Source organism: Brevibacterium sp. S22 (assembly GCF_004745485.1).
In the GTDB taxonomy this organism is placed as follows: Bacteria; Actinomycetota; Actinomycetes; order Actinomycetales; family Brevibacteriaceae; genus Brevibacterium.
Map to the genome: position 1 here is coordinate 1 of NZ_RHFG01000009.1, position 57671 is coordinate 57671.

Below are 57671 nucleotides of genomic sequence, written 5' to 3' on the forward strand. Positions count from 1 at the left end.
ACCCGTGATCGAAGAGTTCGACCGCGGCTTGGGCTTGCTCGTCGGTGATCAGACAGTTGTGACGCATGGAGTGGTCCCTTCAAGTTGTCCTGTGTTAATCACAGTCCAACTTTCGGGGACCACTCCAGCGCAAGGTTGCTGAGCCCCCGTCAGGTAGCAAGGAAAGGGGCTGTCGTGATCGGGTGACGTGGCGCATACTGGACTCATGCCGGAGCTGCCCGAGGTCGATGCTCTCGTCGCCGACCTGCGTCCGCGGATCGTCGGCGACTTCGTCGAACGGGCCATGGTCGCCGAGCTGAGCATCCTCAAGACCGTCGATCCGCCTCTCGACGCGCTTGCGGGGCTCGAGATCACTGGTGTCATGCGCAGAGGAAAGGCCCTCGTCGTCGAGTTCGACGGCCTCTTTCTTGTCTGCCGATTCGCTCGGGCAGGGTGGCTGGTCTGGCACGACGAGGTGCCCGGCGGACCGGTGAAGATGGGCAAGGGTCCCTTGGGTCTGCGCGTGCGGTTGGCCTCCGGGGCAGGCTTCGACCTCACCGAGGCGGGGACGAAGAAGAACGCCTCGGTGGCCCTGGTCCGCGACCTCGCCGAGGTGCCCGTGCTCGCACAGCTCGGACCGGATGCGCTCAGCCTCGACGCCGAGGGGTTCGCCGGAATCCTCAGATCGACAAAAGCACACATCAAAACCGTCTTCGAAGATCAGACACTGATCGCCGGAATCGGCAACGCCTTCTCCGACGAGATCCTCCACGCTGCCAGACTCTCACCGTTCGCCCCAGCCGGACGCGTCGACGCCGCAACGCTGCACACCGCCGTGCATCAGGTCCTTGGACTGGCACGCGAATCGCTCATCGGTCTCCCCGCGGCGAAGATCAAGACTGCGAAGAAGTGTCTGCTGCGCGTCCACGGACGCACCGGTCAGCCATGTCCCGTGTGCGGTGCAACAGTCGCCGAAGTGTCTTTCGCCGACAAATCCCTGAACTACTGTCCCGGCTGCCAGACCGGAGGGAAGCGGCTGAGCGACCGGCGCATGGACCGCTTGCTCAAGTGACGCCTGACTGCCGACCCGGACGGCACCACCGCCCCGGAGGCGACCACCGCCCGGGCCCGCACCAGGCTCTCCGCTCTGTCACACCGGGCGGAGGCGGAACTGATGGTCGGCGATGCCATGGGCGCGCAGGGCCACCTCGGCGATGGCGGTGAGGAACTCATCCCGTGACGACCGCTCATCGGCGGGAGTGTGGATGCGCTGAACGAGCGCCTCGGTGATTCCGCCGACGAGGATGATGCTCGTGAGATCATTCGAGTCCGTCCGTGCAGTGAGGCCGTAAGCGTGGTCGAGTTCGTCGAAGGCTCCCTGCACCGCGGCGGCCAGCAGACGCATCGTCTGATGGCGCCGATCTTCGAGCGAGTCACAGATGCCGACGGCTTCGATCTCGAGGACGCGGGCCTTGCGTTCGTCATCGAGCATCGGGGACAGGGCCGCGCCGACGATCTGCCTGGCGGCCTCGGTCAGTGTGGCCCTCGAGCGGATCTTCGTTTCGTCGAGGGCTGTGGTGATCTCCTCGTTGAGTTCGATGTAGAGGTCTTCGAGGAGGCTCTCCTGAGTCGAGAAGAGCTCATAGAAGGACCGGCTGGAGACACCCGACTCCTGGCACAGGGCCTGCACCGAGGTCCTGCGGAACCCGATCGTCCCGTAGAGGTTCAGCGCCGCGTCGAGCAGCCGTGCACGACGTGCCGAATCTCGCTCCGCCCGAAGCGTGCCGTGCCAGCGACGTGGGGGAGTGGGTTGGGACGGAGCAGAATTCATCTTCCCATTATAGTGAAAATTCCAATTTTCACTGGCATACTCGGTGACATGGCTTACATGATTCGACAAGGTCGTCGCGCCCCGGCCCCCACCGCACCGACCAGCCCGGACCCCTCACTGCCGAAGGTCTGCATCATCGGGGCAGGGTCCTCGGGCATTGCCGCCGCGAAGACCCTCTACACCTCGGCCATCCCATTCGACTGCTTCGAAAAAGGCAGCGAAATCGGAGGCACGTGGCTCTTCGACAACCCCAACGGGCAGAGCGCCTGCTATGAGACCCTGCAGATCAACACCTCGTGCCCGCGCATGGCCTTCTCTGACTTCCCGATGCCCGAGCACTATCCGCACTATGCTCGCCACGATCAGGTCTTCGACTATTTCCGTGACTACGTCGACCACTTCGGATTCGGTCACACGATCACGTTCAACACCGAGGTCACCGATGTTCGCCGAGGCGACCGTGGCGGTTGGGATGTCGACATCGAGTCCACGGCTGGTTCCGAAACCCGTCACTACGACGCCGTGATGGTCGCCAACGGCCACCACTGGGATGCCCGGTGGCCCGAGCCTGCCTACCCGGGGGAATTCGACGGCGAACAGATCCACGCCCACGACTATCGCAGCGGTGACCAGCTCGACGGACGTGATGTGGTCGTCGTCGGTGCCGGCAACTCGGCCATGGACATCGCTGTCGAAGGCTCGCGCCGGGCCCGCAGCGTCAACCTCTCGATCAGGCGTGGCCAATGGGTGATGAAGAAGACTGTCTTCGGGAGGGCCGCGGACCAGGTCGTCCTGCCCGGATGGGCCCCGTGGTGGATGACCTCGGCCAGGCTGCGCCTCGGCGCGATCCTCTCTGGCGGATTGAAGAAGTACGGACTGCCGGTGCCCGGCCACGCTCCCGGTCAGTCCCACCCCGTGCAATCGGACGACATCCGGGATCGCCTCAGGGCGGGTGCCGTCACGGCACGACCCGGGATCGAACGCCTCGAGCGGGACCGTGTCGTCTTCACCGATGGAACTGCGGTCCAGGCCGATCTCATCGTCTGGGCCACCGGCTACCGAGTCTCGTTTCCGTTCCTGTCATCGGACGTTGTCGACGTCGAGAACAACGATCTGCCGCTGTGGAAGCGGATGGTCCATCCCGACCGGCCGGGCCTGTTCTTCATCGGACTCCTCCAGCCGGTGGGGGCCGTCATGCCGCTGTCCGAGATCCAGGCGAAGCTGGTGGCGAAGATCCTCACCGGAGCCTGCGAGCTGCCGAGCCGCCGGGACATGGTCGAACAGATGGCCCGTGACGATCGCCGGAACAAGAAACAGTTCTACGACTCGCCGCGGCACACGATGGAGGTCGACTTCGACCACTACCTGTGGGAAGTCGAACGGGAGATGAAGAAGGGAGCGGTCGCCGCATGAAGCGCTCCGGCACCACCCGCGACAAGGTCGTAGCCGTCACCGGTGGGGCACGCGGAATCGGCAAGGCGATCGCCGCCCGTTTCACCGCTGTCGGAGCCCGCGTTGCCATCGGTGATCGCGACCTCGCAGAGGCCGAAGACACTGCTGCGGAACTGGGAGTGCATGCCTTCGCCCTCGACGTCACGGACCCAGTCTCCTTCGCCGGCTTTCTCCGCGCCGTCCGCAGCGAACTCGGCCCCATCGATGTCCTCGTCAACAACGCCGGCATCATGTGGGTCGGCGCCTTCGACGAGGAGCCGGAGTCAGCCGTTCGCGCTCAAGTCGAGGTCAACCTCCTCGGCGTGATCAACGGCATCAGGGCCGCAGCGCCTGCCATGCGCGGGGCCGGGCGCGGTCACCTCATCACGGTCGCCTCGGCGGCATCGATTCTGCCCACTCCGGGGGAGGCGACGTACGCGGCGACCAAGCATGGGGTGCTCGGCTACCTCAAAGCAGCGAGAGCCGAGATGCGCGGATCCGGGGTGTGCTTCACCGTCGTCATGCCGGCTGTCGTGGATACTGTTCTGGCCGCGGGGACAGGCACCGGTGCGGGTCCGCTGCTGCATCCCGACGATGTCGCGGCCGCCGTCGTCTCCGCTGTGATCAGGCCCCGCTTCGAGATCACCGTTCCCGGCTTCATCGGCCCGGTCGCCCGACTGGCCGGCCTCTTGCCGCAGACAGTCAGGGACCGTGTCTTCGGAGCCATCGTGCCTGATCAGGTTGCGCAGATGCGGGCCGATGCCCGCGTCGGCTATGAAAAGGCGGCGTTCACGACCTCCCGCGCGGGGCAGGGGCATGGTCGGGCCGCCTCGGCGGAATAGTCCTGCATTCCGTTCCGTTGTGCGAAAGTGTGGCCCGTACGTGGCCGATCACTCGACGAATGGAGCAGAACTTGACGTCACAGAAACAGATCCCCGGCACCGACCTGAGCATCTTCCCGATCAACCTGGGTACGAACACATTCGGATGGACCGCCGACGAGGCGCAGTCCCACGCTGTCCTCGACGCCTTCGTCGCAGCCGGCGGGAACTTCCTCGACACCGCTGAATCCTATCCGGCTTGGGTGCCCGGCAACACGGGGCGCGAATCGGAGACCATCATCGGCACGTGGTTGGCCGCCCGCGGCAACCGCGACGACGTGGTCATCGCCACCAAGGTCGGCGATCACCCCGACCACAAGACGCAGAATCCCGACTACATCCGCAGGGCGATCGACGATTCGCTGAAGCGTCTGCAGACCGATTACGTCGACCTCTACTATGCCCACCGCGACGATGAGGTGACCCCCATCCCCGAGGTGGCCCGAGTCTTCGATGAGATCGTGCGTTCCGGTAAGGCCAACTACGTCGCGGTGTCGAACTATTCGCAGGCCCGGCTGAGCGAATGGCTGGCCGTTGCCGAGACCGAAGGGCTGGCCAAACCTGTGGCCATCCAACCGCAGTACAGCCTCGTGGCCCGTCACGACTTCGAAACCGAGCTGAAGCCAGTGGCCGAGCGGCACAATCTGGCCGTATTCTCCTACTTCAGCCTCGCCGCCGGATTCCTCACTGGAAAATATCGCACCGAGGCGGACCTCGAAGGTGCCGATCGCGGCGGAATGGTGCAGGGCTACTTCGGCTCGGCCGGGTTGAGAGTCGTCGACGACCTCGTCGCGATCGCCAAGTCGCACGACGTGGCACCGGCGACGGTGGCGCTGGCCTGGCTGCTGGCCAAGGGGGTGACGGCCCCGATCGCCTCGGCGCGGGAGCCGCGACAGCTCGACGCGCTCATGGCGGCACCTTCACTGGAGCTCAGCGCCGATGAGATCGACCGACTAGACCGTTCCTCTGCCCCGTTCGTGGAGGAAGATCCCTCCTGAGGATTCCTCCCGCACCCCCAGAACTACCTGACGGCGGCTCAGCAACTTGGCGCGAGGTTGCTGAGCCGCCGTCACGTAGCAATAGGGGGTCAGGGGGCGGTGATCCCCTCGGCCGGTGAGCCGACGAGGGATGCCGCGGCGCGCTCGGCGATCATGATCGTCGGCGCGTTCGTGTTGCCTGTGGGCACTTGCGGCATGATCGAGGCATCGGCGATGCGCAACCCGCTCAACCCGTGGACTGCGAAGGTGCTCGGGTCGACGACGGCGCTCTCGTCCCGGCCCATCCGGCACGTGCCGACCTGGTGGTGGTAGGTGACGACAGATCCACGGACATACTCCTCGAGGTCCTCGTCGGCCACCTCGGGGCCGGGGAAGATCTCGGTCGGTGTCCACGGTGCCAGGGCCTCGGCGCGGCCGATCTCACGGCACTGCCTCACCGAGGCGACGAGCGCGTCGACGTCGGCCCGTTCAGAGAGCACCTGCGGATCGACGAGAGGCGGATCCTGCGGATTCGGTCCGCTCAGACGCACCTCGCCGCGACTCTCGGGACGCACGAGTCCGCCCTGGAGGGTGAACGCGCCACCCGGGCCGGGCCCGATCTGCGCCGCCGGCTGCGAGTCCTGGGCATACATCGGCACGGAGAAGAACAGCGGCTGAGTGTCAGGCACGGGCAGCTCGGGCTTCGACTTCCAGAACAGATGCACCTCGGCAGGCGCGACCTCACCCATCGGCACCTCGGTCTCACCGGTGGCGAAGACAACAGGGGAGAGCCAATGGTCCTGGAGGTTCTTGCCGACCCCGGGCAGATCAAGGACGGGGTCAATTTCGACCTCGCGCAGCTCCTCGGCGGGTCCGATCCCTGAACGGAGCAGGAGCTCGGGGGAAGCGAGCGCACCCGAGGTGAGGACCACCTCGGCGCCGGTGAGGGTGCCCACCCGACCGCGGAAGTCGACCTCGAGCCCGGTCACCTGCTTGGCCTCGTCGATGAGGAGGCGGCGGGCGTGTGTCGAGGTGAGGATCGTGAGATTCCCATCGCCGAGGCGGGGCTTGAGGTATGCCCGCCACGTGTTCAGCCGTTTGCCGTCACGAACGTTGAGCTGGATCTTCGCCACACCTTCGACACTGCCGGAATTGTAGTCGGGGTTGAGCGGCAGCCCAGCCTGCTGCGCGGCTTCGAGCATGTCGTTCTGGAGAGGGTTCCGCTCGTAGTCGATGCGCACGTCCATGGGACCGTCGGCGCCGCGGGTCTCGGTGATCTCGCCGTCGAAGCTCTCGATGGCCCGGAATACGGGGGAGACCTCGTCCCAGGACCAGCCGGGGCAGCCGGCGGCGACCCACTGTTCGTAGTCCCAAGCGTCGCCGCGGACCCAGATGACGGCGTTGAGTGCGTTGGAGCCGCCGAGGACCTTGCCTCGGGGCAGGTGGATTCTCCGATTCATCGCGCCGGTCTGCGGGGTCGTGTAATAGTCCCAGTCCTGGTCGGAGTGCCAGATGAGGCCGAGGTTGTTGAGGTGGTCGATGTTCGGGTTCGTCTCGTCCCCACCGGCTTCGACGAGGCAGACCTTCTTGCCGGCGTCGAGGAGGCGGCGGGTGATCACGCAGCCGGCGGAACCGGCGCCGACGACGATGTAGTCGAAGTGCTCGGACGGCAGTGCGGTCGGGAAGTTTTCGGGATGGTCGCTGATGGTGGCGGCGACGGTGCCGTTCTCGGTGGAAGTCATTCCGTCAGGCTAGTGACCCAGATCACCGAGGCGGAAGTGGTCGGACGAGAATCCGCGCGCTTCGCCAAGTCCGGACGCCCGGGTGCGCACGGATCGTCAATCCGACCCCGATCTGTCCGCTCCCTGCTACCTGACGGCGGCTCTGCAACCTGGCGCCAGGTTGCGAAGCCGCCGTCAGGTAGCAATTTGGGCTAGTCGTCGCAGCAGTGGCCGCCGGATTCCGGTGCCGGGACGTCGAGGACGGGGGAGCGGTCGAAGAAGCCCTCGGGTCGCAGTTTGAATCCGACGGTGTCGACGGGCATGATCGGCCAATCCTCGACCCGCGGGAAGTGCGTGAGGCCGAAGCTGTGCCAGAGCACGATGTCCTCACCGTCGACGCTGCGATCGGCCGCCGTCCATGCAGGCAGTCCGGCGCCGCCGGAGTGCTGGTTCGGGAAATCCCCGGTCGGATAGCGCTCGTCCTCGCGATACTGCGACACCCACAGCGCCTTCGACGCGAACGTCGCCCGCCGATGGATCGACGAGTCCTCGGCCGCGAGCAGCGTGGGCAGTCCCGTCGGGTGGAGCTTGTAGCCGACCGGTTCGCCGAGGCGGTTGGTCGAGTCCGGATTCGTCACCACCCAGGTCCGTGCCTTCGACTGATCCGCATCACGCTGAGCGGCCAGCTCGGTCGGCAGCACCGTCCTTGAGCGGGAGAAAGCATTGCCGCGCGGGTTGCTCTCCGAGACCGGCAGCCGTACGACGTCCTCCTCCTCGACCCGGCACCGACCGCCGTCGAGGGCGAAATCGAGACGGGCCCCGAAGAGGTGCTGGTGGAACGGGGCGCCGAGGCCCGGAGCGATCTCCGAGGCGAAGTCGGTCGACCCGTTCGGCAGCGCCGAGGTGAAGACTACACCGGTCGCCTTCGCCTCGAACTCGATCGTGCCGTCGAGGTAGAGGTACCAGTAGAAGCCGTAGTCATAGTTGCCGACCGTGGTGAAGAACGAGACGACGAAGCGGCGATTGCGCCTTGTGTAGGCCACCCCCGACCACAGGTCGGAGTGCTTGGCCAGGATCGAGGCGTCCTCCTCGTGCATGCAGATGCCGTTCTTGATCTGCCGGGGCTCGCCGAGGTTGTTGACCACCCAGGGGGAGAGATATGTGATGTCGCCGAGGCAGTCACACCCGAGCTCGAGCGAGTTCGCCCACTGCCCGACGAGGTATTCCCCGGTGTCGAAGTAGTTCTGCCACGACCGTACCGGGGAGGGGTCACCGTAGGGCACGACCATCTCTGCGATCGCCGCCCGGTCGAGGATTCTGCGGCGGCGCTCGCCGTCATCGAAGGCGATGTTGTGGAGCACGAGGCCCTCACGCATATCGAAGCCGACGTCGAGCGACCATTTCTCCCATTCGATGTGGTTGCCGTCGGTGAGGCTGAAGCTCGGGCCCTCGGGCTGGGTGATCTCGATCGGCTTCTGCGTGGTGCGCACCGGTCCCGTCAGCTCCGGGTCGGTGTAGTTGCCGTGTTCGGTCGGCACCGGCACGTCCTCGAGGTCGAGGATCTGATCGACCGTGCGGTTGGTGACGTCGACGTAGGCGACGAGACCGTCGATCGGGTGGGCCCAGGCCGAATCGGTCTCGTGCTGCTGGTGGAAGGCGAGCCCGCGCAGGATCCGGCGCCCCGATTCCTCGGGATACTCGAAGACTCCGGCCGACAGAGGTGCGACCCGGACCTCCTCGACGGGCAGCCCACGGCGCTTGAGGATCTCCTGCCACGTCGGATCGGCGGCGAGCACTGCCTCGACGATCTCGAACTCCTCCTCCATGACGGGGAACTCGCCGTCGAGGGTGGAGTCCACCTCGGTGACGGAATCGACGGTGCCGCGGGTGACCGAGACGACGATGTCGAGCGCCGTGCCGGCGGTCTTGTCGAGAACGAGAGCGCGGAACCGACGGTCGACGGCGTCCGCGGAACGCTCGGTCCTGCGGACGGGATCGAGCAGGCCGAGGTAGGCCATCCGGGCGGTGTCGGGGAAGTGGCCGGCCTCGCGCAGGGCCGCGGTGACGGCTGTGATCTCGGCTTCCGAGGCCAGCGTGAAGGGCGTGATCGTCGTGGGAGTCTCGGCAGTATCGACCGTGGGCGTGTGACAGGACATGGTGCACCTTTGCAACGGAGTCTGTGATTCGGTTCACTTTAAACGCTACACTCGTAGAAAATAAAGTCAAGGGGTCATCGACGGACTTCGCGCCCCGCGAAGGTGCGATTTGCGACAATCAAGGCAACCCTGACACCGACCCTGACGCCGACAAAAACACAGACACCGACAGTGACCGGAGGAGCCATGCCCAAGATCGTCGATCACGACCAGCGTCGCCGCGACCTCGTGCTGGCGACTCGCCGGATCATCGTGCGACAGGGGCTCTCGGGGGCGACCATGCGCGATATTGCCGCCGAGGCGGGATTCGCCAATGGTGTCATCAAGACCTACTTCGGCGCGAAGTCCGATCTGCTCGCCGCGACCTACCTCGACGTGTTCGAGGCGACGAACCGCCGGGTGGAGACCTCCACCGTCGGTCTGCGCGGGATGGCGGCCCTGCGGGCCTTCGTCGGTGAGGTCCTGCCGGTCACCGAGGACACCCATGAGGAGGCGAGAGTGGTGCTGTCTTACCTCGCCGAGGTGGCTCAGAATCCCGATCATGCGCGCACGACCGCGGTGACCCTGGAGCTGTGGGAAGGGTGGATCGTCGCGTGGATGAGCGAGGCACGTGAGGACGGCACCCTCCGCACCGAAGTCGATATGGCCCGGGAGGCCGACGTCCTGCTCACGTATCTGCTCGGTGCGCAGACGATGGCGATCGTCGGCGGCCGGCGCTTCGACTTCGCCGGATTCCGTGCGCAGCTCGACTACGGACTCGGGCGGCTGGAGGCCGGAGCATCGAGTGCATGAACCTGAAGCAACGCGCCATGCCAGGGTAAGGAGACCGAATGGTCGGTAAATCCTCAGTTGGTCGTGACTGACCGCTCGGTTGGGGATAGAGTGGCCGCACGGTGATCGTCGGCGCAGGGGTCGACGGTCAAGGGAATCGCTAAGGACGTTCATGTTGCTTGAAGGGACCGCCTCGGACTTCGACGGCTGGCAGAGCCTGGTCTCGGACTCCTTCGTTCCGCTCGACACCGAACCCCAGCGTCGAGGCGGCTTCACCGGACGCATCAGCGCCCGCGACTACGACGCGGTCGTGATGTCGCACATCAGAGCCGATCCGCACGCGGTGCTGCGCACGCCGGGGCTCATCTCCCGCAGTGATGCTGTGCATGCCGGTGACGACTACTTCAAGGTCTCCCTCCAGCTCGAGGGTCACGGGATGCTCATCCAGGACGGTCGCGAGATGGCGCTCGCCCCGGGGTCGCTGGCCATCTACGACACCTCGCGGCCGTACACACTCAGCTTCGACTCCGACTTCTCCTCCTATGTGATGATGTTCCCGCGCTCGCGGGTGACGATGCCCGTCGACATCGTCAGTCAACTCACCGCCACGCCCATCGGTGCCGACCACCGCCTCGGCGCCGTGGCTGCTCAGGTCATCTCGCAGGCGGGGGCGATGCTGCCGACGCTCAGCCGATCGGTCGGAGTGCGGCTGGCCGGCAATGTCGTCGACCTGCTCACCACCGTCATGGCCGACGAACTCTGCGGCTCGGGTGTGCCGGAGGAGAAGCAGGTCCTGCGCGCCGAGATCATCGACCACATCGAATCGAACCTCGCTGATCCGCAGCTCTCACCTTCGACCATCGCGGCCGCCCACTTCATGTCGGTGCGCACCCTCCACCAGGTGTTCGAAGGCTCGGGGGAGTCGGTGTCCGGGGAGATCCGCCGCCGTCGGGTCGAGAGATGCCGCCAGGACCTCGCCGACCCGCTGCAGAAGCAGGTGCCCGTGGCCGCCATCGGCGCCCGTTGGGGACTCGGCGACCCGGCGCACTTCTCGCGCCTCTTCCGCAGCGTCGCTGGGCAGCCGCCTGCCGGATTCCGCCGGAGCGCCCTGCGCGACTGAGGGTGGTCCGCCGCGGGCGCGAGCAGCCGGCTGAATGAGGCGCGTGGACGGTCACCTGCGCCGATCGTCAAGAACTCCGCCTGCAAAGCCAAGACTCTGCACCTCTCGGTGATCCAGACTGGCAACAGTCATCACTGTTAGGTGGATCACATGAGCATTCTCAGTTCGGATTCGACCAATGGGGGTCGGAATCCCCGGGGCAAAGAGGCTCCGGCAACGACAGAACCCTCCACGCATCCGGTCACTGCCGGTCTCGATTCCCGGCGGATCGGAGTGCCCGCGCTCGTCTTCATGATCATCGCCGCCTCGGCGCCGTTGACGGTCGTCGCCGGCGGAGTGCCGAGCAACTTCGCCGTCACCTCGCTGACGGGAATTCCACTCTCCTTCGTCGTCCTCGGCATCGTCCTCATCCTCTTCGCCATCGGCTATGCCGCGATGAGCAGGCACGTGCACAACGCCGGCGCCTTCTTCGCCTACATCTCCAAAGGGTTGGGCAAACCCGCGGGGATGGGCGCGGCCCTGACCGCGCTGGTGGCCTACAACGCGATGCAGATCGGCATCGCTGGGATGTTCGGCTTCGTCTTCTCCTCGTTCCTCGAAACCCTCACTGGGATCTCCCTGAGCTGGTGGGTCTGCGCTCTCATCGGCTGGGTCATTGTCGGCGTCATGGGCGTGTGCCGCGTCGACTTCTCCGCGAAGGTGCTCGGCATCGTCGTCGGTGCCGAATTCCTCGTCGTCATCGTCTTCGACCTCATCGGGATCGTCCACAGTCCCGAAGGCGTCACGGCCGATGGACTCATGGTCGATCAGCTCTTCGCCCCCGGCGTGGGTGCCGCACTCGCATTCTCGATCGCCGCGTTCATGGGGTTCGAATCCGGCGCCATCTACAACGAGGAGGTCAAGGATCCCCGGCGCACGGCGCGCCGGGCCACCGTCATCGCGGTGAGCATCATCGCCGTCTTCTACGCGATCTCCGCGTGGGCGATGGTCGTCGGTGAAGGGGCTTCGAACGTCATCGGTCGGTCTCAGGAGTTCGGTCCCGACCTCATGTTCGTCTTCCTCGGCGAGCACGCGCCCGTGTGGTTCGTCGACCTCGCCAATCTCCTCTTCCTCACCTCGCTCATCGCCGCACTCGTGGCCTTCCATAACATTGTCGCTCGCTACTTCTTCGCGCTCGGCCGCGACCGGGTCCTGCCCTCCGTGCTGGCGCGGACCTCGAAGCGGACCGGTGCACCGGTCGCCGGATCGCTCACTCAGTCGGGGCTCGCGCTCGTCGTCATCCTCGTCTTCGCCGCGGTCGGCTCCGGCAGCGACGACCCGCTGTTCCCCGTCGTCACGCTCTTCACCTGGCTGACGAACATGGGCGCCTTCGGCCTCGTCCTCCTCATGGCGCTGACCGCTCTCGCCGTCATCGGGTTCCTCCGCACCAAGGCGGGCGAGTATTCGCTGTGGACACGTGCGATCGCCCCCGGCCTCTCGGCGATCGGGCTGTTCGCACTGTTCGTCTCCATCGTCCTCAACTTCAACGTCCTCATCGGGCTCGACGGCATCAGCGTGCTGTCCTGGGTGCTGCCCGCAATCGTGCTCGTCCCGGGCCTCATCGGCACGATCTGGGCGATCATGCTGCGCTCGTCGAGATCGCAGCTCTATGCAGGAATCGGATCCGGTGGTTCCCTGGGATGAGAACCCGCACTGATACCCGAACCGATCCGCGATGAGAACCCACCGACCCCACAGTTCAGTCACCACCAGAGAAGGAGCATCATGACCACCGACGCCACCACCACCGACCTGTCGACCACCGCGGGCCTCCTGTCCGCGATCGAGGATCCCGCGGGGCGCGAGATCCTCGATCCCGCTACCGGCGGGGTAGTCGGTCGCACCCGTGAAGGCGGTACTGCCGACATCGACTCAGCGGTCGCCTCGGCGAGGGAGGCCCAGGCTTCATGGGCTGCCCGCCCGATCGCCGAACGCAGCGACCTGCTGAACAAGGCCGCCGATGCTGTCGATGCCTCGGCCGAGGCGCTAGCCGAACTGCTCTCCCGCGAGCATGGCAAACCGCTCAACGGGCCGAACGCCCGGTTCGAGGTCGGAGCCTGCTCGGCATGGCTGCGCGCGAACGCCGCCTTCGAGCTCGAGCCCGAAGTCGTTGTCGACGACGGAGAGACCCATGCCGAACTCCACTACCGTCCGGTCGGCGTCGTCGGGGCCGTCGGCCCCTGGAACTGGCCGATGATGATCTCTGTGTGGCAGTTCGCCCCGTCTCTGAAGATGGGCAACACCGTCGTCCTCAAGCCCTCGGAATACACTCCGCTGTCGGTGCAGGCGCTCGTCGTCGTCATCAACCAGGTGCTCCCGGCCGACGTGCTGACCGTCGTGCCCGGCGACGGCTCTGTCGGTGCCGCGCTGACCAGCCACGACGGTGTCGACAAGATCATGTTCACCGGTTCGACGAAGACCGGTCAGGCGATCATGCGCACCGCCGCGGACAAGCTCGCCCGAATTACCCTCGAACTCGGCGGCAACGACGCCGGCATCGTCCTCGAGGACGCCGACCCCAAGGCGATCGCCGGCGACCTGTTCTGGGGCGCGTTCATCAACACCGGCCAGACGTGCGCGGCGATGAAGCGCCTCTACGTCCCCGAATCCCTCTACGACCAGGTGTGCGAAGCCCTCGTCGAGGTGGCCGGGCAGTCCCCGATGGGCGTCGGACTCGAGGAGGAGAACGTTCTCGGACCGCTGCAGAACAAGCAGCAGTACGACATCGTCGCCCGCCTCGTCGAGGCAGCCAAGGATTCAGGCGCCCGCGTACTCATGGGAGGCGACCCGGCCGCCGGCCAGCCAGGCTACTTCTACCCGACGACGCTCATCGCCGATATCGACAACGACAATCCGCTCGTTGCCGAGGAGCAGTTCGGTCCGGCCCTGCCGATCATTAAGTACACCGACCTCGAGCAGGCGATCGAATGGGCCAATGAACTCGAGGTGGGACTCGGCTCCTCGGTGTGGGGCACCGACCTCGACGCCTGCCGAAACGTCGCTGCCCGCCTTGAAGCGGGAACGACGTGGATCAACAAGCACGGGGCCGTCGACCCGCGGGTGCCCTTCGGCGGAGTGAAGAAGTCCGGCTTCGGCCTTGAGTTCGGGGTCGAGGGACTCAAACACGTGAGCGTGCCCCACGTGATCAGCTGGTAACCCTCCCCAAATTACTACCTGACGGCGGCTCTGCAACCTGGCGCCAAGTTGCAGAGCCGCCGTCAGGTAGCAGGGGCGAGAATCGCCTGAATCGCCGGGGCCACGATGGCCACGATCTCCTCGGCGTCGGCCTCTGCCAGCGTGGGAACCCCGATGACGTCACGGCCGGTGATGAGTCCGACGAGCATCGATGATGCCAGAGCGGCCCGAACTTCGGCATCCGCCTCGGCGCGTTCGCGTGCTCCGACAAGAAGGCGGGACTGTGTGAAGTCGGCGAGCTGAGCGCGCGCACTCTCGTTGACGATCGCCCCTCGCAGCATCGCCAACAGCGGCTGGGCCTCCTCGGGTTCGGACTCCCACGCAGCCAAAAACGCCCTGACCACGCGCTCGCCGAGGTGCTCCCTGGGTCCCCGAAAAGCCGTGTCGAACCGCTCGAGCGCCGAAGCCGGGACTGCCATCACGGCAGCGAAGAGCTCCTCCTTGTTCCGGAAGAACTGCATCACCTGGGAGGGGTCGACCCCGGCATCCGCGGCGACGCTGCGGATGGTCGTGGCGGTGAAACCCTTGACCGCGAACTGCGCACGAGCAGCAGATAGAACGGCCTCACGGGTGCTTCCGCTCCCGGGCCGTCGGCCGCGCTTGGCCCTCGAGGTGGATGAATCAGACTCACTCATGCCCCCAGTCTAGTGTGCCCAGAAACACATCTCAACACTTGTTGAGTTTCGACGACGCCGAGCGTAGGCTGACTGCGAAGCACGGAACAATCCGTGGATTCGACGAAACTCGAGGAGCCTGTCATGACCGATGACCGGAAGACCTATATCCCCTCCGCCCCGCTGCCGGAAGCGCGCACCGGAGTCCTCACCCCGTATGACCCCGGCACTCGCGTGCTCGAAGCCGGGTTCCGGATCGCACCGCAGTTCCGTGAGCTGCCCGTCGACATCGTCTTCGAGAAGGACACCCCGGTGACGCTGCGCGACGGCACCACCGTCCACGTCGACATCTTCCGTCCCGCGGATGCCGAGGAGGTCCCCGCCATCGTCGCCTGGAGTCCCTATGGGAAGGCTCAGGGCACCTCGGCGAGCGTGATGGGCGTGTTCGGACTCGTCGGACTCGACAACGGCATCGTCTCCGGACTCGAGAAGTTCGAAGGACCCGATCCCGCCTACTGGTGCGCCCACGGCTACGCCATCGTCAATCCCGATATCCGCGGCGTCGTCGACTCCGACGGCGACAGCGTCCTCTGGGATCGCCAGGAGGGCCGCGACTGCGCCGACGTCATCGAATGGGTGGCCGAGCAGGAGTGGTGCACCGGCAAGATCGGAATGTCCGGGACCTCGTACCTCGCCGTCTCACAGTGGTTCACCGCCGCCGAGGCGCCCGCGCACCTGGCCGCGATCAACCCCTGGGAGGGTGTCTCGGACGTCTACCGCGACGTCGTCATGCGCGGCGGCATGCCCGACACCGGCTTCGCCCGGCAGCTGCAGGAAGGCAGCTTCTTCGGCCGGAATCGGAAGGAAGACATCCTCGCCGAGGTGGATGCGCACCCGCTCATGGACGAACTGTGGGAGGACAAGATCCCCGACTTCGCGTCGATCACCGTGCCCGCCTACGTCGTGGCCAGCTACTCGAACACCCTCCACACTGCCGGGACCTTCCGCGGCTGGCGGCGCATCGCCTCGGAGGAGAAGTGGCTGCGCATCCACAACAGCCAGGAATGGCCCGACTACTACGACGAGGCCAACGTCGAGGACCTGCGCCGCTTCTTCGACCACTACCTCCTCGGCGTCGACAACGACTGGCCAGAGACCCCGCGCGTGCGGTATTCGACGCTCGACCTCGAGGGCGGGGACCGCACACACATCCCCGCCACCGAATTCCCACCGGCCGCCTCGGTGAGCACGAAGTTCTACCTCGAGGCGAACTCCAGGACCCTGATGACACAGGCTCCCGAGACCGGCGCCGAGGCGGTCTACGACGTCGACGCCAACCCCGATGCGGTGTCCTTCATCGCGAACTTCGATAACGAGACCACACTCGTCGGCTACCCGAAGGCCCACCTGTGGGTGGAGGCTCGGGGAGCTGCGGACATGGACCTCTTCGTCCTCGTCCAGAAGCTCGACTCCCAGGGCACACCCCTGCAGGCCTTCACCGTGCCCAATCACAACGCGCGCATTCACGACGTCACCGACCACGGTGCGACGATCCTGCGCTACAAGGGCTCCGACGGCAGGCTCCGGGTGTCGATGCGCCACCTCGACGAGGCATTGACCACCGAGGATGTGCCCGCACACACCTTCGACCGCGTCGAAAAACTGGGCCCCGGCGAGGTCGTCGAGATCGACATCGACCTGTTGCCGATCGGGCTGACCCTCCACCGCGGCGAGCAGCTGCGCTTCGTCGTCAGCTCACGCAATCTGCTCGGCACGATGATGCCGGGCATCCGCGAATACGTCGGAGACAACGCCGGAACTCACGTCATCCACACCGGTGGCGAGTATGCGTCCTACCTCCAGCTGCCGGTGCTCGGCTGACCGGCAGTCCCTTCCCCACCTGACGACACACCTCCACCGATCTAGGAGAACCCATGTCACTCAATGATGCCGAAACCGCCCGCACGGCCGCCGAACTGCAGGAGAACTTCGACCGTTCGAGGCTGACCCTTGCCGAGGCGGCCACCGACCTTGCCGTCACCGAGGGCCAGCTGCGGGCACTGCTTCGCGCCGAGGGCGTCGACCCGGCTGCGGTCTGGCAGCTGCGCGACTACCTCGAACAGGCTGTCATCGATGCCGGGGTCGAACCCGCCCCGTTCACCATCCTCACCGAGGACAACCGCCGCCTCGCCCGCGGATGGTTCACACTTCGCGAGGCACCGCGGCACGACTTCGGCGATCGTGCTGCTTCCGGGGCCGCACCGCAACCCGGTGGTCAGACACAGCTGGGGTCACGCAGCGTGGCCCGCATCGGCTACGGCGCGATGCAGCTCGAACGACTCCGCGAAGACCGGCCCACGGGGGTCTCGCTGCTGCGTCGGGCCCTCGAGCTCGGCATCGATCACATCGACACCGCGCAGTTCTATGGCAATGGTCTGTCCAATGAACTCATCCGGGAGGCGCTCTCGCCCTCCGACGATGTCGCGATCGTCAGCAAGGTCGGAGCGGCCCCGGACCCGGAGGGCCCCTTCCCGATGCGCGCGGCGCAGCGGCCCGAGGAGCTGCGTGCCGAGGTCGAGGCAAACCTGCGCACCCTCGGAGTCGAGCAGTTGGCCGTGGTCAATCTGCGCCGCATGGATACCGGGGTGACGATCCCCCTGCCTGAGGACCAGGTGGTGAGCATCGAGGATCAGCTCGCGGAGATGGTTGCGATGCGCGACGAAGGGCTTATCGGCGGGATCGGGATGAGCAACACGACCATCGACGGGCTGCGGACGGCGCTGCCGGCGGGAATCGACTGTGTGCAGAACTCCTACAGCCTCATCGCACGCGACGACGATGACATGCTCGATCTCTGCATCGCCGAAGGCATTGCCTGGGTGCCGTTCTTCCCGCTCGGCAGCGGTTTCGAAGGCCTGCCGAAGGTCACCGACGAGGAAGCTGTTACCCGGACCGCCGGCGAACTCGGCGTCACCGCCTCACAGGTCGGTCTGGCCTGGTTGCTCCACCGGGCCCCGAATGTTCTTCTCATTCCCGGCACGGCATCGATCGGCCACCTCGAGGAGAACACGGCCGTCGGCGACATCGAGTTCAGCCGAGATCAGCTGGCCGCCCTGGACGCGATCCCCACCCGCGAACCCGGCACAATCCGCCCCTGATTGCTACCTGACGGCGGCCCAGATACCTCGCGCTGGGTATCTGGGCCGCCGTCAGGTAGTAATTGCGGAGGGGAGGACCTCGCGGACGATGTCTATGACGCGGACCAGGGCCTCCGACGGGTTGTTCCGGCGCCACCCGAGCGCGAGTGTGAAGGCATCGTCACCCTCGTCCAGCCGCACATAGCTGACCCCGTCGATGCGGATGTGCTCGGAGGGCGCCACCACGACGGACATGCCGACCTGCGCGCCCACCAGGGCCAGCAGGCTGTAGGGGTCAGGTGCCTCCTGGACGATGCGGGGGAGGAAGCCGGCCTCGTCGGCCAGTCGCATCATCACCTCCCTTACTTGTGATCCATGAGACGGGGCATAGGAGATGAATGGCTGTCCGGCGAGTTCGGTCATGCTCACCGCCTCCCGGTCGGCCATCGGATGATCCGAAGGCACCGCAAGCATGACCCGCTCCTGCCGGATGACGTGAACGTCGACGCTGGCCGGTGCGGGCGGGCTGACGATGGCGAGATCCATCTCCCCGTCCCGCAGCGCGATCGCGGCCTCCCCGCAGTACATCTGCGGTCGCAGGTCGAGGCTGATGCCCGGATGCCGCTGCCCGACCTCCCTGGCCAGCCGGGAGAGGATCGCATAGCCACTCGTGCCGCCGAAGCCGATGCGGACCCGACCCGCGAGTCCCTGCTGGGCGGCGCGGGCGATGCGCCTGGCACCGTCGACCTGTGTCCCGATTGCCGCGGCCGGCTCAAGGAGCGCCTCACCAGCCGGTGTCAGACGCACCCGCCTCGTCGTTCGCTCGAAGAGTTCGACGTCAAGGTCGCGCTCGAGCGCCCGGATGATCTGACTCAGTGCCGGCTGGGCGATGTGCAGCCGCTCTGCCGCGCGCCCGAAATGCAGCTCCTCGGCGACGGCGAGGAATGCCGTGACCTGCCTGAACTCCATGTCTGACCTCGCCATTCACAATTGATAAAAATATTGACTCAATAGATGCAATATTACCTCTTGGACTCTGTGTAATTCTGGTGGCACTGTGGAGAGCGACCCCGATCAGCCTCCGAGGAGACACCTTGACTGCCACCGCCCCAGCCCCCACAACCACCGCCGATCCCTCGGACCTCCTCGACCTTGCGGGTCTCTTCACCGAGACCGAACTCGAACTGCGTGACCGGGTCAGGGCCTTCGTCGACGAACGGATCCGCCCGAACATCGCTGACTGGTACGAGAACGCGGTCTTCCCGACCGAGATCGTGCCCGAGATGGGCGCCCAGGGTCTGCTCGGCATGCACCTGAAAGGCTACGGCTGCCCGGGTCGCTCCGCCGTCGAATACGGTCTCGCTGCCCTCGAACTCGAGGCCGGTGATTCCGGACTGCGGACCTTCGTGTCCGTGCAGGGGTCGCTGGCGATGTCGGCCATCCACAAGTTCGGCTCCGAGGAGCAGAAGAACCGGTACCTGCCCGGAATGGCCGCCGGCGAGATCATCGGCTGCTTCGGACTGACCGAACCCACCGCGGGCTCCGACCCCGCCTCGATGGCGACGACCGCGAGCCGCAACGCTGACGGAACTTGGACCCTCAACGGCGCTAAGCGCTGGATCGGTCTGGCCTCGATCGCGCAGATCGCTGTCATCTGGGCCGCCACCGAGGGCGGCATCCGCGGATTCCTCGTCCCCACCGCCACCGAGGGGTTCACCGCCACCCCGATCGGACAGAAGCTCTCGATGCGCGCCTCCATCCAGTGCGACATCACCCTCGACGAGGTGGCCCTCCCGGCCGACGCCATCCTTCTGGAAGCGAAGGGACTGAAGGGGCCGTTCTCCTGCCTCAACGAGGCCCGCTACGGGATCATGTGGGGTGCGATGGGCGCGGCCCGCGACTCCTTCGAGGTGGCACTCGACTACGCCCAGAACCGTCTGCAGTTCGACAAGCCGCTCACCGCGTACCAGATCACGCAGGAGAAGCTCGTGAACATGGCCCTCGAGATCCAGAAGGGCATCCTGCTCTCGATCCAGACCGGGCGGCTCAAGGATGCGGGCACGCTCGATCCCGTGCAGATCTCGGTCGGCAAGCTCAATAACTGCCGGGAGGCCATTCAGATCTGCCGCGACGCCCGAGCGATGCTCGGCGGCAACGGCATCACCCTCGAATACTCACCGCTGCGGCATGCGAACAACCTCGAATCCGTGCGCACCTACGAAGGCACCGACGAGGTCCACACCCTCATCCTCGGCCGCCACATCACGGGCCAGCAGGCCTTCCGGTAAGAAGCGCTCAGACGAGCCGACGTCCGCCGACAACTACCTCGGCGGGCGAGCTCAACACCGAAAGATCGGCGAGCGGATCACCGTCGACGACGATGAGATCGGCACGTGCTCCCTCGACGATCCGACCTCGGTCGCCCAACCTGAACGTTTCCGCGGCCGCCGAGGTTGCCGCGCGGATCGCCTCGGCGGGGCTCATGCCGGCCTGAACCAGATAGTCGAGTTCGGCGTGCAGTGAGGGACCATGGTGCACGGGTGCGAACGGAGTCTCGTTCGCATCGGTGCCGGCAATGACCGTCACCCCACCGTCGAGCAGGGCGCGGACATTGCCGACCGCCAGCTCCATCGCGGCATCGGCATGCTCGCCGAGGCGGGCGTCGGCGATCGCGCGCATCATCACCAAGGTGGGGGAGACGATGGTGCCCGTCTCCACGATCCTCGCGACTGTCGCCTCCGGCAGCGGCCGATCGAAGGGGATGTGGGTGAGGACGTCGACCCCCGCGTCGAGGCCGCGATCGAAGGACGCGGCCGTCACCGCGTGAGCGACGGTGAGCAGGCCCCGCTTCCGGGCCCCGTCGACGATGGCCCGCAACGTAGGAATGTCGAGCGCGGGTGTCTCCGTCGCGTCGGGGTCCTCGATGATGATCTTGATGAGATCGACTCCGTTGTCAGTGCGCCAGTCGAGGAACCGTTCGGCATCCGCGGGGCCGGTGACACCGGATTCGGCGGGGAATCCCATCATCTGGATCTGAGTGCTGCCCGGCGCCGAGGCGGCCGATCCAGCGCTGAGGATGTTCGGCAGCTCGGCGTCGGTTCGAAGACCTGCAACCAGCGAATCCGGATGGGTCCCGAGGTCGACGACCGTCGTCAGCCCCGACCGCACGGCGTCAACTAATCGCGAACGCTCGCCGAGGTGGACGTGAGTGTCGATGAGACCCGGAAGCACGGTGGCCGCCGAGGACGGATCCGGGTCCGCGGCCGGGCGGATCGCGGTGATCGTGTCGTCGAATTCGACATCGACCGGCTCGCCGGCAGAGGCAGGGGACTCGGGGTCAAAGATGTGGACATTGCACAGAACAGTCATAGCGTCACGATACCCACCGCGACTGCGAATAGACCGATGATCAGGACAGCGATTCCGGGAATCCGACCCCCGTCAGCTCCTCCGATACCTCCCACAGCCGACGCGCGACGTCCTGATCGAGCGAGGCCGGAGTCCGGCTGGCGAAGATGGGTTCGCCGCGGGTCTCGAACGCTCTGCCCGGACCCAGGTAGGAATTGCCCGGCACGTCGGCCACGGCGGCGTTGAGCGTCGGTGCGGCACCAGCCGTGTCTCGCTGCGCGACCAGTCGCGTGAACGCTCTGCTCAGCCCCCGCCGCAGCGGCGAACCCTCACTGGAGCGGAAGAGATTCGTCGCCGCCAGACCCGGATGAGCCGCAGCTGCGATCGCTGGAGAACCTGCTTCCGTCAGCCGTCGTTCGAGCTCAGTGGTGAACAGCAGGTTCGCGAGCTTCGACTGCCCATAGGCGGTCATCGCCCGATACCGACGGCGTTGCCAGTTGAGGTCGGAGAAGTCGATGACGCCCTGCTTGTGGGCGAGCGAGGAGACCGTGACCACCCGAGAACGGATCTGCGGCAGGAGGAGGTTCGTCAACGCGAAATGGCCGAGGTGGTTGGTCCCGAATTGGGACTCGAAACCGTCGACGGTGTAGCCCAGGGGCGGGATCATGATGCCCGCATTGTTGATGAGAACGTCGATCGGACCATCGAGACCCGAGGCGAAGGTCCGCACCGAGGCCAGATCGGCGAGGTCGAGCTCCCGGACCTCGACCGACCCGCGCATAGCCTTCGCGGCCGCCTCACCCTTCTCCCGATTGCGCACCGCGAGGACGACATGGGCCCCATGAGCAGCGAGAGCTCCGGCGCTCACCCGCCCCAGTCCGCTGTTGGCGCCGGTGACGACGAAGGTCTGTCCGTCGAGACGAGGGAACCCGTGCTCGAGATCCGCAGCGATAGGCAGCATAGTGGGCAGTGTAGTCCCCGAGAATGCCGGTGATGTTAGGGTGTCCTTCGTGCCGACCATTCCTTCGTCAGGTTCAGAACTCCTGCGCAGAGCCGCTCGTCGGCGCCTCTCTCTTCTCATTCCGGGTGCCATCACGCTGTCGATGTGGCAGGTCTGCGAAGCGCTCGTGCCCGTGGCCATCGGCATCGTCGTCGACCGCGCGATCATCCCGCTGTCGTGGCCGATGCTCATCGTCTCGATCATCGGCGTCGGCCTCCTGTTCACCGTGCTCAGCCTCGGCTACCGATTCGGCGCCCGCTTCTGCAACGCCGCCCGCGAACACGAAGCGCACGCACTGCGCGTCGAGATCACCCATGCCGCACTCACCTCGGCGAACCTTCCAGCCGACCGTGCCTCGGGCGAGGTGCTCTCGATCGCCTCGGCCGATGCCGACACCGCAGCCATGTCCTTCCAACAGGCCGGACGAGGCATCGCCTCGGTGCTGGGCATGCTCACCGCCGCCGTCTTCCTCCTCGTCGCCGACCCGGTCACCGGACTCGTCGTCCTCGTGGCGGTTCCGATCGGGCTGATTATCGTCGCCCTGCCCAGCCGGTCGGTCTCGGCCAAGGCCGGCGCCCAGCTCGAGGCCGTCGCCCGTGCCGGACGATCAGCCTCCGACCTGATGCACGGTCTGCGCGTGATCAAGGCGATGGGCGGCGAACCCTGGGCCGTCCGCCGGTACCGGACCACCTCCGACGAGGCGGCCACCGCCGGCATCGCCACCGGAGAGCGCACCGGGCGCCTCGCCGGACTCGGGGCACTCGTGATGTCCATCGTCCTCGCCGCGGTCCTCATCGTCGCAGGCCTGCGCCTCATCGAGGGTCAGATGAGCGTGGGAGCCCTCATCGGCATCCTCGGGATGACAGCATTCCTCACCGAACCGATGCGAGCCCTTGCCGACATCGTCGGACAGTTCGCCCAATCCCACGGTGCCGCCTCACGGATCTCCACCCTGCTTCACGACATCGACACCGCAGACACCACAGCCACCGCAGACACCCCCTCGGCGACGGACCTTACGGACCGCGCGACCCCACCGAACGTCACCCTCGACGACTCAGGTCTGTCCGTCGGAAACTGGGACACCGGGGCCGACCGCTGTGTCGACTTCACCACCGCTTTCGGGGGACTGACCTGCATCGTCACCGAACAGGCCGATCCCGCGGCGAACCTCCTCGGCGCCCTCGGCGGCCACGCCCGCAGCACGGGACCCGACCGGATGATCGTCTCCCCGCACACCGTGGACCTCTTCGAAGGAACCATCCGGTCGAACATCACGATGATCGTCGGCACCACCGACCACCCCGTCACCGATGACGTGCTCACCGCATCGGGCACCGACGAACTCCTCGGCCTCGTCGACGGCGGCCTCGACCACCGGATCCAGGAACTCGGCGGCAACCTCTCCGGCGGGCAGCGCCAACGCGTGGCGCTGGCCCGCGCCCTCGACGCCGACCCTGCCGTCCTCGTCCTCCACGAACCCACGACCGCCGTCGACGCCGTCACCGAGGCGCGCATCGCCGACGGTGTGACCCGGCTGCGACGTAGCACCGAGGCGACCGCCACCCTCATCCTCACGAGCTCACCGGCCTTCCTCGCCGGCGCCGACACCGTCGTGTTCGTGCCAGCGACCGGGCCCGTGCTCATCGGCAGCCACCATGAGCTGCTCGCCGCCGCGGACGGCACGGCCGAGGCCTACCGACAGGCGGTGACGAGATGACGCCGCCGACCTCACACACCACCCTGACGATCGCCTCACGCCGTCGATCCTTTACCCACCTCGCCCCACTTCTGCGCGCGAGAGCCGGATGGGTCGTCCTCCTCGTCATCGCCGGACTTGCCAACGCCGGAGCCGGACTCGTCGGGCCCTGGGCGATCGGTCGCCTCGTCGACGAGCTGCCCGCCGGAGCCGGTGAGGACGTCGTCTGGTTCTGCGCGATCGCCGTGGCCGTCGCCGGAATCGTCATGGCCCTGGGCACCTGGATCGGTGCGTGGGCGCTCGCCCACATCGCCATGCCGGTCGTCGCCGAACTGCGCACCGAGGTCGTCGACGCCGCGATGTCGCTCGAATCCCAACGGATCGAATCGACGGGCACCGGCGACCTCGTCTCCCGCGTCGCCGACGACTCCCGCAAGATCAGCGAGGCCGCCGCCCAGGTGCTGCCGCTCGTCGTCGAATCCCTCCTCGTCGTCATCGTCTCCGCCGCCGGACTGGTGGCGATCGACTGGCGACTCGGCCTCGTCGGCCTCGTCGCCCTGCCGATGTACTGGCTCACCCTGCGCTGGTATCTGCCCAGATCAGAACCCATCTACAAGGAAGAGCGCGCCGCATTCGGTCGTCGCGCCGGCCGTCTCCTCGGCGGACTCACCGGAGCACAGACCCTGCGCGCCTACCGCGCCGAGGACGGGGAGATGACCCGCATCGACTCCGCCTCGGGAGAGGCCCGCGACCTCTCGATCCACGTGTTCCGGTTCCTCACCCGCGCCTTCAGCCGCAACAACCGCGCCGAGGCGGTCGTCCTCTCCCTGCTGCTCATCGCCGGGTTCGCCCTCGTCTTCTTCGGCGAGTCCACCGCCGGAGCCGTGACCACCGCCGCACTCGTCTACCACCGCCTGTTCAACCCCATCGGCGCGCTCGTCGGACTCTTCGACCAGGTCCAGTCGGCGGGTGCCTCGCTGACCCGCATGGTCGGCGTCATCGACGAAGCAACAACCTCGCCGAGGCGGTCGCAGGCTGACGTCGACAACGACGTGACCGCGGCGCCTGCCCTCGTGATCGACGACGTCTGGTTCACCTACGACGAGGATCCGGAATCGGAGAATCATGTGCTCACCGGCGTCGACCTGCGCATCGAACCGGGTGAGGTCGTCGCCGTCGTCGGCACCACCGGGGCCGGGAAGTCGACGCTGGCCCGCATCGCCGCGGGACTCTCGGCCCCGAGCAGGGGCCGGGCGGCACTGGCGAACGGTGGGACCGCCTCGGCGGGGAAAGACCTGACCACCCTGCCGGAATCCGTGCTCCGCGAACACATCGCCATGGTCGCCCAGGAGGTCCACACCTTCGTCGGGACCCTGCGGGAGAACATCGCCCTGCCTGTCGACGAGGCCTCCGACGACGCGATTCTCGCGGCTCTCGACACCGTCGGCGCCGACTGGGCACAGTCTCTGCCGCAGGGTCTCGACACCGTGATCGGCGACGGCGGACAGCGGCTGAGCCCCGTCCAGGAACAGACGATCGCCCTGGCGAGACTGGTGCTCGCAGACCCCGACTTCGCGATCCTCGACGAAGCCACCGCCGAGGCGGGTTCGGCCGGCGCACATGTCCTCGAAGGCTCGGCACGGTCAGCTCTGGCCGGTCGCGGAGCGCTTGTCGTCGCTCACCGTCTCAGCCAGGCCGAGACCGCCGACCGGGTGCTCGTCATGGATCACGGCCGGGTCATCGAAGCCGGCACACATGCCGAACTCGTCGCCGCCGGCGGACGCTACGCGCAGCTGTGGGAGGCGTGGTCGGCATAAGCCGGCAACCCGGGCTTCTGCCCGGCCCTCAGCTGAGACCGAGGACCGTCGTCGCGATCGTGAAGTAGATGATGAGGCCCGTGGCATCGCAGAACGTGGAGATGAACGGGTTGGAGAACACCGCCGGATCCGCGCCGACCTTCTTCGCGATGATCGGCATCAGTCCGCCCACCGTCGCGGCCATGATGCACACCGACAGCAGGGTCAGTCCGATGACCAGACCGATGGCCCAGCCGTAGACGAGTCCGGCGATGATGAAGCCCAATGCGCCGAGCACGGAACCGAGCACCCCGCCCACGCGCAGCTCTCTCCAGATGACTCGTCCGAGATCGCGGACGCGCACCTCGCCGACGGCCAAGGCGCGGGTGACGGTCGTGGCGGCTTGGTTGCCGGTATTGCCGCCCGTGCCGGTGAGCAGCGGAATGAAGAGCGCGAGGACGACGACCTGATCGAGGCGGTCCTCATAGACTTCGAGGACCTGGACGGTGAGGATGGCGGAGACGGCAAGGACGAGCAGCCAGATGATGCGGCTCTTGACCAGACGCATGATCGTCGAGGACAGGTAGGAGCGGTCCAGCGGTTCCGTACCGGATCCGCGGGCGAGGTCCTCCGCGTCCTCCTCGTCGACGATGTCGAGGACGTCGTCCATGGTCAGGATGCCGACGAGGCGCTCCTCCTGATCGGTCACCGGCATCGCGATGAGACGGTGGGAGAGGAACTCACGCGCTGCTTCCTCACGGTCCGTCAGCGCATGGGTGCTCAGCGAATCACGGACCATATCCTCGATGATCGTGTCCGCATCGGCGGCGAGGAGATTGCGCAGCGACACCACGCCCCGCAGCACCCGGCCGGGGCCGACCACGGGCAGGAGGTAGACGGTCTCGGGGCCGTCGATGCGGGCCCGCACGACCTCCATCGCCTCGGCGGCGGTCCAATCCTCGTGCAGACCGAGCACCTCGGGAGACATGTACCGACCGATCGCGGACTTCGGATACCCGAGGACCGCCGAGGTCATCGCCCGCTCTTGGACAGTCAGCCCCTTCATCAGGCGGCTGGCCACACTCGCGGGCAGTTCGCCGAAGAGCTCGGCGCGATCATCGGGGTCGAGCCCCTCGACGATGTCGGCGACCTCGGGCTCACGGAGGTTGCCGATGAGCTCGGCCTGGTAGGCCGGCGGCAGGTCCTCGAAGACATCGAGCGCCTCGGCCTTCGTCAGCACTCTGAAGAGCATCGCCGACTGCAGCGGAGTCGAGGTGTGGACGAGCCGGGCGATTTCGGCACGCGGCACCTGCCGGGCCAGATGAGCGATCTCGTCAAGAGTATAGGGATCGATTCTGCCGGTGAGCGCGGATTCGAGTCGATCGGCCGCCTCAGTGCCCTCTGTCGTATCGGCCACGCCTGCCCCCTCACCTCGAACGGAAAACTACCGCAGTCAAGCCTAGGCCATAAGCGAGGTGGAAACGGCCCCGCCCCGAAGCACAGAGTCGCGACATTTCGGGCAGCACCGAATCGACACGGTCCTACGATGGACGTATGACGAGGAGATTTCCGGAGTCCGCACCGAACATCGCCGCCTTGGCATCGGCCATCGCCGACCCAACGCGCGTGATGATCTGTGCCAGCCTCCTCGACGGTCGTGCCTGGACGCTCACCGAACTCTCCCGCGCTCTGTCCATTCCGATGTCCTCACTGTCCGAACACGCCAGCATCCTCATCGACCATGGTGTCCTCACACAGCGACGGGCAGGCCGGCACCGCTATGTTCAGATCGCCTCGACCGACATCGCTGACTGGTTGGAACATACGGGAGCTCTGGCCGACGGGGCGATGACCGCGGCACCGACGATGACGGCGAAGACCCGCAATCGGCAGCTGATCGACGCTCGCACCTGCTACAGACACATCGCAGGCAGGTTCGGCACCCAGCTCTTCTCGGCTCTGACTCAGCGAGAATGGATCGATGAGTCGATGAACATCACCGATTCCGGGCGGGCCGGTCTCGCCGAAGCTTTCGGACTCGACGCGGAACCACAGGCCTCGTCGGCACGCCCCCTGGTGCGACGATGCCTCGACTGGACGGAACGTCGCTCCCACCTCGGCGGCCAACTCGGAGACGACATCTGCCGCACGTTCTTCGACCGCGGATGGATCCAGCGACGTCCGCACTCTCGAGCACTGACGATCACCCCGGACGGGCGCGACCGCCTCGACTGGGTGCTCACTGCTTACAGCGATCACCTCTGAGAACACTGGAGACCGACAATGACCGCACCCACCGATACCGCGACAGCCTTCCGCGAGCTGCACGTCCCCGGCGACCCATTCATCCTGCCGTGCGCCTGGGACGTGGCTAGTGCACAGCTCTTCGCCGAGGCGGGGCACCGAGCCGTCGGTACCACGAGCCTGGGCATCGCCGCTGCCATCGGTGCCGCCGATGAGGACCGTGACACCCTGACCGCAACCGCAGACCTTGCCGCAGCGCTTCGCACGGCGCTGCCGGACCTGCCGCTGACCTGTGACTTCGAAGACGGCTATGGAGACGGTCCCGAATCCGTCGTCGACGCCGTACGCGAGGCATTCGCCGCGGACGCCGCGGTCGGACTCACTGTCGACGGCATCAACATCCAAGATTCGAGAAGGGGGCGGATGGGCGAACCTGCGGTCCTGACAGCGAAGGTGAAGGCGATGAAGGAAGCCTTCCCCGCACTGTTCGTCAACGCACGAATCGACACGTTCTGGATCGGCCGGAACGACCTCGGCGATGTCATCGAACGCATCGACGCCTACACCGCCGCGGGTGCCGATGGCATCTTCGTCCCCGGAGACCTCGACCTCACGACGACCCAGACGATCACCGCTCACAGCAGGGTTCCGGTGAATGTGCTTGCCAGTGCGCGGTACGCGCGGTCCAGCCTCGCAGAGGCGGGAGTCGGCCGGATCAGCAGCGGATCACTGCTCTATCGTGCGGCGATGTCAGGGGCGATGGGCTCTTTGCAGATGCTTGCCGACGACCGCCCGGCCGAGACGGCGAATGTGCTGCCGTACCAGGCTTTCGCCGAACTCAACCGCGTCCGCTGACGGAAGCGTCCATGTGAACGGTGAGCACGGGTACGGGGGAGCGCAGGATGAGCCGCTGCGCGACCGACCCGAGGATCATCTTGCCCACGCGTGACCGGGCACGGACCCCGAGGACGAGGCGGTCGACCTCTGCATGAGCATTGAGTTCGTCGATGACGGCGGTGACGGGGTCACGATCCCCGCGCCCGGAACGGTTGATGACGGTGACCGCGAGTCCGGAGGGGATCTCCTCCTCGGTGAAATCATGGAGGGTGAGGTTGATGAGCAGCAGACCGGTGTTGAGGTTCTGCGCCTCGGCGACGGCCGATTCGAGTGCATGGCGGCCTTCGGGACTGTCGGTGACGGCGACGGCGACTGACATGACGGCTCCTTATCTGCGTCCGTACTCGGCCTTGAACTCGCGTTCGAACTGCGCGAGGTCCTTGTCCTTGGTCTCCGGCAGCATGAGTGCCAGGAAGATGAAGGCGAGCACGGCGATGCCGGCGAACATGCCGAACGTCGCCGTCATGCCCATGGCCTCGATGAGCGGTGGGAAGAACTGCGCGACGATGGCGTTCATGATCCAGAGCACGAACACGCAGATGCCCATTGCGAAGCTGCGGATCTTCATCGGGAAGATCTCGGAGAGCATCAGCCATGTCAGCGGGCCGACAGTTCCCTGCATGGAGAAGACGAAGAGGACGAGGAAGACCAGCACCGTCCACGCCTGTGCCGGACCGGGCGGGACGATGACCGCAGCCAGGGCGATGAGGGTGTGGAAGAACGCGATGAGGGCGTAGCCGGTGAGGAACATGACCCGGCGCGGCAGCTTGTTGAGCAGGTACATGCCCAAGCTGATGCCGGCGAGGGAGAACACGCCGTTGGCGATATTGCCGATGATCGCGACACCGGAATCGAGTCCGGCGGACGTGAGCAGCTGAGTCCCGTAGTACATGACCGAGTTGATGCCGGTCAGCTGCTGGAAGAACCCGAGACCGGCGCCGATGATGACCAAGCGCAGCACCCATCGGGTGCCGAGGTCGGAAAGACCGCCCGTGGCTTCCTTCGCATCCTCGGCGGCGAGATGGGTGACCTCTTCGATCTCGGCTTCCGCACGTTCGGGGGACCGGACTTGTTTGAGGACGGTCAGAGCCTCCTCATTGCGTCCCTGCGAGATCAGCCAGCGCGGACTCTCGGGTTGGAAGACCATACCCACGAGCAGCGCGACTGCAGGCACCAGGGCGACGAGCAGCATCCACCGCCAGATCGAATCGACGTGGCCGAAGAAGTTGAAGATCACGGCGTTGATGATGAAGGCAGCGAGCTGACCGCCGACGATCATCAGCTCATTGCGGGTGACGAAGCTGCCCCGCTTCTCCGAAGGGGCGATCTCACCGAGGTAGACGGGTACGGTCGCCGAGGCGCCGCCGACGGCGAGGCCGAGGACGAACCGAGCACCGATGAGGAACTCCGCTCCTGGAGCGAGCACGCAGCCGAGAGTGCCGAGGATGAAGACTCCGGCCAGGAGCAGGATCGTCTTCCGGCGTCCCCAGGCATCGGCGACACGACCGCCGAAGACCGCACCGAAGGCGGCCCCGACCATGAGAGAGGCGACGACGAGGCCTTCGCTCAGCGCGCTCAGTCCGAAGTCCTCGCTCAGAGGCTCGAGAGCACCATTGACGACACCGGTGTCGTAGCCGAAGAGCAGACCGCCGAAGGTAGCGACAGTGGCGATGACGCCGAGTCGGTGGACCGGACGGCCCGATCCCATGTGCGGCAGATCGAACTTCGCATTCGGGGCGGACGTCGACTGGCGACGCGGATATCCGGTTGACATGGACAACTCCTCTCCCATCCAGTCTTAGCACATGGGAGCCGACTGCAATCGGAGGGGGAGGCGGAAGTCAGTCCTCTTCGAAGGAGTCGTCGATGACTTCGGGCATCCCGTCGATGACCGAGACCTCTTCGGTCCCGTCATCGGCGAGGGCATCGACGTTGAGGTCGTCCCCGTCGAGCTCAGCGACCTCGAAATCATCATCGCCTTCGGAGACCATCTCGTCACCGACGCGATTTCCCTGTTCTGCGGCGGGTGACTGATCGGTGTTGAACTCGTCAGAGAGGTCAGGAGCTTCGTTCTCATCCTCCCAGCCTGCGTCGTCGACGAGAACATCGTCGGCGCCCTCGACGCCTGTGCCTTCTGGCCCCTCGGCGCCGGGCTCGACGGGGCCGTCTGCGGGTTCGTCTTCATCGATGCCGGAGTCGACACCGACCTGTTCGGCTTCGGCCTCTGCGGCAGCGAGCTCGGGATCGTCGAGTTCGTCGCCCGTCGGCTCGTCGAGATCGGGATCGTCGAGGATGGGGTCCTCTTCCGGCCGGTCGGCTGCGTCCGAATCGAATTCGTTCATGATCTCTCCTTCGCTCGTGGTCGGTCTCGGGCCCTCATTCTTACACGTGGAACGGTCGCAGGCTATGGGGTGCGGGGTCACTTCCGATCGAAACGCTCCTTCCACCGTTCCCAGTCCCACTGAGCCAGAAACTTCTTCCCGGCCGCCCGGCCCGAGGAGATGAGATCGAGCTTGTCGGCAGCCGTGAGGGCGAAGTTCGTGCTGCTGTGTCCGGTGGTGTCGACGAACACCGTCCGTTCGGTGACCGAGGGGTCGTCGATGTGCCGACGGTCGTGGGCGTTGAGCATCGTCGTCAGCAGGGACTTCGCGTATTGGAAGGTTGTCGCATTGGGCCGCCATTCGGCGGCGGCCGTGTGCCGGGCCGAGAGCATGACGCCGAACGTCGGCCAGCGTGCCGGTTTCGCATCCTTGCGGTCGAAGACGTCGACAGGAAAGTTCGAGAGCAGTCCGCCGTCGGCACCGAGCACGGAGTCGCCGCCGGCCACGTTCGACCTGGCGGGCAGACTGCGCGGGCGGAAGAAGAAAGGGCTGGCGGCCGAGGCGCACACCGCCTCGGCGACGGACTGGCTGTCCGCATCGACGCCGAGGGCGTCCTCGTAGTCCCAGGGCAGGCGGAGCATACGTCCGCGGGAGACGTCGGAGACGATGACGACGAGCCGATACGATCGCTGCCTCGGGATCGCACTGCCCGGGTCATCGAGTTTCAGATCACCCCATGTGCGCACCCCCTGATCGGCCAGCGCCGAAGCAAGGAAATCGTGGAGCGCATCACCGACATACATGCCTTTGTGCAGCAGCAGTCCCTGCACTCTCCCCAGCCAGGGGATGAGGCGGAACGCGGGGGAGAGGTCCTCGAATTCGCCGAAGTCCTGCTCGAGGACCTTCTGCCGCAGGTTCGGTGCTGAGATCCCCGCCGCAGCCAGAGAACCGACGATCGCCCCGGCCGAGGTTCCGGCGATGCGATGGAAGTCGTAGCCGCCGTCGGCGAGAGCCTCGAGCGCCCCGACGAGGCCGGGCAGCTTCGTCCCACCGCCTTCGAGGACGAGATCCGTCATCGCCATGTCAGCCTCCTCCGCGCAGTCCCACTGATTCCATTGTGGACCCGCGCCGAGGCTGCGGCCGGGCAAGACCTGCCCGGCGTGCGGCCTAGTGGCGCGCGACGGCTACCGGAACGTCTCCTGCCGGGGACCTGCGCTTCCGGTCCTGGCCTGTCCGACCGGTGAAGTGATCCATCGTCTGGTTGACGCCGAGGAAGTCCATGATCTTGTCGAAGGCACGGGTCGGCAACAGGCGGACGCCCGGGACCAGACGGACGAGCGAGGGCATAACCAGCTGCTCGCGGCCGGACTCGACGGCGTCGAGGACACGGGTCGTCACATCGTTCTCTTCGAGGATCGGGAGCAGTCGAGGGAATTTCGTCTGCACCCCCTTGAACATGCCGGTGTTGATGTAGAAGGGGCACACGGCCAACGTGTTGACCCGGCTGCCGTCGGCGCGCAGCTCTCCGCGCAGGGACTCTGTGAAGCCGACGGCCGCCCATTTGCTCGCCGAGTAGTCGGTCTGTCGAGCGACCCCGGTCAGGGCGGCGGCGCTGGCGATGGTGACCACCGAGCCGCGGTCGCGTTCGATCATTCCGGGCAGAAATGCTTTTGTCGTCCAGTACAGGGCGAAGGTGTTGACGTCGTAGACCCGTCGCACCGCCGCCTCATCGACTTCGAGGAGCTTCTTTCCAGTGACGATGCCGGCACAGTTGATGAGGACGTCGATCGGTCCTGTCTGCTCGGCCGTGGCGGCGACTTGGTCGGCATCGCCGACATTGAGGGCGAAGGCTCGGGCGGCCGTCCCCGCAGCCTCGACCTCGGCGCGCACTGCCTCCCCGGAGTCTGCCGAGAGATCCCAGATGATGATCTCGGCAGCACCTCGGGCTGCCGCGTCCAGGGCCATGAGCCTGCCGATTCCGCTTCCGGCTCCGGTGATCAGCACCTTGGCGCCGGCGATTTCGGTTCCACGTTTCATTCGTACGCATCCTTGCAGTCGAGTGTCTTTCGGCTTCCGGGTGCGATCGCCGGCCTGCGGCGACCCACCAGATGTTACTCAACAGTACATCAGTGTGTTGTGGGTCACCGCAAGGGGCGGTGGGCGGAATCTCTCAGAGCGGACGGTCAGCTCTCTGCGACACCTTTCTGAATGAGGTCCATCACCGAGGAGTCCGCGAGGGTCGTCACATCGCCGACCTCGCGCTTTTCGGCGACGTCCTTGAGCAGTCGGCGCATGATCTTGCCCGATCGGGTCTTCGGCAGGTCGGGCACGATCATGATCGAGCGTGGAGTCGCGATCGCTCCGATCGCGGAGCGGACATGGTTTCGCAGTTCGGCCACGACGTCGTCGCCGCCGTCTTCCGCGCTCTCGCGGAGGATGACGAAGGCCTCGATCGCCTGTCCCGTCATCTCGTCGCTCGCCCCGACCACGGCCGCCTCGGCGACCTTCGGATGAGCGACGAGGGCGGACTCGATCTCCGCGGTCGACATCCGGTGTCCGGAGACGTTGAGGACGTCGTCGACGCGGCCGAGGACCCAGAAATCACCGTCGCGGTCGATCTTCGCCCCGTCCCCTGCGAAGTACACCTCCGGATACTGTGACCAGTAGGTCTTCTTGAACCGCTCCTCATCGCCCCACAGGGTGCGCAGCATCGACGGCCACGGTTCCTTGATGACCAGGTAGCCGCCGTTTCCGGGCTCGACCGAGTTGCCTTCGTCGTCGAAGACGTCCGCGACGACTCCCGGCAGTGGGCGCATCGCCGCTCCCGGTTTCGTCTCGGTCACGCCCGGCAGAGGGCTGATGAGGATGCTGCCGTTCTCCGTCTGCCACCAGGTGTCGACGACGGGGCAGCGGTCCCCGCCGATGTGCTCGCGGTACCACATCCACGCTTCGGGGTTGATCGGCTCTCCGACGCTGCCGAGCAGACGCAGACTGGTCAGGTCGAACTCCGCGGGGATGTCGCGGCCCCATTTCATGAACGATCGGATGGCGGTGGGCGCGCAGTAGAGGATGGAGACCTTGTACTTTTCCACGATCTCCCACCAGCGACCCCGGTGCGGGGTGTCGGGAGTGCCTTCGTAGAGCACTGAGGTGGCCCCATTGGCCAGCGGGCCGTAGACGATATAGGAGTGCCCGGTCACCCAGCCGATGTCCGCGGCCGTCCAATAGACGTCCGTCTCGGGTTTGATGTCGAAGACCGCCCAATGCGTGAACGAGGTTCCGACGAGGTAGCCGCCCGTGGTGTGCATGATGCCCTTGGGTTTGCCGGTCGTGCCCGAGGAATACATGATGTAGAGCGGATGCTCGGAATCGAAGGCCTCCGGAGTGTGGGTCTCCGACTGCCGATCGACGACGTCGTGCCACCACAGATCACGGTCGTCATTCCAGGCCACGTCTTGGCCGGTGCGGCGGACGACGAGAACGTTGCGCACCTCGGGGCAGTCCTCCATCGCCTCGTCGACGACGGATTTCAGACCGGAGGGTTTGCCCTTGCGATAGCCGCCGTCGGCGGTGATGACGAACTCGACTCCGCAGTCTTTGACGCGGTCGGCGATCGCCGAGGCGGAGAAGCCGCCGAAGATGACGGTGTGCGGGGCGCCGAGGCGGGCGCAGGCGAGCATGGCGAACACCGTCTCGGGGATCATGGGCATGTAGATCGCGACCCGGTCGCCTGTTTTGACTCCGAGTTCGGTGAGCGCATTCGCAGCCTTCGAGACCTCGCGCAGAAGGTCGGAGTACGTGATGGTGCGGGTGTCGCCGGACTCGCCTTCGAAGTAGTAGGCGACGCGATCGCCGAGGCCGTTCTCGACATGACGGTCGACGCAGTTGTAGGCGGCATTGAGCTTGCCTCCCACAAACCATTTGGCAAAGGGCTTCTCCGACCAGTCGAGAACGGTGTCGAAGGGAGTGTCCCAGGTGATGCGCTGCGCCTGTTCTGCCCAGTAGCCGAGGCGGTCGGCCGCGGCTTTGTCGTACTCATCGGCTTTCGCATTGGCATTGGCGGCGAAGTCCGCTGGGGGTGGGAAAGCCCTGTCTTCGTGGCTGAGTTCCTGAATCGTCGGATTGTTCGTCATCGTGCTCTCCTTTCGCCCTGCACCACTACGACGTGGGCGGGCCATCGAACTCATCTTCAACCTACTCCAGATGTTTCGGATTTCAAGAGGTGCGGATGGAGATGCGAAGAAGCCCCGCCTCCCAGTTCTCACTGGGAAGCGGGGCTTCCGTGTTGTGGCTCCGACCGGCGTCGATCCGGTGACCTTTCGATTTTCAGTCGAACGCTCTACCAACTGAGCTACAGAGCCTGGCCGCCGACATACTCACAAGTATGCCGAGAGAAACAAAGGCTCTTCCGAAGAAGAGCCTTATGCTCCGCGACCCTGACGGGACTCGAACCCGCGACCTCCGCCGTGACAGGGCGGCGCGCTAACCAACTGCGCCACAGGGCCTTGCTGTTGTGATGCTGGACCTTTCGATCCTACACCGTACCCCCAACGGGATTCGAACCCGTGTCGCCGCCGTGAAAGGGCGGTGTCCTAGGCCTCTAGACGATGGGGGCCCAGGTTGTCCTCGGATTCCCCGTGGGCAACGACGTTAAGCTTATCCCACCCGATTCGGGGAATGCAAAACGAAAAGCAGTGTCCTCCGTCACAAGGCAGGTGTGGTGATTTTCGAGGTTTCGGAGGGCCGCCTCGGTGAGGGGATCGGGGTCGCTAGAGTGGAGGCATGGAGGCCCTGAGTGATGACGAGTTCGATGCGATCCTCGGTGAAGCCCTGGACCTGCTGCCCGATGGGGTGACTGAACAGCTGGACAACGTCGCCCTGTTCGTCGAGGACCGACCGGAGGACGGTGACCGGCACCTGCTCGGCCTCTATGAGGGCACGCCGATCGGGGAGCGGGGGATCGCCGGGTTCGAGATGCCCGACAACATCTTCATCTACCGCGACAACCTCATCGACTTCGCCGAGGACAGGGACCACCTGCGCGAAGAGATCGTCATCACCATCGTCCACGAGATCGCGCACTTCTACGGGCTCGATGATGACCGACTCCACGAACTCGGCTGGGGCTGAACGCCCGCAGCAGAGGGGGTCATCGCCTTTGCCGACGGGTCATCTGGGGTCACGAGAATTGGCGCCCGCAAGCCCACTTCGCCTATTGTGGATGGGTACCTATCAGCACCGATACAACATTCCGTCCGTATCGACGTGGAGACACGGAGTCGTGATCACTGCGCCTCCTGGCCCCGTCGACCTGCGGGCAGGAGGCACTACCCCCTTATGACAGTTGCATCCAAGACTTCCAGTGCGGCGACCCCGGCCGTGCGCGTGCTCAACCTGGCAGGCATCGACTACAGCCTGCGCAGCTTCGAACACGATCCCGCCATCCGCCGCTATGGTTCGGAGGCCGCCGACAAGCTCGGCGTCAGCTCCGACCAGGTGTTCAAAACCCTGATGATCCAGGTGGACGGGGCACCCGTGACCGCGCTCGTCCCGGTCTCCGGCCAGCTCGACCTCAAGGCACTGGCCTCGGCGCGCGGAGCGAAGAAGGCCCAGCTGTCCGGTGTCGCCGAGACCGAACGCCGGACCGGCTACCCCGTCGGAGGAGTCTCCCCGTTCGGGCAGCGCCATGCCGTTCCCGTCGTCGTCGACCGCACCGCGCTCGACCACTCCGCCGTGTTCGTCTCGGCCGGCCGTCGCGGTCTTGAGATCGAGATCCGCCCCGAGGATCTCGTCATGCTCACGAACGCACAGGTCGCGAAGATCGCCGCGCTCGACTGATTCGCGATTCCGTGATCTGAGGCCCGATCTCCGGACTCATACCCACTCGACCTCACCGACCTCGGGCTCTGCCTGACCGGCGGTGAGGTCGGCGTACATCGCTACGGCGTCGGCCACCTCGGCGAGGGGAACCAGGACATCGAGTCCCACGTCACCACCGTAGTCGGCCCGTGTCGTCCACCCCCGGTTCCCGGCCGCCCGCTCCAAGGCGTTGGCCTGGGCGTAGTCGATGTGCGCGGACACCGGGACGCGCTCACGGCGGGTGACGATCCGCGCCTCATCGACCGCCGCCGAGGTGGCCTGACCGTAAGCGCGCACGAGCCCGCCGGCCCCCAGCAGGGTGCCGCCGAAATACCGGGTGACGACGGCGACGACGAAGGTCAGGTCATGGCCGGTGACGACATCGAGGATCGGGGCGCCCGCTGTGCCGGCCGGTTCCCCGTCGTCGCTGAAGCGCTGAGTGCGCGAATCCACATCGATGACGAAGGCCGAACAGTGGTGGCGGGCCTTCGGATGCTCGGTCCGGGCGGCGGCGATGACGGCACGGGCCTCAGCCTCATCTGCGGCCGGGGAGAGGCGGGTGAGGAAGCGGGATCTCCTGATCTCGATCTCCGCCTCGACGGGGCTGGCGATTGTCCGGTACGACATGCTCGTCACTGTAGTCGAATGTGTTCTACGATGAGCCCACGGGCGCGGATTCCGCGCTCATCCCCGGTACTTCAGTGAAAGGGTGACAATGGTGCACCAGCCAGACGACGTCGACCTCGCAGCACTCAAGGAAGAATCCGCCCGAGCCCGTGAACTCGACCGCGCACACGTCTTCCATTCGTGGTCAGCACAGCGACTCATCGACCCGCCGACCGTTGCCCGTGCTCAGGGTTCGACGGTCATCGACGGTGAGGGACGGGAGTTCCTCGACTTCTCCTCGCAGCTGGTGAACACGAACATCGGCCACCAGCATCCGACCGTGGTTGCCGCGATCAAGGATCAGGCCGATGTGCTGTGCACGATCAGCCCGGCCACCGTCAACGCAGCCCGCTCCGAGGCGGCACGCCTCATCACCGATCGGACCCCGGAGGGCCTGAACAGGGTGTTCTTCACCAACGGCGGCGCGGATGCCAATGAGCACGCCATCCGCATGGCCCGTCTGCACACGGGGCGGACGAAGGTGCTGTCGCGCTACCGGTCTTACCACGGCGGAACTCAGACGGCCGTCAACGTCACCGGTGACCCGCGCCGGTGGGAGAACGAGACCGGGGAGTCAGGCGTCGTCCATTTCTTCGGACCCTTCCTCTACCGCTCGGAGTTCCACGCGACCACCGAGGCCGAAGAGACCGAGCGGGCGCTGCAGCACCTGCGTCGGACCATCGAGCTGGAGGGGCCGGCGACGATCGCCGCGATCATCCTCGAATCCATTCCCGGCACCGCCGGAATCATGATGCCCAGTCCCGAATACATGCAGGCGGTGCGGGCGCTGTGCGATGAGCACGGCATCGTGTTCATCGCCGACGAGGTGATGGCCGGGTTCGGTCGGTCGGGCCGCTGGTTCGCCTTCGAGCACTTCGATATCGTCCCCGACCTCATCACCTTCGCCAAGGGCGTGAACTCCGGCTACGTGCCTCTGGGCGGAGTCGTCATCAACGACGCGATCTTCGAGACCTTCGCCGAACGCGTCTACCCCGGCGGGCTGACCTACTCCGGTCATCCTCTGGCGTGTGCGGCCGCGGTCGCGACGATCAACGCAATGGCCGATGAGGGCATGGTCGAACACGCAGCCCATATCGGGGAGACGATCATCGGTCCCCGGCTGCGGCAGATCGCGGAGAACTCGAAGCATGTCGGCGAGGTCCGCGGCACCGGAGCATTCTGGGCGATCGAACTCGTCTGGGACAAGGAGTCCAGGGAGCCGCTGGCCCCCTACGGCGGAGGCTCACCCGAGGTCGCCTCGGTGGTGGCAGCGCTGAAGGAACACGGCGTCATCCCGTTCAACAACTATCACCGTCTGCACGTGGTCCCGCCAATCAACATCAGCGAAGAGGACCTCGAACGCGGCCTCGGAGTCTTCGAGAAGGTCCTCACCGACCTCGACTTCCCCCACTAGAACTACCCGACGGGGGCTCAGCAACCTGGCGCAAGGTTGCTGAGCCGCCGTCAGGTAGTAATTTAGGGGGTTTGGTGGGTGTAATTGCCGCCTAGGACTGTTGCGCGGACGGGGATCTGTGCGATCTCGTCGGGGGCGACGTCGCCCGGGTGAGTCTCCAAGGCGACGAAGTCGGCGAGCTTGCCGCGCGACAGGGTGCCCTTGTCCGCCCCTTGCCCCGAGGCCTTCGCCGCCTCGACCGTGTAGGCCGCAATCGCCTCGTCGACGCTCAAGCACTCGTCGGCCGAGCCCATGATGTCCCCGTCACGGGTCCTGCGGGTGACATACGCTTCGATTCCGCGCAGAACATTGCCGTCGGCGCACGGCCGATCCGAGCTGCCGGCCATCGGCACACCCGCGTCGACGAACGATTTCGCACGATAGATCAGGTGCCGGCGGTCCGCCCCGAGCGAGGCATTCATCCCGTCGCCGATGCCGTCGGCGAATGCCGCCTGCGGGGTGACGACGATCCCGTGCTCGGCCAGCGTCGCCAGATGCTCGTCATGGACCAACCCGGCATGCTCGATCCGGTTGGGCACCGCACGCCTGCCGTACTTCTTCTGCGCCTCGACGATATTGGCGACCGCCGCATCCACAGCGGCGTCACCGATGGCATGCACCGCCAAGGACCAGCCCGAGGCGTAGGTGTCGAGGATCTGCTGCCGCAGCACCTCGGCGTCGTCCTGCAGATAGCCCGGATGGTCCTTGCCGGCATAGTTCTCCCGCAGCGCCGCAGTCTCGCCGGACAGAGCCCCGTCCATGAAGAACTTCACGGGCCCGATCGAAATGAGATCATCGCCGAGGCCGGTGCGCAGCCCTGCATCGAGACCGATGCCGAAGCCGTCGGCGGAGTTCGCCGCGATCGGGTGCAGCCCGTCGGCCTGCGGCATGAGCTGAGCCCGAGCCCGCAGCTTGCCCTCTTCCCGAGCCCGCAGATAGGCACTGATCTCGATGGGGGAGTGACCGATCCAGCCATAGGCGATTCCGCATTCGCCGAAGGACGTGATGCCTTCCTTCGCGTAGTAGGCCGTCGCCAGATCGAGGGCGTCGACGACGGTGTCCAGCGAATACGGGCGGATGAGATCCTGCACCAATGTCTGCGCCGTCTCTTCGATCAGCCCTGTGGGATGACCGGCTGCATCGCGCACGACCTTGCCTCCGACCGGCTCCTCGAAACCAGGTTCCAAGATCCCGGCCCGGCGCATCGCCTCGGTGTTGACGATCGCGGCATGGCCGGACGTCTGCCGCATGAACAGCGGCCGGTCACCGGTGATCTCGTCGAGGCGCGCCAGCTCCGGATATTTCCCGTCATAGTCACGGTGGGCATAGCCGGTGGCTTCGATCCATTCCCCGGCCGGTGTCGTCGCCGCGGCCTGCTCCACGGCCGCGTACACATCCGGCAGGCCCCCGGGCAGAGCCGTGACATCGACGGAGGCCAGGGTGAGACCGAACCAGGCGGTGTGGCAGTGGACGTCGTTGAATCCCGGCAGCACCGTCGCCCCGCCCAAGGACTCGACCCGGTCGGCGCTGATGCCGTCGAGCTCCTCGTCGAAGCCGATGATCCGGTTGCCCCAGACCCCGATCTTCTTCACCCGCGGGCGCGTCGGGTCGAGAGTGTGTGCGTCGAGGTCGGTGAAGATCGCGTCGATTCTCATGCAGCCACCTTAGTCAGATTCGAAAGACGTCCGCTCCGACGTTCACGGCAGGCGCGCTCCGCGAACCGTCGGGTCCGTGATGCAGTGGACCAGCGAGAGTCCCTTGTGTCCCAACGCCCGTTCGAAGGCGTCGCGGAAGTCCTCGGTGGCCTCGACGCGGATGCCGAGTCCGCCGAAGGCCGTGGCCATGGCTGCGAAATCCGGGTTCTGCAGCGCAGTGGCCGTGGCCCGGCCCGGATATTCGCGGTCCTGATGGCCGCGGATCGTGCCGTAGACCGAATTGTCGTTGAGCACCACAGTGATGTCGGCACCGTATTGGACAGCCGTTGCCATCTCCTGCCCGTTCATCAGGAAGTCCCCGTCACCGGCGATGCAGAACACGGACCGTTCCGGGTGGACGAGTGAGGCGGCGACCGCGGCGGGCAGCCCGAATCCCATCGATCCGTTGCGCGGTCCCAGCGCCGAGGGGAACCCGTGCGTGGGCAGGAACCGCGTCGCCCAGCCGGAGAAGTTCCCCGCTCCGTAGGTGACGATCGCGTCCTGTGGCAACAGCTCCTGCACGTGGACGAATGCTTCGTCCATATCGACATACCCCGCCGAGGTGGCCGCCCCTGACTCTGCCACCTGCGGTTGCCGCCACGCCTCAAGCTCGGACCTGGCCTCGGCCACCCAGTCCGGCAGCGCAACGGCATCCCCGGCGGCCTCGGACAGGGCATCGCCGAGTGGCGGTTCGTCGATCGATCCGTCGGAGGACACCGAATAGGTGCGGGTGCCCTCCTCGGTGAACAGGGACTGGGCGAACCGGGACACCGAGGTGACGATGTGCTGGTCGAGGCGACCGAAGTGGCCGTGCGCATCGGCATCGGGGCCGATGACGACGGTGCGCTGGTCGACCCCGTTGGTGAACCCGTCGGTGGCCACATCGGTGCGGACACAGCCGAGATAGATGTGCAGGTCCGCCTCGGCGAGGGTGCGCTTGGCCACGGGGGCGGGACCGTAACCTAAGATGCCGAGGAAGTTCGGGCTGTCGTGGTCGATGCCGTCATAGGCGCGGAAGGTGCCGAGCACGCCGAGGCCGCGGTCGCGTGACCACTGGGCGATGCGTCGCGATGTCGACTGGGACCAGTCCTCCCCGCCGATGATGAGCACCGGACGGTCGGCGGCGGCGATGCGGGCCCGCAGCTCCGTGACGTCCCCGGCGTACGGTGCTGCCGAACCGCGCACCCGCGGGGGAAGGACCGTCCCTGAACTGCGCTGGGCGAGGACCTCTTCGGGCAGGCCGACGATGACGGGACCGGGCCGACCGGCCACGGCGGTGTGCATGGCGTCGACGACCACCTCGGCGGCCTTGTCGGGATCGTCGAGGACGAGCACCTTCTTCGCGGTCGAGGAGAACCAGCCCTCGAGATCGAATTCCTGGAAGGCCTCCCGACCGCGATGATCGGTGGGGATGAGACCGACGAAGACGACGAGTGGGGTCGCATCCTGGAAGGCGGTGTGGACGCCGACCTTGACGTTCGCCGCCCCCGGGCCGCGGGTGACCATGGCGATTCCCGGCACTCCGGTCATCCGCCCCTCGGCGACGGCCATATACGCGGCCCCGCCCTCTTGGCGGCAGACGATCGGGGTGATGTCCGAATCGCGGAGACCGTCGATGACGTCGAGATACGACTCGCCGGGCACCAGATAGGTGCGAGTGACTCCGTGTGCTTCGAGTTCCTCGACGATGAGATGACCTGCAGAGAGAGACGCGGAGGTGTCCATATCCCATGCTTATCATCATTTTGCCTCCCGTGGTTGTCTCAAGTGCCCACCACCTCGCCCATTCGAATCTGTGAGGTCGTATGATCGTGCAACAACGGAATCAGTACGGTCCGCCGACTGAGCCCGTGAGCAGGAAATCCTCACCGGAACGGGGTGAGGATTGAGTGAGATTGACAGCCAGGAGGCTCTCGCATGACCGGAATCGACTCCCACCAGGCAGCGGCGCAGGAGTTCGAGGCCGCCGACCTCGGTGGCGGCCGCAGGCACGGTCGCGCCGGAGCCCCGTCGACGCCGCGCAAGGCGCAGCTCGAACGGGACCCGGGAATGCCGGCGAGCACCTGGCGGCTGCGCTCGGATGCGTGGGAGTACCTGAAGTTCGCGATCAAACGTCTGGCCGTCAGCGGCGGGGACTTCTCGATGATCGCCGAAGACGGCGAGGTGTGGCGGTCGCTGCGTTCGCTGAAGACGATCGAACTCTATTGGGCCGGATTCGGTCAGCGCTATGTCGAGGAGATCACCGATCTGCTCTCGAACGGCGAATTCGACCGGGCGCATGACATGATCACCCGTGCGGTCAACCGGCTGCGCGGCACCACCGTGCCCGACACCGGTGAAGACGACCTCACCGAGGATGAGCGCGCCGAGCTCAAGGACCGCCAGGACACCCGTTCCCGCTTCGAGGTCCTCATCGTCGATGAGACCACCGAAGGCGGCCGCGACGAGCTGCACACGGACCTGCTCAAACTCCGCAACGCCTCCGACCAGTTCATCTACGACTACGTCATCGTGCCCACCGCCGACGATGCCGTCGCTGCGGCCCTGACGAACCCGAACCTGCTCGCCTGCGTCATCCGCCCCGGATTCACCGACCACACCCGCGAGGTGCTCAGCCGTGACCTGCGCGACTCCATCGAGTTCGCGCACACCTCGACGCAGGAATCGCCGACGGCGCCGATGAGCCCGCTCAATTCGGTGCGACGGGTGCTGCGGCTGGCCGACACTCTGGCGGACCTGCGCCCGGAGCTCGACCTCTACCTCATGGCCGGTGCGCATATCGAAAGCCTCGCCGGGGCACTGACGCACCGGTTCCGTCGTGTCTTCCGCCGCGAGGACCAGTTCGAACTCCACCTGTCCCTGCTGCGCCGTGCCCAGCACCTCTACGATACTCCGTTCTTCGACGCGATCCGAGAGCATGCCCGCCGACCGGCCGGTGTCTTCCATGCCCTGCCGGTCTCCCGCGGCGGTTCCGTCGTCGGGTCGAAGTGGATCGGCGACTTCGTCGACTTCTACGGACTCAATCTGCTGCTGGCCGAATCCAGTGCCACCTCCGGTGAACTCGATTCCCTTCTCGCTCCGGTGCATACGCTGAAGAAGGCGCAGGCGCTGGCCGCGCGCGCCTATGGTGCCAAGCGCACGTACTTCGTCACGAACGGCACGTCGACGGCGAACAAGATCGTCCATCAGGCCGTCGTCTCACCCGAAGAAGTCGTCATGGTCGACCGCAACTGCCACAAGTCGCACCACCATGCGCTCATGCTCACCGGCGCCCGCACCGCCTACCTCGAGGCGTACCCGCTCAACGACGTCGCCTTCTACGGGGCGGTGCCGCTGAACCGGATCAAGCAGCTGCTGCTCAACTACCGGGCCGCCGGCCGCCTCGACGAGGTGCGGATGATCACCCTGACCAACTGCACGTTCGACGGCATCGTCTACGACCCATACACGGTCATGTCCGAATGCCTGGCGATCAAACCCGATCTCGTCTTCCTCTGGGACGAAGCCTGGTTCGCCTTCGCCCGGTTCCACCCGGTCACCCGCAAGCGCACCGCCATGGTCGCTGCTGAGACCCTTGAGGAGAACCTGTCCACCAACGCCCATGCCGCGGCGTACCGGGAACAGCAGAAGCGCCTGTTCGACCCCGAGACCGGTGCCCCCGCCCCCGATTCGGTGTGGCTGGAAGAGGATCTGCTGCCGCCGCCGGATGCGACGATCCGCGTGTACGCAACCCAGTCGACGCATAAGACGCTGACCGCGCTGCGCCAGGGTTCGATGATCCACGTCTACGATCAGGAGTTCTCCTCCGGCGCCGAGGAGGCCTTCCACGAGGCGTATATGACGCACACCTCGACCTCGCCGAATTATCAGATCCTCGCGTCCCTCGACCTCGGCCGCAGGCAGGTGGAGATGGAGGGCTTCGCACTCGTGCAGAAGCAGCTCGACCTGGCGATGAGCCTGTCTTCGGCGATCGCCCGGCACCCGCTGCTGAAGAAGACGTTCAAGGTGCTCACGGCCGCCGACCTCATTCCGGAGGAGTACCGGGTCACCGAGCGGACGATGCCGCTGCGCGATGGCCTGTCGACGATGTGGGACGCCTGGGTCCGCGACGAATTCGTCGTCGACCCCAGCCGCATCACCGTCGAGATCTCGGGCACGGGCGTCGACGGAGATACGTTCAAGCACGAGCACCTCATGGACCGCTACGGCATCCAGGTGAACAAGACGAGCCGGAACACGGTGCTGTTCATGACGAACATCGGCACCTCACGATCGGCCGTCGCCTACCTCATCGAGGTGTTGGTCAAACTGGCGGGGAAGTTCAATGACCCGCATGAGCTCCAGGAACAGGATGCGCTGACCGAGCCTGCCGCGGTGATGCCTCCGCTGCCGGACTTCTCAGCCTTCGCCCCCGACTACGCCGCCGAGGTGCCGGCCGAGGATCCGTCGAAGCAGCTGCCCGACGGCGATCTGCGCACCGCCTACTACGCAGGTCTGCGCCGGCAGAACATCGAGCATGTGCTCCCGCATGAGCTGCGGCGCCGCGTCGAGAACGGGGAAGTGCCGGTCTCGGCCGGATTCGTCACCCCGTACCCGCCCGGGTTCCCGGTGCTCGTGCCCGGTCAGGTCATCACCGCCGAGGTGCTCGACTTCATGTCGGCGCTCGACACCCGTGAGATCCACGGCTTCGACCCGCGGCAGGGCTACCGCGTCATTCTCAAAGACGTCCTGGAGCACTGAGCGGATCGGCAATGCGGACCAACCGTCTCATCCAGACCGTCGAGGCCCACACCGAGGGGCTGCCTGTCCGCGTCGTCACCGGGGGAGTGGGAGCCTTCCCCGGTGAGACTATGGCCGAGCGGCGGGAATGGTTCATCGAGAATTCCGATGACCTGCGCACGTTCCTCATGTGCGAACCGCGTGGCCACGGATGGCTGTCGGGTGCGATCCTGCAGCCGCCGACTCGCCCCGATGCCGACTGGGGTGTGCTGTTCATCGAGGTCACCGGGGTGCTGCCGATGTGCGGTGCCGGCACGATCGCGGTGGTCACGGTCCTCGTCGAGACGGGAATGGTGCCCGTTGTAGAACCGGTGACGACGGTGCGATTGGACGCCCCGATCGGGCTCATCACCGCCGAGGTAGTCGTCCGTGACGGTCGCGCCGAGGCGGTGACCATCGTCAACGTCGCCTCCTACGCCCACGCCCTCGACCAGACCGTCGAGGTGCCCGGGCGAGGGACGATCGCCTGCGACATCGGCTTCGGCGGAAACTTCTACGCCTTCGTCTCCGCCGCCGAGGTGGGCATTCCGTTCGAGCGGGATCGTGGCGATGAGTTCATCGCCGCCGGCCGCGAGATCATGGCTGCTGTCAACGAGCAGCTGTCGCCGGTGCATCCGGAGACCGGCTACAGCGGCTGCGAGCACGTCGTATTCCTCGCGCCGGAGCCGGGCGTGGACGGGGCCGCGGAAGCGGACGGACTCGCACCGGACGCCCGCCACGTCCTCATCAACCACCCGGGCTGGCTCGACCGTTCACCAGGAGGCACCGGCACGAGCGCACTCATGGCCGTCCGGCATGCCCGCGGACATTTGGGACTGAACACGGATTTCGTCATCGAATGCTTCATCGGCACTTCGTTCACCGGCCGCCTCATCGAGGAGACCACCGTCGGCGAGCACGCGGCGGTGGTGCCGACGATCACCGGCAGCGCCTGGCTGACGGCGACCTCGCAGTTCATGCTCGACCCCAGCGACCCGTTCCCGGCCGGGTTCACGCTCTGAGGTCGGGCCGCCTCGGCGACTGCTGAGGCTGTTGCCGAGCGAAAGAGATCAATCGGGCCGGACACGTGACAACAGCGCAGGAAACTGTGTGACGAAGCGTCGCTGCCACGGCGTCTCGACGGCCTTCGGGCTGTAACGGTCACGGACGAAGGAAACGGCGTCGTCGGCGGGAACTCCGTCGACGACGGCGAGGCACGCGAGGGCAGTGCCCGTTCGCCCGCGACCGCCGCTGCAGGCCACACCCACCCGTGAGGATTCGGCGCGCGACCACAGTCCGAGCAGTGCGAGGGCAGCATCACGATGGTCGGTCGGCAGCCGAAAGTCGGGCCATTCCACCCATCGGGACTCCCGTGCGGACTGAGGCCCCTCGATCGTGTCCGCAAATTGCCGACGCGACCCGAGCAGAATGAGCTCAACGTCCGCCGCGCTCGAGTCCAGCTGGTCCGTAGGATCGACACGGCCTCCGCACAGAGAACGTCCTCGCACCAGCCTCCCGGAAGGCAGTGCGAGGACGTTCTCTGTGCGGTCCCATGAGCTCATGTGAGAAGCCTAGGCGATGCCGCCTCGGCGAACCGGCGACTACCCCAGCTGGCCGGGGTGGAGGACGCGGGAGAGGAAGTCCTTCGTTCGCTGCTCCCGGGGATTGCCGATGACGTCCCTGGCCGGACCCTCCTCGACGACGACTCCGCCGTCCATGAAGACCACGCGGTCGGCGACCTGCCGGGCGAACTCCATTTCGTGGGTGACCACGACCATCGTCATCCCCGCCTCGGCGAGGTTGCGCATGACCTGGAGGACATCACCGACGGTCTCGGGATCGAGCGCCGAAGTGGGCTCGTCGAAGAGCATGACATCGGGGTCCATGCTGAGCGCCCGGGCGATCGCCACCCTCTGCTGCTGACCGCCCGAGAGCGAGCCGGGCTTGGCCTCCATCTTCTCGGACAGTCCGACCTTTGCGAGGTTCGCCTCGGCGACTTTGTCCGCCTCGGACCGTGACCGGCCGAGCACCTTCGTCTGCGCCACCGTGAGATTCTCACGCACGGTGAGGTGGCCGAAGAGGTTGAAGGACTGGAACACCATGCCGATGCGGATGCGGGCGGCGTCGATGTCGAGATCGAGGTCGGTCATGTCCATTCCGTCGACGACGATCGATCCGCCCGACGGGGTCTCGAGGACGTTGATGCACCGGAGCATCGTCGACTTTCCCGAGCCCGAGGGGCCGATGACGCAGACGACCTCGCCCTTGTCGACGTCGAGGCTGATATCGGTGAGCACCTGATTGGACCCGAAGCTCTTCTGCAGATTCCTGATCGAGATGAGCGGTGATCCGGTCGCCGTCGCCGAGGCGGTTGCTGAACTTGTCATCATTTCACTCCTGAGTCTGCGGAACCGTACTTCTTCTCAAGGACCCGTGACAGATACGACAGCGGAATCGTGATGATGAGATAGCACAGGGCGATGACGATGAAGGGCGTGAGGTTCGCGGAGTTGACGATCTCGGCACGACCCAGCGCAGCGAGCTCACGTCCGTCGACGGAGGAGCCGAGGATATAGGCCAGCGAGGAGTCCTTGGTCAGCAGAATGAGTTCGTTGGTCAGCGGCGGAAGGATGATCCGCATCGCCTGCGGCAGAACAATCGTGAACATCGCGCGGGACGACGACATGCCGAGCGAACGGGCCGCCTCGACCTGGCCTTTGGGCACGGCCTGGATGCCGGCGCGGATGGTCTCGGCCATATAGGCGGAGGAGACGAGCGCGAGGGCGATCATGATGACCACGAGCTGGGGAAGGATGAAGCCGGGGAACGCCACCGGCAGGCCGAAGCCCATGACGAGGAAGACGACGAGGGCAGGCAGTCCGCGGAAGAACTCGATGTAGACGAAGGCGATCCACCGGTAGACGCCCACCGAGGACAGTCGCATGAGTGCGAGCACGATGGCGATGGCCAGTCCCAGCACGAAGCCGAGGCCGGTGAAGACGACGGTGTTCTTCAGCGCCTTGGTGATGACGTCGGGGAGCATACCCGCGGCGATGTCGACGCGACCGAACGTGTCGATGAGTGTGGGCCAATCGGCCACGACCGCGATGACGACGGCGATGACGACGAGGATGCCGTATTGGATCCCGCGTGAGATCTTCGCCTTCTGGCGTTTGCTCATCTTCGCTTTGGGGGTGGCAGTGGCGACGGGGATGCCGGTGCCGTTCCGGCCCCCGTCGCCAGTCGCATGAGGTGATGACATGGGTGGTGTCCTTTTGACGCGGTGGCAGTTGTGACCGCCGAATACAGTGTGTGTCAGTGAGAATCGTGTTCAGCCGAACGAGCGGCCGGCCGCGGTCTGTGTGCCGCGACCGGCCGCCCCTTCAGCGGTGATCACTTGGGTGCGTCGCCGAACCACTTCTCGTAGATCTTGTCGTACTCTCCGTTGTCCTTGATCTCCTTGACGGTGTCGTCGACGGCCGTCTTCATCTCCTCGTTGTCCTTCTTCATACCGATGCCGTAGTGCTCGCCGGTGTCGATGTCGAAGCCGACGGTGAAGCCGTCATTGTTCGCCGCATAGTCGTAGAGGACGCCGTTGTCGTTGATGACGGCGTCGGCCTGACCGTTCTTCAGTGCTTCGAGCGAAAGCGGAAGGTCCTCATAGGTGATGATCTCGGCGTCCTTGAAATTTTCGTTCGCATAGTCGAGACCGGTGGTGCCGGCCTGCGCGGCGACTTTGAAGTCCTTGAGCCCTGCTTCGTCGTCTGCGGTCTTATCCTCCTTTGTCAGGATGGCCTGGTTCGCTGGGAAGTACGACTCGGAGAAGTCGATGGCTTCCTCGCGCTCGGGCGTGATCGTCATGGCCGCGGCCGCCACATCGCATTGGTTCTGGTTGAAGGCTGCGCCGGTGGTGATGGTTTCGAACGGCGTGTTGACGATCTCCTGCTCGACGCCGAGGTGCTTCGCCACGGCATCGACGATGTCGACGTCGAAGCCGACGACCTCGCCGTCCTTCTCGAACTGGAAGGGCTGATACGACAGATGGGTGCAGGTGGTCAGTTTGCCGTCCTCGACCAGAGGGACCCCACCTTCGGCGGTTGCTGCGGGTTCGGAATCTCCTCCGCCGCTGCAGGCAGACAGGGCGAGCAAGGCGCCGGCGGCCAGAACGGCCAGGCTCGAGCGTCGTTTCATCATTCCTCCATTGAGTCGGTGACGGTGGTCGTCACGCACACGGTCTGCATGACATCGTTGTCTGAGCAGTCTCTGTGAGGGATCTTACCGTGAACTGGATCACACTCAGGGCGAATCGATGATCGCCTGGGAGGTTGTGACGAAATCGTAGCTTTACCTCCGTGGGAGGACTGCCGGCCGAGCCCTATGAGCGGGATCCGAGCGGAGACGACGAAGGACCCGATCATCTGACACGATGATCGGGCCCTTCGCCGATGAGATGAGCTTCAGCTCAGCTGGTCCTCCATATCGAGGTCAGAGGTGTCCTTGGCCAGCCACAGGGCGATGATGGTGACGATCGCCGCTGCGATGATGTAGAGACCGCAGTAGAAGATCGACCCTCCTTCGGCCTGCCACAGAGCGACCATGGCGAACGGCGCGGGGCCCGCGCCGATGACGCTGGACATGTTGTATGAGATCGCCGAGCCGGTGTAGCGGACATTGGCGGGGAAGAGCTCCGGCAGGTACGCGGCCATCGGTCCGAAGGTCAGCCCCATGAGGATGAAGCCGACGATGAGGCCGACGACGACTCCCGGGGTGCCGGCGTTGAACAGGGCATTGACGACGAGCCCGTAGGCGGCGATGAGCACGGTCACGCCCAGGAGCATCTTCCGGCGTCCCAGCTTCTCGGCCAAGGGGCCGGAGACGATGGTGAAGATGCCGAAGAACACGACTCCGATGATGAGGTAGGTGAGGAATTCGTTCTTCGTGTACCCCAGCCCGGCGACGAAGCCTGCGGGATCGAAGTTCTTCCCCTCCGCCTCGGCGGCCGCCTGAGCCTGTTCGGGGCTGGACGGTGATGTGCCGTAGGTGAGGGTGAACGCGGTCATGAAGTAGAAGATCACGTAGGTCGCGAGCATGATGAGCGTGCCGAGGATGAGCGGCTTCCAGCTCGTGGCGAACACACGCCCGAGTGGGGCCTTCGAGATCTGCTGCTTCTGCGCAACGAGTTGGAACGCCGGGGTCTCCATGAGTGACATGCGGACGTAGAGGCCGACTGCCACGAGCAGGGCCGAGAGCAGGAACGGGATGCGCCAGCCCCAGGCGAGGAAGGCCTCGGGGGAGGTCCAAGTGCCGAGGGCGACGAAGAGCAGGTTGGCGATGATGAAGCCGACCGGGGCGCCGAGCTGCGGGAACGTGCCCCAGATGGCGCGCTTGCCCGGAGGGGCGTTCTCTGTTGCCAGCAGGGCGGCACCGGACCATTCGCCGCCGAGTCCGACTCCTTGGCAGAAGCGCAGGAGGACGAGGAACAGCGGGGCGAGGACGACCCAGCCCGGGGTGCTTGCGGTGGGGAGGAGACCGATGAGGAAGGTGCCGATGCCCATGATGAGCAGGGAGGCGATGAGCGTCTTCTTCCGGCCGATGCGGTCACCGAAGTGACCGAAGATGATCGAGCCCAGAGGGCGAGCGACGAAGGCGACTCCGAAGATCGCAAACGAGCTCAGCAGCTGCGTCGTCGATGTCTGGTTGGGGAAGAAGAGGGCCGGAAAGACCAGCGACGAGGCGGTCGCGTACGCGTAGAAGTCGAAGAATTCGATCGTGGTGCCGACCATCGAGGCGGTCAGGACCTTGCCGCGGGTGTTGTTCTTCCTGGTCGCTGCGATGGCGTCGGAGTCGATGCCGGTGTCGGCTCCGCTGTCCGGTGAGGGGGTCGGATTCCCCGGTTGTGTTTCGGTGGACATGATGTCGTTGTGCTCCGCTGTTTTGTGAGTGCAGGCACGGGCGGGTGGTGCTCGTGTCAATGGAAAAGGCCGTCGATGCTGTGTTGGCACAGCATCGACGGCAACGGCTAGACACTACGCCCGTCTCAGAATAGGCGCGGAACGCGTCTCAGAAGTTGAGATCGTTTGGAAGTCCGAGTATCTCAGTCCGCGGATACCTCGGTGATGGTGACCTTCTGATTCGGTGCTCCATCACCGGCGCCGGAGTCCGTGCCCTTGGCTGCGATGTCGGCGACGGTCTTCGTGCTGTCCTCGTCGAGGGAGCCGAAGACGGTGTAGTCCGGGGGCAGCGAACTGTCGTCGTAGACGACGAAGAACTGGGAGCCGTTGGTGTCGGGGCCCGAGTTGGCCATGGCCAGGGTGCCGGCCGGGTAGGTCTCGGAGCCGTCGAGCTCATCGGCGAACGAATAGCCGGGACCGCCTGAGCCGGTGCCGCTGGGGTCTCCGCACTGGAGGACGAAGATGCCCTCGGTGGTCAGGCGGTGGCAGTCGGTGTCATCGAAGTACTTCTGCTTCGCCAGTGACAGGAAACTGTTGACGGTGCAGGGAGCGCCGTCGGCGTCGAGGGTGACGGCCAGGTCGCCGGCGTTCGTTCCGATGGTGGCCTCGAATTCGCCATCGGCCTCCGGCTTCTCTGCGGGGGCGTCGACGTCCTCGGCGCCGGACTGCGAGTCAGCGGGGTAGGAGCAGGTGCCGGCCGCGGCTTCGTTGGAGGCGTTCGAACCGTCGCCGGAGCCACCCTCGGAATCAGACGACCCGCAGCCGGTCAGCAGCAGCAGCGCGAGGACCGCGAAGGCGGCCAGGGCCAGCAGTGCGGCTGATTTCGGACGCCGGGTCAGGTCGTCAGAGTGGCGGGTCAGGGCATGAGAGCGGCTCTGCGCGGGATGATCCATGGCTTCATCGTATCGGCATGCCGCTGCGGGTCACTTTCGGACACTTTCCGCGCCGAGCGCTCCGCCCCAACATAGGTCACAGACGGACATCTCTGCGCTCGGAAAGTATCCGATAGTGACCCATAGTTTCGAGGCGAGCATCCGTTTGCGACCACAATGTCCCGGAGTGGCCCCTGAGCCCCGGCCGAACGCGCGGCTGCCGTCGATTTGACCGAGACAACGGCTGAGTGCCGACACGCCGGTTGCGAGCCGACACACCTGCGCGGGCAGCGTGGTCTCGGCGCGCAACCGAAGTCTCGGCGGAGGCTTCTGCTGGCTACAGGCTCAGGTCTCGACGGTCGACCGGGTGCTCGGGTCGGAGGAGCCGCCTCGGCGCAGGAAGATCGCGACGGAGATGACGATGAGGCCTGCCAGGCAGAGGCCGACGCCGACCCAGGCGGGTGCACGGTAGCCCAGTCCCGCGGTGATGACGATGCCGCCGAGCCACGCACCCAGGGCATTGGCGAGGTTGAAGGCGGCGTGGTTCATGGCCGCGGACAGGCTCGGGGCGTCATGCGATTCGCGGAACAGACGCATCTGCAGGGCCGTGGTGATCATCGACCCGGAGATGCCGATGAGGAAGAGGGCGATGATCGCGATCGCCGCGATCTGAGTGAAGGCGCCGAAGGCGGCCAGCACGAGGGCGGAGAGGATCATGCCTCCGGTGGCCGAGCGTTCGATCGACTTGTCGACGAGCGGACCGGCGATGAGCGAGCCGGCGGTCATGCCGAGTCCGTAGACGGCGAGCACCCAGGGGATCGCGACCTCGGGGACGCCGGCGACGTCGGTCATGGTCGGGGTGATGTAGGTGTAGACGGCGAACATTCCGCCGAAGCCCACGGACCCGGCCACGAGCGTGAGGATGATCTGCACACGTCCGAGCGCCTTGATCTCCCCGCGCGCCGAGGGCACCTCACCAGCGCCGACACTCACGCGCGGCACGGCGATGGCGACCATGATGACGGTGAGCACACCGAGGGCGGCGACGAGCGCGTAGGCGCTGCGCCACCCGAACATATTGCCCAGTGCCGCGGCGAAGGGGACGCCGAAGATGTTCGCGATCGTCAGGCCCAGCATCACCCGCGACATTGCACGCCCACGTCGGTTGACGGGCACGAGGGAGGCGGCGACGACGGCTCCGATGCCCAGGTAGGCTCCGTGCGGCAGACCGGAGACGAAGCGTGCGATGTTGAACAGTCCGGCAGTCGGGGCGAGCATCGAAGCGAGGTTGCCCAGAGCGAAGAGCCCCATCATGCACAGGAGCAGCAGCTTGCGATCCATGTGGGCTGCGATGGTCGTGATCAGTGGTGCGCCGACGACGACGCCGATCGCGTAGAACGACACCGCATGCCCGGCCTGCGGGACGGTGATGCCCAGTTCCTCGGCGATCATGGGCAGAAGACCCATCGTCGCGAACTCGGTCACGCCGATGGCGAACGCACCGATCGCCAGGGCGAAGACGGCGAATTTATAGACTCCGCGGGAGACCGGGGCGTCACTCATAGGGCTCCTTCAGGGCAAGCAGGATCGGGCAGGCAACCGCACCAGCCTATGGCCCATCGCGGCTCCTCGGAAGTGCAGAGGGACGCAATGTGACGATTCGAACAGCCGTGGTCGGCCGCTTCCACAAGGGCTGACCCTCGCCGAGGCGGCCCACCGGAGGGCTGGAATGCTCAGTCGGCGCTGCCCTCGGCATCCGCCTCGGCCAAGGCCTGGGATGCGACGGAGAAGGCGGTGTTCGCGCTCGGCACCGAGCAGTAGATCGCCGATTGGAGGAGGACCTCTTTGATCTCGTCGCGGGTGAGTCCGTTGCGCAGCGCCGCCTTGACGTGCATCGCGAGCTCGGCCTCGTGGCCGCCGGCGATCATGGCAGTCAGTGTGATGGCCGAACGCATCCGCCTCTCAAGGCCCGGTCGCGTCCAGATCTCTCCCCACGCGTAGCGGGTGATGAGGTCTTGGAAGTCGCTCGTGAAGTCATCGACCTTCGCGTTCGCGCGGTCGACATGGGCGTCGGAGAGCACCTGTCGCCGCACGCTCATTCCGGCCTCCCGCACCTCGTCTCGGGTGGCGTCTCGCGGGCCGGAAGCGGTCGGAAGATCGGTTGCGACATCAGCAGAGGCGGCACCGCCGCCGAGTCCCTTTCCGTGCAGGAAGTCAGCGAGCAGGCCCGCGGTCACGACCGGAGCCTCGGCCGGAACGAGATGGGCGGCGCCGTCGATGACTTCGAGGAGTGCACCGGGAACCTCATTGGCGATCTCGGCGAGCTTCGTCGCCGGAGTCGGCTGGTCCTGGGAACCGGCGACGGCCAGCAGCGGCCGCGAGATCTCGGACAGGCGTTCGCGGGCATCGAAGTCGGCCAGGGCATAGCAGAGCGCGGCAAAGGAGAACCGGTCGGCATCTTGCAGCGAGTGCAGCAGCGCGGCCGAGGTTTCCGGCTCGCGGTCCATGAACCCTTCTCCGAACCAGCGCTGTGCCGAACCGATGACCTGTGTCGGGGTGCCCGAGGTCGCCACGGTCTGTGCACGTTCTTCCCAGGCCGCGGCTTCACCGATCTTCGCACCGGTGCAGAACACGGCGATGCGGCCGAAGCGGTCCCCGTGGTCCAGCGCCAGCTGCAGGGCCGTGGCGCCGCCGATCGAATCGCCGGCGAGGTCGACGGGGGCCCCGGGGGCGGCCACATCGGGAAGGACCCGATCCACGGTGGCCAGGACCGCCTCGGCGAGGTCGGACATCGTCAGCCGCGGGGCCACCTCGGTGCCGGTGGGCACCTCGATCGGCGCCGAACGGCCGTGACCGGGCAGGTCGATGCCGATGACCGTCGTCTCCGGGCTGAGGGCGGAGAACTCGGTGGCGGCCTGCTTCCACAGGGCGGTCACGGAGGTGCCCAGCGAGGGCAGGACGACGAGCACCCGGGCGTCGGTCGCCGGAGCGGCGGGTGCGGCAAGGACGGATGCGGTGAGGTCCATGGATGTCACTCTCTTCGGTCGGGTCTCAGTCGAAGGACGGCAGGTCGATCTCCTGCGGTCCGGAATTGTCGATGGTTGCCAGAATGGTCCGGCGGATGTCCTCGGCCTCACCGAGGTAGGACTCGGGGGTGAAGAAATCCTCGATGCCGTCGTCATCGCTGATCTCCGCACGCAGTGCGGCTACGGGGTCGGAGCCGGGGGCGATGATGGCTGCGCGGGTGTCCTTGTCCAGTCGGTCACCGAAGACGATCCCGAGTTTCTCGCCGAAGATCCCGGGGGAGGCGGCGTCGAGGTTCGTGCGCATGGCATCGGCGTTGACCTGCAGGCCCGCGATCATCTCGTCGAGGATGATCAGCGAGGAGATCGCCAGGGTCATGAGCTCGGACAGGGCCGGCCATTCGGCGTGCCAGGCACCGTCGGAGCGTTCTTCGACGGCTTCGGCGGCGGTCGTGGTCAGCGTGGACAGCGCTCCGGGGACGCGCATTCCGTTGCGATGGAGCAGCACCGCCGAGGTGGGGTTCGATTTGTGCGGCATCGTCGAGGATCCGCCGGTCGAGGCCAGGGACAGCTCGCCGATCTCGGGACGGACGCCGATGAGGACGTCGCGGGCGATGGAGGCCCCGACAGTGGTGCATTGGGCGAGGTGTGAGCCCCAGGACATGATGCGGACGCGATCGGTGTGCCAGGGGACGGGGATCTGCGTCAGCGCCGCGTCGGGGCCGACCATCTGGACATTGAATTCGCGCAGCAGCGAGTCGGTGGAGTCGCCGGCGAACCAGCGGATGGCTGCACGCGTGCCGGCGGCCCCGCCGACCTGCACATAGTCGACATAGGGCGCTTGGCCCTGGACTTCATTGACCTCGGCGGCCCAGGCGGCGACCTTGAGCCCGAACGTCGTCGGCAGCGCCGGTTGGGTCAGCGTCCGGGCCAGGCACAGGGTCTGGGCATGAGCGTCGGAGAGTTCGACGAGGGAGGCGCCGATGACCTCGAGGCGCGCCTGCATCTGCCTCACGACGCGGGAGACGAGCAGACCGACCGCCGTGTCGATGACGTCCTGGCTGGTCAGCCCGCGGTGCAGGCATCGTGAGGCTTCGGGGGAGAGCCGGGAGCGGACGAGGGCGAGGAACGGGATGAGCGGGTTGCCCCCGGCTTCGGCCTCCTCGCCGAGAGTCTGCAGCTGGGTGTGATCGTCCGTGAGCGTGCGGATCGTGGCATCGATGGCGGCGGCCACCTCGGCGCGGGTCTCCGCGGACACCAACCCCACCCGGCCCTGTGCGACGATCCACGCGGTCTCGACCTGGCCGATCGCGGTGATGAACGCGGCGTCGTCGATGGCTTCGGACCCGCGCAGATCGCCGGGGGCGAAGAGGAACCGGGTGTGGGCGGTGTCGGTCATGTCTCTCAGTCCTCGTGGCTGGGGAAACGGAGGAAGGGTGTTTCCTCCTCACCCTGCAACCGTATGTCGAAGTGCAGCGATCCGTCAGCCCCTCGAGTCGCGACGAGGCGGGCGCGCTCGTCTTCATCGAGCGAGGACAGGAGCGGGTCGGCGGCCAGCGCCTCGGTGTCCTCGGGCAGGTAGATGCGGGTGAAGAGGCGGTTGAGCAGCCCGCGGGCGAAGATGACGAGGCTGATGAATGGGGCCTTGCCTGCCTCGGTGGGGCCGGGGTTGACCGTCGAGAAGCTGAACTCGCCTTCGGGGTCGACGGCTGCGCGGCCGAATCCGGTGAAGGTGAAGCCGTTGCGGAGCAGCGAACCCGTCTTCCGGGGAACCTCGCCGTTCTCATCGGGCTGCCAGATCTCGAGGATCGCATCGGGGACGCGCTCGCCCGCCCCGTCATAGACGGTTCCGGTCAGCTGCACCGCCCGCGCCGAACCGGGCGGCACGAGCTCATTGTCGTGCTCGTAGGGCATTGCGTAGCCGTAGAAGGGTCCGACGGTCTGCCCCGGCGTGGGGGTGAGGTCGGTGGTCGGGGTGGTCTCAGTCATCGTCCTCTTCTTCCATCCAGGTCCGGTTGGCTCCGGTGAGCACGATGTCCCAGTTATAGCCCATGAGGAATTCGTGTTCGGTGATGTTGTGGTCATAGGTGGCCACCAGCCGGTCGCGCGCTTTCTGGTCGGTGATCGACTGGTAGATCGGGTCGAGAGCGAAGAGCGGATCGCCGGGGAAGTACATCTGCGTGATCATCCGCTGTGTGAACTCGGATCCGAAGAGCGAGAAGTGGATATGGGCCGGTC

General features: G+C 66.1%; 48 protein-coding genes, 3 tRNA genes and 1 pseudogene (1 of these 52 running past the window's edge). 20 read left to right on the forward strand and 32 right to left on the reverse strand.

The window, feature by feature from the left end; translation table 11 throughout:
* Window positions 1–205 precede the first annotated feature (205 nt).
* Complete coding sequence (locus EB835_RS09550; protein WP_135809239.1) at window positions 206–1051, forward strand: DNA-formamidopyrimidine glycosylase family protein; 846 nt, start codon at window positions 206–208, stop codon at window positions 1049–1051.
* A 78-nt stretch (window positions 1052–1129) separates the two neighbouring features.
* On the opposite strand, the gene EB835_RS09555 is transcribed toward EB835_RS09550, so the two are convergent.
* Window positions 1130–1810, reverse strand: a complete 681-nt coding sequence (locus EB835_RS09555; protein ID WP_135809240.1) for a TetR/AcrR family transcriptional regulator — start codon at window positions 1808–1810, stop codon at window positions 1130–1132.
* A 48-nt stretch (window positions 1811–1858) separates the two neighbouring features.
* Between EB835_RS09555 and EB835_RS09560 the strand changes: the two genes are divergently transcribed.
* The 3 genes from EB835_RS09560 to EB835_RS09570 all read left to right on the forward strand — a co-directional run bounded on the left by EB835_RS09560 (window position 1859) and on the right by EB835_RS09570 (window position 5120).
* A complete protein-coding gene (locus tag EB835_RS09560) occupies window positions 1859–3223 on the forward strand; it encodes a flavin-containing monooxygenase (RefSeq protein ID WP_135809241.1) in 1365 nt (454 codons plus the stop codon).
* Window positions 3220–4083, forward strand: coding sequence for an SDR family oxidoreductase (locus EB835_RS09565; protein ID WP_135809242.1), 864 nt, complete (start codon window positions 3220–3222; stop codon window positions 4081–4083). Before EB835_RS09560 ends, EB835_RS09565 begins: the two co-directional genes overlap by 4 nt.
* Before the next feature lie 71 nt (window positions 4084–4154).
* Window positions 4155–5120: an aldo/keto reductase gene (locus tag EB835_RS09570; RefSeq protein WP_240688658.1), complete on the forward strand. Its 966-nt coding sequence runs from the start codon at window positions 4155–4157 to the stop codon at window positions 5118–5120.
* 89 nt (window positions 5121–5209) lie between these two features.
* On the opposite strand, the gene EB835_RS09575 is transcribed toward EB835_RS09570, so the two are convergent.
* Window positions 5210–6841, reverse strand: a complete 1632-nt coding sequence (locus tag EB835_RS09575; RefSeq protein ID WP_135809244.1) for a GMC family oxidoreductase — start codon at window positions 6839–6841, stop codon at window positions 5210–5212.
* 191 nt (window positions 6842–7032) lie between these two features.
* The gene (locus EB835_RS09580) at window positions 7033–8976 is read right to left on the reverse strand and encodes a primary-amine oxidase (RefSeq protein WP_135809245.1); all 1944 of its coding nucleotides are present in this window, start codon (window positions 8974–8976) and stop codon (window positions 7033–7035) included.
* A gap of 186 nt (window positions 8977–9162) precedes the next feature.
* On the opposite strand from EB835_RS09580, the gene EB835_RS09585 reads away from it, so the two are divergent.
* The 4 genes from EB835_RS09585 (at window position 9163) to EB835_RS09600 (ending at window position 14062) form a co-directional block, all read left to right on the forward strand.
* A complete protein-coding gene (locus tag EB835_RS09585) occupies window positions 9163–9768 on the forward strand; it encodes a TetR/AcrR family transcriptional regulator (RefSeq protein ID WP_135809246.1) in 606 nt (201 codons plus the stop codon).
* Window positions 9769–9919: 151 nt separating this feature from the next.
* The gene (locus EB835_RS09590; RefSeq protein WP_135809247.1) at window positions 9920–10867 is read left to right on the forward strand and encodes an AraC-like ligand-binding domain-containing protein; all 948 of its coding nucleotides are present in this window, start codon (window positions 9920–9922) and stop codon (window positions 10865–10867) included.
* A gap of 150 nt (window positions 10868–11017) precedes the next feature.
* On the forward strand, window positions 11018–12550 hold the full coding sequence (locus tag EB835_RS09595) for an APC family permease (RefSeq protein WP_135809248.1): 1533 nt from the start codon (window positions 11018–11020) through the stop codon (window positions 12548–12550).
* 81 nt (window positions 12551–12631) lie between these two features.
* Window positions 12632–14062 carry an aldehyde dehydrogenase family protein gene (locus tag EB835_RS09600; protein ID WP_205749906.1) on the forward strand — a complete coding sequence of 477 codons (1431 nt, stop codon included), beginning with the start codon at window positions 12632–12634 and terminating at the stop codon, window positions 14060–14062.
* Between the two features lie 62 nt (window positions 14063–14124).
* Here the strand turns inward: EB835_RS09600 and EB835_RS09605 are convergent, their stop codons facing one another.
* Window positions 14125–14736, reverse strand: a complete 612-nt coding sequence (locus tag EB835_RS09605; protein WP_135809249.1) for a TetR/AcrR family transcriptional regulator — start codon at window positions 14734–14736, stop codon at window positions 14125–14127.
* Between the two features lie 123 nt (window positions 14737–14859).
* Here EB835_RS09605 and EB835_RS09610 point away from each other — a divergent pair, with 123 nt between their 5' ends.
* Both EB835_RS09610 and EB835_RS09615 read left to right on the forward strand, forming a co-directional pair.
* Window positions 14860–16596 (forward strand): CocE/NonD family hydrolase, encoded by a 1737-nt coding sequence (locus tag EB835_RS09610; protein ID WP_135809250.1) that lies wholly within the window; start codon window positions 14860–14862, stop codon window positions 16594–16596.
* A gap of 53 nt (window positions 16597–16649) precedes the next feature.
* Window positions 16650–17873, forward strand: a complete 1224-nt coding sequence (locus EB835_RS09615; RefSeq protein WP_135809251.1) for an aldo/keto reductase — start codon at window positions 16650–16652, stop codon at window positions 17871–17873.
* A 51-nt stretch (window positions 17874–17924) separates the two neighbouring features.
* Here EB835_RS09615 and EB835_RS09620 read toward each other — a convergent pair whose 3' ends face one another.
* Window positions 17925–18836 carry a LysR family transcriptional regulator gene (locus tag EB835_RS09620; protein ID WP_240688659.1) on the reverse strand — a complete coding sequence of 304 codons (912 nt, stop codon included), beginning with the start codon at window positions 18834–18836 and terminating at the stop codon, window positions 17925–17927.
* A 110-nt stretch (window positions 18837–18946) separates the two neighbouring features.
* Between EB835_RS09620 and EB835_RS09625 the strand changes: the two genes are divergently transcribed.
* On the forward strand, window positions 18947–20140 hold the full coding sequence (locus tag EB835_RS09625; protein ID WP_135809252.1) for an acyl-CoA dehydrogenase family protein: 1194 nt from the start codon (window positions 18947–18949) through the stop codon (window positions 20138–20140).
* A gap of 7 nt (window positions 20141–20147) precedes the next feature.
* Here the strand turns inward: EB835_RS09625 and EB835_RS09630 are convergent, their stop codons facing one another.
* Together EB835_RS09630 and EB835_RS09635 are read right to left on the reverse strand one after the other, a co-directional pair.
* A complete protein-coding gene (locus EB835_RS09630; protein WP_135809253.1) occupies window positions 20148–21221 on the reverse strand; it encodes an amidohydrolase family protein in 1074 nt (357 codons plus the stop codon).
* A gap of 40 nt (window positions 21222–21261) precedes the next feature.
* A complete protein-coding gene (locus EB835_RS09635; protein WP_135809254.1) occupies window positions 21262–22161 on the reverse strand; it encodes an oxidoreductase in 900 nt (299 codons plus the stop codon).
* Between the two features lie 49 nt (window positions 22162–22210).
* Here EB835_RS09635 and EB835_RS09640 point away from each other — a divergent pair, with 49 nt between their 5' ends.
* Entirely contained in the window at window positions 22211–23920 is a 1710-nt protein-coding gene (locus EB835_RS09640) for an ABC transporter transmembrane domain-containing protein (RefSeq protein ID WP_135809255.1), read from the forward strand.
* Complete coding sequence (locus tag EB835_RS09645) at window positions 23917–25716, forward strand: ABC transporter ATP-binding protein (RefSeq protein WP_135809256.1); 1800 nt, start codon at window positions 23917–23919, stop codon at window positions 25714–25716. The genes EB835_RS09640 and EB835_RS09645 overlap by 4 nt, the downstream gene beginning before the upstream one ends.
* A 28-nt stretch (window positions 25717–25744) precedes the next feature.
* Here the strand turns inward: EB835_RS09645 and mgtE are convergent, their stop codons facing one another.
* Window positions 25745–27112: a magnesium transporter gene (gene mgtE, locus EB835_RS09650; protein ID WP_135809257.1), complete on the reverse strand. Its 1368-nt coding sequence runs from the start codon at window positions 27110–27112 to the stop codon at window positions 25745–25747.
* Between the two features lie 137 nt (window positions 27113–27249).
* Here mgtE and EB835_RS09655 point away from each other — a divergent pair, with 137 nt between their 5' ends.
* A complete protein-coding gene (locus EB835_RS09655; protein ID WP_135809258.1) occupies window positions 27250–27960 on the forward strand; it encodes an ArsR/SmtB family transcription factor in 711 nt (236 codons plus the stop codon).
* A gap of 18 nt (window positions 27961–27978) precedes the next feature.
* Window positions 27979–28794, forward strand: a complete 816-nt coding sequence (locus tag EB835_RS09660) for an isocitrate lyase/PEP mutase family protein (RefSeq protein WP_135809259.1) — start codon at window positions 27979–27981, stop codon at window positions 28792–28794.
* Here EB835_RS09660 and EB835_RS09665 read toward each other — a convergent pair.
* From EB835_RS09665 to EB835_RS09705, 9 genes are all read right to left on the reverse strand, one after another.
* A complete protein-coding gene (locus EB835_RS09665) occupies window positions 28778–29155 on the reverse strand; it encodes a universal stress protein (protein ID WP_135809260.1) in 378 nt (125 codons plus the stop codon). The two genes, EB835_RS09660 and EB835_RS09665, sit on opposite strands and share 17 nt — an antisense overlap.
* A gap of 9 nt (window positions 29156–29164) precedes the next feature.
* On the reverse strand, window positions 29165–30610 hold the full coding sequence (locus EB835_RS09670; protein ID WP_135809261.1) for a sugar porter family MFS transporter: 1446 nt from the start codon (window positions 30608–30610) through the stop codon (window positions 29165–29167).
* Between the two features lie 67 nt (window positions 30611–30677).
* The gene (locus EB835_RS09675) at window positions 30678–31178 is read right to left on the reverse strand and encodes a hypothetical protein (RefSeq protein WP_135809262.1); all 501 of its coding nucleotides are present in this window, start codon (window positions 31176–31178) and stop codon (window positions 30678–30680) included.
* A gap of 77 nt (window positions 31179–31255) precedes the next feature.
* Window positions 31256–32239 carry a patatin-like phospholipase family protein gene (locus EB835_RS09680; RefSeq protein WP_135809263.1) on the reverse strand — a complete coding sequence of 328 codons (984 nt, stop codon included), beginning with the start codon at window positions 32237–32239 and terminating at the stop codon, window positions 31256–31258.
* An 85-nt stretch (window positions 32240–32324) separates the two neighbouring features.
* Complete coding sequence (locus EB835_RS09685; RefSeq protein ID WP_135809264.1) at window positions 32325–33194, reverse strand: SDR family oxidoreductase; 870 nt, start codon at window positions 33192–33194, stop codon at window positions 32325–32327.
* Between the two features lie 146 nt (window positions 33195–33340).
* Window positions 33341–35290: an acetate--CoA ligase gene (gene acs, locus EB835_RS09690; protein WP_168216686.1), complete on the reverse strand. Its 1950-nt coding sequence runs from the start codon at window positions 35288–35290 to the stop codon at window positions 33341–33343.
* A gap of 155 nt (window positions 35291–35445) precedes the next feature.
* Window positions 35446–35518, reverse strand: a tRNA-Phe gene (locus EB835_RS09695).
* Window positions 35519–35588: 70 nt separating this feature from the next.
* Window positions 35589–35662, reverse strand: a tRNA-Asp gene (locus EB835_RS09700).
* Window positions 35663–35699: 37 nt separating this feature from the next.
* Window positions 35700–35772, reverse strand: a tRNA-Glu gene (locus EB835_RS09705).
* A 167-nt stretch (window positions 35773–35939) separates the two neighbouring features.
* Here EB835_RS09705 and EB835_RS09710 point away from each other — a divergent pair.
* Both EB835_RS09710 and ybaK read left to right on the forward strand, forming a co-directional pair.
* The gene (locus EB835_RS09710; protein ID WP_135809266.1) at window positions 35940–36287 is read left to right on the forward strand and encodes a metallopeptidase family protein; all 348 of its coding nucleotides are present in this window, start codon (window positions 35940–35942) and stop codon (window positions 36285–36287) included.
* A gap of 207 nt (window positions 36288–36494) precedes the next feature.
* Window positions 36495–36995, forward strand: coding sequence for a Cys-tRNA(Pro) deacylase (gene ybaK, locus EB835_RS09715; RefSeq protein ID WP_135809267.1), 501 nt, complete (start codon window positions 36495–36497; stop codon window positions 36993–36995).
* A gap of 36 nt (window positions 36996–37031) precedes the next feature.
* On the opposite strand, the gene EB835_RS09720 is transcribed toward ybaK, so the two are convergent.
* Window positions 37032–37643, reverse strand: coding sequence for a YigZ family protein (locus tag EB835_RS09720; protein WP_135809268.1), 612 nt, complete (start codon window positions 37641–37643; stop codon window positions 37032–37034).
* A gap of 88 nt (window positions 37644–37731) precedes the next feature.
* On the opposite strand from EB835_RS09720, the gene EB835_RS09725 reads away from it, so the two are divergent.
* A complete protein-coding gene (locus EB835_RS09725) occupies window positions 37732–39096 on the forward strand; it encodes an aspartate aminotransferase family protein (RefSeq protein ID WP_135809269.1) in 1365 nt (454 codons plus the stop codon).
* Between the two features lie 62 nt (window positions 39097–39158).
* On the opposite strand, the gene EB835_RS09730 is transcribed toward EB835_RS09725, so the two are convergent.
* A complete protein-coding gene (locus EB835_RS09730) occupies window positions 39159–40790 on the reverse strand; it encodes an amidohydrolase (RefSeq protein ID WP_135809270.1) in 1632 nt (543 codons plus the stop codon).
* Between the two features lie 42 nt (window positions 40791–40832).
* A complete protein-coding gene (locus EB835_RS09735; protein ID WP_135809271.1) occupies window positions 40833–42554 on the reverse strand; it encodes a thiamine pyrophosphate-dependent enzyme in 1722 nt (573 codons plus the stop codon).
* Between the two features lie 324 nt (window positions 42555–42878).
* Between EB835_RS09735 and EB835_RS09740 the strand changes: the two genes are divergently transcribed.
* Together EB835_RS09740 and EB835_RS09745 are read left to right on the forward strand one after the other, a co-directional pair.
* The gene (locus tag EB835_RS09740; protein WP_135809346.1) at window positions 42879–45569 is read left to right on the forward strand and encodes an aminotransferase class I/II-fold pyridoxal phosphate-dependent enzyme; all 2691 of its coding nucleotides are present in this window, start codon (window positions 42879–42881) and stop codon (window positions 45567–45569) included.
* An 11-nt stretch (window positions 45570–45580) separates the two neighbouring features.
* Window positions 45581–46609, forward strand: coding sequence for a proline racemase family protein (locus EB835_RS09745; RefSeq protein WP_135809272.1), 1029 nt, complete (start codon window positions 45581–45583; stop codon window positions 46607–46609).
* 48 nt (window positions 46610–46657) lie between these two features.
* Here EB835_RS09745 and EB835_RS09750 read toward each other — a convergent pair whose 3' ends face one another.
* The 12 genes and pseudogenes from EB835_RS09750 to pcaH form a co-directional block, all read right to left on the reverse strand.
* Window positions 46658–47149, reverse strand: a complete 492-nt coding sequence (locus EB835_RS09750; RefSeq protein WP_135809273.1) for a protein-tyrosine phosphatase family protein — start codon at window positions 47147–47149, stop codon at window positions 46658–46660.
* Window positions 47150–47188: 39 nt separating this feature from the next.
* A complete protein-coding gene (locus EB835_RS09755) occupies window positions 47189–47974 on the reverse strand; it encodes an amino acid ABC transporter ATP-binding protein (protein WP_135809274.1) in 786 nt (261 codons plus the stop codon).
* A complete protein-coding gene (locus EB835_RS09760) occupies window positions 47974–48768 on the reverse strand; it encodes an amino acid ABC transporter permease (protein WP_135809347.1) in 795 nt (264 codons plus the stop codon). The genes EB835_RS09755 and EB835_RS09760 overlap by 1 nt, the downstream gene beginning before the upstream one ends.
* Window positions 48769–48980: 212 nt before the next feature.
* A complete protein-coding gene (locus EB835_RS09765) occupies window positions 48981–49778 on the reverse strand; it encodes a basic amino acid ABC transporter substrate-binding protein (RefSeq protein WP_135809275.1) in 798 nt (265 codons plus the stop codon).
* A 266-nt stretch (window positions 49779–50044) separates the two neighbouring features.
* Complete coding sequence (locus EB835_RS09770) at window positions 50045–51499, reverse strand: MFS transporter (RefSeq protein ID WP_135809276.1); 1455 nt, start codon at window positions 51497–51499, stop codon at window positions 50045–50047.
* A gap of 182 nt (window positions 51500–51681) precedes the next feature.
* Window positions 51682–52431: a peptidylprolyl isomerase gene (locus tag EB835_RS09775; RefSeq protein ID WP_135809277.1), complete on the reverse strand. Its 750-nt coding sequence runs from the start codon at window positions 52429–52431 to the stop codon at window positions 51682–51684.
* Window positions 52432–52755: 324 nt separating this feature from the next.
* Window positions 52756–53973, reverse strand: a complete 1218-nt coding sequence (locus EB835_RS09780; RefSeq protein WP_135809278.1) for an MFS transporter — start codon at window positions 53971–53973, stop codon at window positions 52756–52758.
* 170 nt (window positions 53974–54143) lie between these two features.
* Window positions 54144–54524: a 4-carboxymuconolactone decarboxylase gene (pcaC, locus tag EB835_RS20620; RefSeq protein WP_240688664.1), complete on the reverse strand. Its 381-nt coding sequence runs from the start codon at window positions 54522–54524 to the stop codon at window positions 54144–54146.
* Between the two features lie 126 nt (window positions 54525–54650).
* Window positions 54651–55436: pseudogene (locus EB835_RS20625) on the reverse strand (alpha/beta hydrolase); the annotation flags it as partial.
* Window positions 55437–55461: 25 nt separating this feature from the next.
* On the reverse strand, window positions 55462–56832 hold the full coding sequence (locus tag EB835_RS09790) for a lyase family protein (protein WP_135809280.1): 1371 nt from the start codon (window positions 56830–56832) through the stop codon (window positions 55462–55464).
* Window positions 56833–56837: 5 nt separating this feature from the next.
* Window positions 56838–57422, reverse strand: coding sequence for a protocatechuate 3,4-dioxygenase subunit alpha (gene pcaG / locus EB835_RS09795; RefSeq protein WP_135809281.1), 585 nt, complete (start codon window positions 57420–57422; stop codon window positions 56838–56840).
* On the reverse strand, window positions 57415–57671 hold the 3' portion of the coding sequence (pcaH, locus tag EB835_RS09800) for a protocatechuate 3,4-dioxygenase subunit beta (RefSeq protein WP_135809282.1). 604 nt of this gene lie beyond the right edge of the window; 257 of the gene's 861 nt are visible here — the last part of the coding sequence; its start codon lies beyond the right edge, outside the window; it ends in the stop codon at window positions 57415–57417. Before pcaH ends, pcaG begins: the two co-directional genes overlap by 8 nt.

Coding starts and splice junctions, on each gene's coding strand:
- EB835_RS09610 (WP_135809250.1), top strand. CDS start 14,860: ATGACCGATGACCGGAAGACCTATATCCCCTCCGCCCCGCTGCCGGAA.
- EB835_RS09550 (WP_135809239.1), top strand. CDS start 206: ATGCCGGAGCTGCCCGAGGTCGATGCTCTCGTCGCCGACCTGCGTCCG.
- EB835_RS09665 (WP_135809260.1), bottom strand. CDS start 29,155: ATGTCAGTCGCCGTCGCCGTCACCGACAGTCCCGAAGGCCGCCATGCA.
- EB835_RS09635 (WP_135809254.1), bottom strand. CDS start 22,161: ATGCTGCCTATCGCTGCGGATCTCGAGCACGGGTTCCCTCGTCTCGAC.
- EB835_RS09670 (WP_135809261.1), bottom strand. CDS start 30,610: ATGTCAACCGGATATCCGCGTCGCCAGTCGACGTCCGCCCCGAATGCG.
- EB835_RS09575 (WP_135809244.1), bottom strand. CDS start 6,841: ATGACTTCCACCGAGAACGGCACCGTCGCCGCCACCATCAGCGACCAT.
- EB835_RS09560 (WP_135809241.1), top strand. CDS start 1,859: ATGGCTTACATGATTCGACAAGGTCGTCGCGCCCCGGCCCCCACCGCA.
- EB835_RS09585 (WP_135809246.1), top strand. CDS start 9,163: ATGCCCAAGATCGTCGATCACGACCAGCGTCGCCGCGACCTCGTGCTG.
- EB835_RS09590 (WP_135809247.1), top strand. CDS start 9,920: ATGTTGCTTGAAGGGACCGCCTCGGACTTCGACGGCTGGCAGAGCCTG.
- ybaK (WP_135809267.1), top strand. CDS start 36,495: ATGACAGTTGCATCCAAGACTTCCAGTGCGGCGACCCCGGCCGTGCGC.
- acs (WP_168216686.1), bottom strand. CDS start 35,290: ATGACGAACAATCCGACGATTCAGGAACTCAGCCACGAAGACAGGGCT.
- EB835_RS09660 (WP_135809259.1), top strand. CDS start 27,979: ATGACCGCACCCACCGATACCGCGACAGCCTTCCGCGAGCTGCACGTC.
- EB835_RS09760 (WP_135809347.1), bottom strand. CDS start 48,768: ATGAGCAAACGCCAGAAGGCGAAGATCTCACGCGGGATCCAATACGGC.
- pcaG (WP_135809281.1), bottom strand. CDS start 57,422: ATGACTGAGACCACCCCGACCACCGACCTCACCCCCACGCCGGGGCAG.
- EB835_RS09605 (WP_135809249.1), bottom strand. CDS start 14,736: ATGAGTGAGTCTGATTCATCCACCTCGAGGGCCAAGCGCGGCCGACGG.
- EB835_RS09755 (WP_135809274.1), bottom strand. CDS start 47,974: ATGACAAGTTCAGCAACCGCCTCGGCGACGGCGACCGGATCACCGCTC.
- EB835_RS09745 (WP_135809272.1), top strand. CDS start 45,581: ATGCGGACCAACCGTCTCATCCAGACCGTCGAGGCCCACACCGAGGGG.
- EB835_RS09770 (WP_135809276.1), bottom strand. CDS start 51,499: ATGTCCACCGAAACACAACCGGGGAATCCGACCCCCTCACCGGACAGC.
- EB835_RS09735 (WP_135809271.1), bottom strand. CDS start 42,554: ATGGACACCTCCGCGTCTCTCTCTGCAGGTCATCTCATCGTCGAGGAA.
- EB835_RS09580 (WP_135809245.1), bottom strand. CDS start 8,976: ATGTCCTGTCACACGCCCACGGTCGATACTGCCGAGACTCCCACGACG.
- EB835_RS09645 (WP_135809256.1), top strand. CDS start 23,917: ATGACGCCGCCGACCTCACACACCACCCTGACGATCGCCTCACGCCGT.
- EB835_RS09595 (WP_135809248.1), top strand. CDS start 11,018: ATGAGCATTCTCAGTTCGGATTCGACCAATGGGGGTCGGAATCCCCGG.
- EB835_RS09600 (WP_205749906.1), top strand. CDS start 12,632: ATGACCACCGACGCCACCACCACCGACCTGTCGACCACCGCGGGCCTC.
- EB835_RS09775 (WP_135809277.1), bottom strand. CDS start 52,431: ATGGATCATCCCGCGCAGAGCCGCTCTCATGCCCTGACCCGCCACTCT.
- EB835_RS09730 (WP_135809270.1), bottom strand. CDS start 40,790: ATGAGAATCGACGCGATCTTCACCGACCTCGACGCACACACTCTCGAC.
- EB835_RS09685 (WP_135809264.1), bottom strand. CDS start 33,194: ATGAAACGTGGAACCGAAATCGCCGGCGCCAAGGTGCTGATCACCGGA.
- EB835_RS09710 (WP_135809266.1), top strand. CDS start 35,940: ATGGAGGCCCTGAGTGATGACGAGTTCGATGCGATCCTCGGTGAAGCC.
- EB835_RS09565 (WP_135809242.1), top strand. CDS start 3,220: ATGAAGCGCTCCGGCACCACCCGCGACAAGGTCGTAGCCGTCACCGGT.
- EB835_RS09680 (WP_135809263.1), bottom strand. CDS start 32,239: ATGGCGATGACGGATCTCGTCCTCGAAGGCGGTGGGACGAAGCTGCCC.
- EB835_RS09655 (WP_135809258.1), top strand. CDS start 27,250: ATGACGAGGAGATTTCCGGAGTCCGCACCGAACATCGCCGCCTTGGCA.
- EB835_RS09740 (WP_135809346.1), top strand. CDS start 42,879: ATGCCGGCGAGCACCTGGCGGCTGCGCTCGGATGCGTGGGAGTACCTG.
- EB835_RS09765 (WP_135809275.1), bottom strand. CDS start 49,778: ATGAAACGACGCTCGAGCCTGGCCGTTCTGGCCGCCGGCGCCTTGCTC.
- EB835_RS09675 (WP_135809262.1), bottom strand. CDS start 31,178: ATGAACGAATTCGATTCGGACGCAGCCGACCGGCCGGAAGAGGACCCC.
- EB835_RS09720 (WP_135809268.1), bottom strand. CDS start 37,643: ATGTCGTACCGGACAATCGCCAGCCCCGTCGAGGCGGAGATCGAGATC.
- EB835_RS09555 (WP_135809240.1), bottom strand. CDS start 1,810: ATGAATTCTGCTCCGTCCCAACCCACTCCCCCACGTCGCTGGCACGGC.
- EB835_RS09620 (WP_240688659.1), bottom strand. CDS start 18,836: ATGGCGAGGTCAGACATGGAGTTCAGGCAGGTCACGGCATTCCTCGCC.
- EB835_RS09780 (WP_135809278.1), bottom strand. CDS start 53,973: ATGAGTGACGCCCCGGTCTCCCGCGGAGTCTATAAATTCGCCGTCTTC.
- EB835_RS09790 (WP_135809280.1), bottom strand. CDS start 56,832: ATGACCGACACCGCCCACACCCGGTTCCTCTTCGCCCCCGGCGATCTG.
- EB835_RS09615 (WP_135809251.1), top strand. CDS start 16,650: ATGTCACTCAATGATGCCGAAACCGCCCGCACGGCCGCCGAACTGCAG.
- EB835_RS09725 (WP_135809269.1), top strand. CDS start 37,732: ATGGTGCACCAGCCAGACGACGTCGACCTCGCAGCACTCAAGGAAGAA.
- EB835_RS09630 (WP_135809253.1), bottom strand. CDS start 21,221: ATGACTGTTCTGTGCAATGTCCACATCTTTGACCCCGAGTCCCCTGCC.
- EB835_RS09750 (WP_135809273.1), bottom strand. CDS start 47,149: ATGAGCTCATGGGACCGCACAGAGAACGTCCTCGCACTGCCTTCCGGG.